Source organism: Streptomyces sp. NBC_00122, assembly GCF_045160845.1.
Classification (GTDB): Bacteria; Actinomycetota; Actinomycetes; order Streptomycetales; family Streptomycetaceae; genus Streptomyces.
Map to the genome: position 1 here is coordinate 3,677,705 of NZ_CP108191.1, position 56,365 is coordinate 3,734,069.

Consider the following 56,365-nt stretch of genomic DNA (forward strand, 5'->3'; position numbering starts at 1 on the left):
CTTCTCCATCGTGTGGGAGCGCAAGGTCGTCGCCTGGATGCAGCTGCGCATCGGCCCCAACCGGCACGGGCCCTGGGGCCTGCTCCAGTCGCTCGCCGACGGCGTCAAGCTGATGCTCAAGGAAGACATCATCGTCAAGCGGGCCGACAAGGTCATCTACGTCCTGGCCCCGATCATCGCGGCGATCCCGGCCTTCATGGCCATCGCGGTGATCCCCTTCGGCCCGCCCGGCGACGAGGTCTCCATCTTCGGCCAGCGCACCACGATGCAGCTGACCGACCTGCCCATCGCGATGCTCTACATCCTCGCGGTGGCCTCGGTCGGCATCTACGGCATCGTGCTGGCGGGCTGGTCCTCCGGCTCGACGTACCCGCTCCTCGGCGGCCTGCGCTCCTGCGCGCAGATGATCTCCTACGAGATCGCGATGGGCGTCGCCTTCGCCTCGGTCTTCCTCTACTCCGGGTCGATGTCGACCTCGGCGATCGTGGAAGCCCAGGCGGACCGCTGGTACATCGTCCTGCTGCCGGTGTCCTTCATCATCTACGTCGTCACGATGGTCGGCGAGACGAACCGCGCCCCCTTCGACATGCCGGAGTCCGAGGGCGACCTGGTCGGCGGCTTCAACACCGAGTACTCGTCCATCAAGTTCGCGCTGTTCATGCTCGCCGAGTACGTCAACATGGTCACCGTCTCGGCGGTCTCGGTCACCCTCTTCCTGGGCGGCTGGCGTGCCCCGTACCCGATCAGCCACTTCTGGGAGGGCGCGAACCACGGCTGGTGGCCGATGCTCTGGTTCGTCCTCAAGGTCCAGCTGCTGCTGTTCTTCTTCATCTGGCTGCGCGGCACGCTGCCCCGCGTGCGCTACGACCAGCTGATGAAGCTCGGCTGGAAGGTCCTGATCCCGGTCTCCGTGGTTTGGCTGATGATGGTCGCCACCGTCCGGGCGCTGCGCAACGAGGCGTACGACTTCAGCGAGATCGTCCTGTACGTCGGCGGCGCCGTCGTGGCGGTGCTGCTCCTCTCCTTCGTCGCGGACATCTTCCGCGACAAGCGCGAGAAGGCCTCCGCCGAGGAGGCCGGCAAGGCCGCTGCGGCCGAGCCCTTCGACCCGCTGGCGGGCGGATTCCCCGTCCCGCCCAAGCCGGGCCAGCACCTGGCACCCGTACCGCGCCGACAGCCCCGCGGAGAGCGAGAGCTGATTGTCAGTGGCGGAGCGAATACTGACAGTGACCGAGAGGAGGGTTGAGACATGTCTGACGAAAAGTGGCAGAACCCGGTGGCCGGCTTCGGCGTGACCTTCAAGGCCATGTTCAAGAAGCGCCTCACCGAGCAGTACCCGGAGGTGCACAAGACCACCGCCCCGCGCTTCCACGGACGGCACCAGCTCAACCGGCACCCGGACGGTCTGGAGAAGTGCATCGGGTGCGAACTGTGCGCCTGGGCCTGCCCCGCCGACGCCATCTACGTGGAGGGCGCGGACAACACCGAGGAGGAGCGCTACTCCCCGGGCGAGCGGTACGGAGCGGTCTACCAGATCAACTACGCCCGCTGCATCCTGTGCGGGCTGTGCGTCGAGGCGTGCCCGACCAGGGCGCTGACCATGACGAACGAGTTCGAACTGGCCGATGCCAGCCGCGAATCGCTCATCTACACCAAGGAGCAGCTGCTCGCCGGCCTCACCGAGGGCATGGTCGAGGCACCGCACCCGATGTTCCCCGGCACGGAGGACACGGACTACTACCGCGGACTGGTGACGGGGGCCGCTCCCGGCACGGTCCGGCAGGTGGCCGTCTCCAAGGGCGAGGTGGCCAAGGGCGAGGCCGCGGAAACCGCCGAGGAGGTGCAGGCATGAGCGCCGTCGCCGCCGCCACCCTGACCTCCACGGGCGAGGCGGTCCAGTTCTGGGTCCTCGGCGCGGTCGCCGTCATCGGCGCACTCGCGACGATCCTGATGAAGAAGGCCGTGCACAGCGCCCTCAGCCTGGCCGGGACGATGATCGTCCTGGCGGTCTTCTACCTCGCCAACGGGGCGTACTTCCTGGGCGTCGTCCAGGTCATCGTCTACACCGGCGCCATCATGATGCTCTTCCTCTTCGTGGTCATGCTCGTCGGCGTCACCGCCGCCGACTCCCTGAAGGAGACCATCAAGGGGCAGCGCTGGCTGGCGGTCCTGTGCGGTCTCGGCTTCGGCATCCTGCTGATCGCCGGCATCGGCCACGCCAACCTCACCCACTTCAACGGGCTCGGCCGGATCAACTCGGCCGGGCACGTCGAGGGCCTGGCCCAGCTGATCTTCACCAAGTACGTCTTCGCCTTCGAGATCACCGGCGCGCTGCTGATCACCGCGGCCGTCGGCGCGATGGTGCTCACCCACCGCGAGCGCACCGAGCGGGCCGCCACCCAGCGCGAACTGGCCGAGCGCCGCGTCCGCGAGGGCGTCCAGCTCCCGCCGCTGCCCGCGCCCGGCGTCTACGCCCGGCACAACGCGGTGGACGTGGCCGGTCTGCTGCCGGACGGCACCCCCTCCGAGCTGACGGTCAGCAAGACGCTGCGCGCCCGCGGCCAGATCCGGGACGTCTCCGGCGAGGCGCTGGACGACCTCAAGGCGCTGGAGCAGCGGTCGGCGGAGCGCCTCGGCCGAGAGGAGGCCTCGAAGTGAATCCGGTCAACTACCTGTACCTTGCGGCCCTGCTGTTCACCATCGGCGCGACCGGTGTGCTGATCCGCAAGAACGCGATCGTGCTGTTCATGTGCATCGAGCTGATGCTCAACGCCTGCAACCTCGCGTTCGTCACCTTCTCGCGGATGCACGGCAACCTCGACGGCCAGATCTTCGCGTTCTTCACGATGGTCGTCGCCGCCGCGGAGGTCGTGGTGGGCCTCGCGATCATCGTGTCGCTGTTCCGTACCCGCCACTCGGCCTCGGTCGACGACGCCAGCCTGATGAAGCTGTAAGGGGCGTTCACAGTGGAGAATCTGATTGCGCTGCTGATCGCGGCGCCCCTGCTCGGAGCGGTGGTGCTGCTGTGCGGCGGCCGGCGCCTCGACAAGGCCGGCCACTGGATCGGCACCCTGCTCGCGGCCGTCTCCTTCGGGATCGGCGCGGTGCTGTTCGCCGACATGCTCGGGCGCAGCCCCGACGACCGGACCCTGTACCAGCAGCTGTGGAGCTGGATCCCGGTCGAGGGCTTCCAGGCGGACATCGCCTTCCAGCTGGACCAGCTGTCGATGACCTTCGTCCTGCTGATCTCCGGGGTGGGCACGCTCATCCACGTGTACTCGATCGGGTACATGGAGCACGACGAGCGCCGCCGCCGCTTCTTCGGCTACCTCAACCTGTTCGTCGCGGCCATGCTGCTGCTGGTCCTCGCCGACAACTACCTGCTGCTGTACTTCGGCTGGGAGGGCGTGGGCCTCGCCTCGTACCTCCTGATCGGCTTCTGGCAGCACAAGCCCAGCGCGGCCACGGCCGCGAAGAAGGCCTTCCTGGTCAACCGCGTCGGCGACATGGGCCTGTCGATCGCGGTCATGCTGATGTTCACCACCTTCGGGACGTTCACCTTCGGGCCGGTGTTCGGCGCGGTCGGCGAGGCGTCCGAAGGCAAGCTGACGGCGATCGGCCTGATGCTGCTGCTGGCCGCCTGCGGCAAGTCGGCCCAGGTACCGCTGCAGTCCTGGCTCGGTGACGCGATGGAGGGCCCGACCCCGGTCTCGGCCCTGATCCACGCGGCGACGATGGTGACGGCGGGCGTGTACCTGATCGTCCGCTCGGGCGCCATCTTCAACGGGGCGCCGGACGCGCAGCTGGTGGTCACCGTCGTGGGCGCGGTCACGCTGCTCTTCGGTGCGATCGTCGGTTGCGCGAAGGACGACATCAAGAAGGCCCTCGCCGGGTCGACGATGTCGCAGATCGGCTACATGATCCTCGCCGCGGGCCTCGGTCCGATCGGCTACGTCTTCGCGATCATGCACCTGGTGACGCACGGCTTCTTCAAGGCGGGCCTCTTCCTCGGCGCCGGTTCCGTGATGCACGGGATGAACGACGAGGTCGACATGCGCAAGTACGGCGGGCTGCGGAAGTACATGCCGGTCACCTTCGTCACCTTCGGCCTCGGCTACCTCGCGATCATCGGATTCCCGGGCCTGTCGGGCTTCTTCTCCAAGGACATGATCATCGAGGCGGCCTTCGCGAAGGGCGGCACCGAGGGCTGGATCCTCGGCGGGGTCGCCCTGCTGGGCGCCGGCATCACCGCCTTCTACATGACCCGCGTCATGCTCCTCACCTTCTTCGGCGAGAAGCGCTGGCAGCCTGCCCCGGACCCGGCCACGACCCCTGGCATCGAGCCCGGCGTCGAGGTGCACCCCGGTGAGCTGCCGCACCCGCACGAGTCCCCGAAGTCCATGACCATCCCGATGGTCATCCTGGCCTTCGGATCGGTCTTCGCCGGCGCCTTCTTCGAGATCGGCGACCGCTTCCTGAACTGGCTGGAGCCCGTCACCGGGTACGCGCACGGCCACTCGCCGGTCAGCGCCATGACGGTGACGCTGGCCACCATGGCGGTCCTGGTCGTCGGCGTCGCCATCGCCTGGTCGATGTACGGCCGCAGGCCCGTCCCGGTCGTCGCCCCGCGCGGCTCGCTCCTCACCCGGGCGGCCCGGCGGGACCTGTACCAGGACGACTTCAACCACGTCGTGCTCGTGCGCGGCGGGGAGCACCTGACCCGCTCGCTCGTGTACGTCGACCACAGCCTGGTCGACGGGGTGGTCAACGGGACGGCCGCCTCGGTCGGCGGGCTCTCGGGCCGGCTGCGCAAGCTGCAGAACGGCTACGCCCGCAGCTACGCGGTCTCGATGTTCGGGGGCGCGGCGATCCTGATCGCCGCGACCCTGCTGATGAGGGCGGTGTGAGATGAGTTTCCCGCTTCTGACGGTGACGGCCGCGGTCCCCGCGGCCGGTGCGATCCTGACGGCGGCCGTCCCGGCCGCCCGCAGAACCGCAGCCAAGTGGCTCGCCCTGCTCTTCTCGCTGGCGACCCTGGCCCTGGCCGTGCTCGTCGCGATCCGCTTCGAGCCCGGTGGCGACCGCTACCAGCTCACCGAATCCCGGCCCTGGATCGCCGACTTCGGCGTCCGCTACGAGCTGGGGGTGGACGGGATCGGGGTGGTGCTCATCGGCCTCACCGCGCTCCTGATCCCCTTCGTGATCGCGGCCGGCTGGCACGACGCCGACCCGCTGGAGACGCAGTCCTCCCGATGGCGGCCGACGCAGGGCTTCTTCGCCCTGATCCTGCTGGTCGAGGCGATGGTGATCATCTCCTTCGAGGCCACCGACGTCTTCCTCTTCTACATCTTCTTCGAAGCCATGCTCATCCCGATGTACTTCCTCATCGGCGGCTTCGGGGACCGGGCGCACTCGGGCTCCGACGAGAACGCGGCCGCGCAGCGCTCGTACGCGGCGGTCAAGTTCCTCCTCTACAACCTGGTCGGCGGCCTGATCATGCTGGCCGCCGTCATCGGGCTGTATGTGGTCGCCGGGAACTTCTCGCTCCAGGAGATCACCGATGCCCGCGCCGCGGGCACGCTCGACATGGCGACCAACACCGAGCGGCTGCTGTTCCTCGGCTTCTTCTTCGCCTTCGCGGTGAAGGCCCCGCTGTGGCCGCTGCACACCTGGCTGCCGAACGCGATGGGCGAGTCCACCGCCCCGGTCGCCGTACTGATCACCGCGGTCGTCGACAAGGTCGGCACCTTCGCGATGCTCCGCTTCTGCCTCGGGCTCTTCCCGGACGCCAGCAAGTGGGCCACGCCGGTGATCCTCGTCCTGGCCCTGATCAGCATCGTCTACGGCGCGCTGGTCGCGGTCGGGCAGCGCGACATCAAGCGGCTGGTCGCCTACGCCTCCATCTCGCACTTCGGCTTCATCATCCTGGGCATCTTCGCGATGACCTCCCAGGGCCAGTCCGGTGCGACGCTCTACATGGTCAACCACGGGATCTCGACGGCGGCGCTGATGCTGGTGGCCGGCTTCCTGATCTCGCGGCGCGGCTCGCGGCTCATCGCCGATTACGGCGGCGTCCAGAAGGTGGCCCCGGTCCTCGCCGGCACCTTCCTGATCGGCGGCCTCGCCACCCTCTCGCTGCCGGGGCTCGCGCCCTTCGTCAGTGAATTCCTGGTCCTGGTCGGCACGTTCGCCCGGTACCCGGTCGTCGGCATCATCGCCACCATCGGCATCGTGCTGGCGGCGCTCTACACGCTGGTGCTCTACCAGCGCACGATGACCGGCCCCGTGAAGGAGCAGGTCCGCACGATGCCGGACCTGCGCCTGCGGGAAGTGCTGGTGGTCGCCCCGCTGATCGCGCTGCTGATCGGGCTGGGCGTCTACCCGAAGGTGCTCACCGACATCGTCAACCCGGCGGTGGAATACACCATGTCGGACGTCAACCAGACGGACCCCAAGCCCGAGGTCTCCGTCGAAGCCGAGCACGCCAAGAACGGGGAGGCGGCGAAGTGAGCACACTGACTTCCGCCCACAGCCTGTGGACACTGGCGGCCGACGGACCGGTCGACCGGATCCCGGCGCCGGTCATCGAGTACGCGCAGCTCGCGCCCACGCTGATCGTGGTGGGCGCGGCGGTCCTCGGGATCCTCGTCGAGGCCTTCGTACCGCGCAAAACCCGCTACTACGTGCAGGTGTTCCTCGCCGTCGCCGCGCTGGCCTCGGCCTTCGCGGCGGTCGTCGGCCTCGCGGCCGGCGGGTACGGGAGCACCAAGGCGCACATCGCGGCGATGGGCGCCATCGCGGTGGACGGCCCGGCGCTGTTCCTGCAGGGCACCATCCTGCTGGCCTCGATCGTCGCGATCTTCACCTTCGCCGAGCGCAGGCTCGACCCGGCCGCACACGGCAACCGGGTGGACTCCTTCGCCGCGCAGGCGGCGTCCGTCCCGGGCAGCGACAGCGAGAAGGCCGCCGTCAAGGCGGGCTTCACCACCACCGAGGTCTTCCCGCTGGCCCTGTTCGCGATCGCAGGGATGCTGATCTTCCCGGCGGCCAACGACCTGCTGACGCTGTTCATCGCGCTGGAGGTCTTCTCCCTCCCGCTGTACCTGCTCTGCGCCGTCGCCCGCCGCCAGCGGCTGATGTCGCAGGAGGCCGCGGTGAAGTACTTCCTGCTGGGAGCCTTCTCCTCCGCCTTCCTTCTCTTCGGCATCGCGCTGCTCTACGGGTACGCGGGCTCGGTCTCCTACGCGGTGATCTCCGACGTGGTCGACGGCACGCTCTCGAAGGTCGACCCGGCGCTGGCCTCCACCATGGGCAATGACGCGCTGCTGCTCATCGGCATGGCGTTGATCCTGATGGGCCTGCTCTTCAAGGTCGGCGCGGTCCCCTTCCACATGTGGACCCCGGACGTCTACCAGGGCGCCCCGACCCCGGTCACCGGCTTCATGGCGGCGGCGACGAAGGTGGCCGCGTTCGGCGCCCTCCTCCGTCTCCTGTACGTGGTCCTGCCCGGCATGCGGTGGGACTGGCGGCCGGTGATGTGGGCCGTCGCGATCGTCACGATGCTCGCGGGCGCGGTGATCGCCGTGACCCAGACGGACGTCAAGCGGCTGCTGGCGTACTCCTCGATCGCCCACGCGGGCTTCATCCTGGCCGGTGTGATCGCGACCTCGGCGGAGGGCGTCCAGTCGGTCCTCTTCTACCTGGCCGCGTACTCCTTCGTGACGATCGGCGCCTTCGCGGTGATCACCCTGGTGCGCGATGCGGGCGGCGAGGCGACGCACCTGTCCAAGTGGGCCGGGCTGGGACGGCGTTCGCCGCTGACCGCGGCCGTCTTCGCGGTGTTCCTGCTGGCCTTCGCCGGCATTCCGCTGACTTCGGGCTTCTCCGGCAAGTTCGCCGTGTTCACGGCGGCGGCGGAGGGCGGCGCGGGAGCGCTGGTCGTGATCGGTGTCATCTCGTCCGCGATCGCCGCGTTCTTCTACATCCGGGTGATCGTCCTGATGTTCTTCAGCGAGCCGAAGGCCGACGGCCCGACCGTGGCCGTCCCCTCGCCGCTGACCATGACGACCATCGCGGTGGGCGTCGCGGTCACCGTGGTCCTGGGCGTGGCGCCGCAGTACTTCCTGGACCTGGCGGGGCAGGCGAGCACGTTCGTCCGCTGACCGGTCCGTCGTACGGGACGGGGCCCGGCCCCCCTTCGGGGGAGCCGGGCCCCGTCGCGTGCGCGGTGCTACTCGGCGGTGCGCCGTTCGGGAGTGATGGCGGTCAGGTCGAGGTCGATGGCGAAGGGAGACGAGACTTTGAGACGGTCGTGGAAGATGCCCGCGGTCCCGTAGCTCCCGGTCGACGGGTCCAATTCGTAGACGTAGACCACGGCACGACCATCCTTGTTCTCCACGCGCCAGAAGTGAAGAATGCCCGCTTCTGCGTACTTGACCGGCTTGACGCCACGGTCACGGCCGACGGACTCGGGCGAGACCACTTCAATGGCCAGGCGAACGGAGTCCGCAGGGAGCCGGGTCTGGTCCAGATCGCCCACGGCGCTTTCCTCCACGACGATGACATCGGGTTCGGGGCGGTTGTGACGGTCGATGTCGATCGTGAACTCGCGGAAGACCTCAAGGCCCGGCGGCTGCTGATCCATGAGCTGCCAGGTGAGGAAGTTGACCGCGCGCATGTGGAATTGAGTCTGCGGACTCACGAAGACCAGGCTCCCGTCGATCAGCTCCGTGTGCGGAGGCAGATTCGGAAGCGTGTCCAGGTCGTCGGCAGTCCAGCCGCCCGGCGGGGGGATCGGCCAGCTGTGTTCCGGTTTCATCAGTGCTCCCATGAGCCGGAGTCTCGCGAGTGCGACCAGCGTATCGCCGGGGATCCGCGGAACACCGTCCTCATGAGTGAGCCATATGCGCATGGCACTTGACCCGGCAGGGCGGCGCGGCCTAGTGGCCGTGCGCGTGCCCGGGCTTCGCCGGGGCAGCGGCCTTGCCCGGGCAGGTCAGCGCGGGGTTCCAGTTGTGGAAACGGCCGGCCGGGTTCTTCTTGTACGCCCACAGGTGCAGGTCGTAGTGCTTGGGCATGCCCGCCCAGTGGCCCGGCATGGGTCCGTCGAAAGGCAGCCCGAACATGCTCGGCCTGTCGTCGGTGGTCTTCAGGTCCTGGTCCCCGTCGGTGGACATCCATTCCACGGTCTGGAGCATGCGACGGCCGTTGCGGTCCTTCGCCGTGCTGTAGAGGAGCGCCGTCGGCCTGCTGGGGTCCATCGAACCCCAGTTGGCCTGCTTGACGTAGTGGTAGCCCATGGCGCCCACCCCGAACGGGTTGGTCATGCACTCATGGCCGTGCGGGACGTACCCGTCCTTGAGGGCCTCCCGCTCGTCCGTGTACCTGGCCGTCACCGCGATCGCCGTCGCCATGTCCCTCATGGCCTTGCGGTCGTGCGGGTCGGGCGCGGGCCCCTCGACCCCGTGGGCCGGGGCCACGGCGCCCAGGCCGAGCGACACGGCGGCCGCGCAGGTCAGGACGGTCTTCAGGGTGCGCACGGTCATGGCTGCGGCTCCTCGTGATGGGGGTACGGGGTACGGGTTCCCGCTTCCATTCGTCCGTCCACCATCCCGGCCCCCACCCTCCGCCGCACGCGGCGCGCCTCCGAACGGGGGCCCGGCACGATCCGAAGCCCTAGGCGCGGGCCGCGTACGCCCGGACGTCCGCGTCGGGGTCGCCGACCGCCGTGGCGAGCGCGGCCCGGGCCTCCCCGGAGGCCCGGTGGGCCAGCAGGGACAACACCGCCGCCTTCCGGACGTCCGCGTTGGCGTCGACCAGGGCCTTGGCCAGAGCCGGCACGGCCGCCTCCGCGACGGCCGCCGACAGCCCGGCCGCCGCCCCCGCGCGGACCTGCCAGGCCGTGTCGTCCAGAGCCGCCACCGCGGTACGGGCGTACCCGTCCGGGCAGCCGACCGAGGCCAGCGCGCCCAGCGCCGCACCCCGCACCAGCGGGTCGGCATCCGAGAGCAGCGGGTCCAGCGGCGCCGGTGCCGGATCGCGGACCGCGGCCAGGCCCTTGGCGACGGCGACCCGGACTTCACGGGCCGGGTCCCCGGCGGCCCCGGCCAGCTCCGCCGCCGCGTCCACGGACACCAGCCCCCGCACCGCGTGGATCCGTACGTCCACCTCGGCGTCGGCCAGCGCGGCCGCGTACAGCTCCGCGTCGCCGAGGCGCAGCGCCCGCAGGACCTCCAGCGCGGCCGAGCGCACCGCCGGGTCGCCCACCGCCAGGGCCGCCCGCAACCCGGCCGCCAGACCGGGATCGCCCGGCAGGACCTCCACCAGCTCCCGCAGCGCGCCCGCCGCGGCCGCCCGTACGCCGCGGTCCGTGTCCGCGAGCCGGAGCGCCAGCGCGGGCCCGGCCCCCGCCGGGACCGTTTCCCCGAGCGCGGCCACGGCGGCGGCCCGGACCGCCGGGTCGGGGTCGCCGAGGTAGGGGAACAGGGCGGGCAGGTCGGGCGACTCCTCGGCGAGGGCGAGCAGTTCGAGGATCCGCGGGGAGGGTCCGGCGGCGCGGGCGGGACCGGCGGCCGCGGGCTCCTCCGGGGCGGGAGGCGCCGCCGTACGCGCCGCCGGAGGCGTCCGGCGCGGGCCGGCCGTCGCCACCGGGACCAGTTCGACCTCGCCGAGGTGCCGTTCGGGGCCGCCCGCCGGGGCGAACCCGTCCACCGGCACCAGGTACGGCTCCACCGGCCGGGCGGTGAACTCCATCGCCCCCGAGGCCGACTTGCGCAGGTCCAGATGGTGCAGCCAGCCCGCGTCGTCCCGCTCCGGATGGTCGAGCCGCTCGTGGTAGAGGCCCCAGCGGGACTCCGTCCGGGCCAGCGAGGACCGGGCCGCCATCTCCGCGCAGTCCCGGATGAAGGACACCTCCGCACACCGCATCAGCTCGTGCGCGGTGCTCGCGCCCATCTGCGCGATCTCGCCGGTCATGCGGTCGAAGGCCTCCACGGCGAGCGACAGCTTCGCGCCCGACTTCGGCGGCGCCACGTAGTCGTTCACGAACCGCCGCAGCTTGTACTCCACCTGCGGCTGCGGCGGCCCGTCCGGGTTGCGCAGCGGCCGGTAGACCAGCTCGTGCGCCTCCGCCAGCTGCCGCGCCGGCAGCTCCCCCTCGTACGCGGTGTACCGGGCGGCGTCCGCGCCCGCCAGGTCGCCGAATACGAACGCCCCGATCATGTAGTTGTGCGGTACGGAGGCCAGGTCACCGGCCGCGTACAGGCGCGGGACCGTGGTGCGTGCGTGGTCGTCGACGCGGACCCCGGAGGCGGAGTGGCCCCCGCACAGCCCGATCTCCGAGATGTGCATCTCGATGTCGTGCGTGCGGTAGTCGTGGCCGCGCCCCGCGTGGAAGGTGCCGCGCGTCGGCCGCTCCGTCGTGTGCAGGATCGATTCGAGGGAGGCCACCGACTCCTCCGGGAGGTGGCTCAGCTTCAGGTACACCGGCCCCCGGTCCGAGGCGAGTTCGGCCGCGAACTCCGACATCATCTGCCCCGACCAGTAGTCGGAGTCCACGAAGCGCTCGCCGTGCCGGTTGACCTGGTAGCCGCCGAAGGGGTTGGCGACGTACGCGCACGCCGGCCCGTTGTAGTCCTTGATCAGCGGATTGATCTGGAAGCACTCGATCCCGGTCAGCGCGGCGCCCGCGTGGTACGCCATGGCGTAGCCGTCGCCCGCGTTGGTCGGGTTCTCGTACGTGCCGTAGAGGTATCCGGAGGCCGGCAGTCCCAGGCGCCCGCACGGGCCCGTCGCCAGGATCACCGCCCCCGCGCGGACGGTGACGAAACCGCCGGTACGGGTGTTGAAGGCGGCCGCGCCGATCGCCCGGCCGTCCTCGGGCGAGGTGAGGACCCGTACCGGCATCACCCGGTTCTCGATCCGGATCCGCTCGCGCATCTCGCGGCGCCGCAGCTGCCGGTAGAGGACCTTCTTGACGTCCTTGCCCTCCGGCATCGGCAGGACGTAGGAGCCGGAGCGGTGGACCTGGCGGACGGCGTACTCGCCGTGCTCGTCCTTCTCGAACTTCACCCCGTACGACTCCAGGCGCCGCACCATCGCGAACCCGCGGGTGGCGGTCTGGCGGACCGTGGACTGGTCGACGATCCCGTCGTTGGCGCGGGTGATCTCGGCGACGTAGTCGTCGGGCTCGGCCCGGCCGGGGACGACGGCGTTGTTGACCCCGTCCATGCCCATGGCGAGGGCGCCGGAGTGGCGTACGTGGGCCTTCTCCAGGAGCAGGACCCGCGCGCCGCGCTCGGCGGCGGTGAGCGCCGCCATCGTGCCGGCGGTACCGCCGCCGATGACGAGGACGTCGCAGGAGAGTTCCTCGGCGTCGCGGATCGCGGGGATGTCCATGGTGCGGCCCTTCAGAGTGAGTTGATGATCTGCCGGCGCAGTGCGGCGTGGTCGGCGGCCCGGGTGCGCGGCCGGGGCACGTCCAGCACCTCGCCGGTGGCCGGGAGCGCGACGCGGTCGCCGAGGAAGAGCGCCTCGTCCACGTCGTGGGTGACGAAGACGACGGTCGCCCCGGTGCCCGCGAGGACGTCGACGAGGAGGTCCTGCATCTCGGCGCGGGTCTGCGCGTCGAGCGCGCCGAAGGGTTCGTCCATGAGGACGGCGCGCGGGCGCGCGACGAGGGCGCGGGCCAGCTGCACGCGCTGGCGCTGACCGCCGCTGAGCTGGTGCGGGAGCTTGTGCGCGTGCCCGGCCAGGCCCACGCGCTCCAGCCACTCCTCGGCGGTCCGCCGCCGCTCGGCGCGCGGCAGCCGCCCGGCGGACCTGCCGATGGCCAGGGGGAGTTCGACGTTGGCCCGGACGGTCCGCCAGGGCAGCAGGGCGTCGTCCTGGAAGACCAGGGCCCGGTCGGCGTCCGGGCCCGTGACCGGGGCGCCGTCCTGCTCGACCGTGCCGCCGAGCGGCGGCAGCAGCCCGGCCAGGGTCCGCAGCAGCGTGGACTTCCCGCATCCGGACGGTCCCACGACGGCCAGCACCTCGCCGGGTTCGACCGTCAGGTCGACCTCGTCGAGCACCACGTTCCCGCGGTGCCCCAGCCGCACCCCGCTCAGGACGAGCCGGGCCCCGGGCGGGCCGGCGTGCGCCACGCCGCCGGTACCGGTCCGTGCATCGGCCTGGGTCAGGCTCATCGGGCCACCTCTCGGGTCCGCTTCGGGAAGGAGTCCGGCCCGGAAACCGGGACGGCTGCGCCGGACGGCCTCAGGGACGGGCTCTTCGGGCCCCGCCCCGCCCGGCTCCGGGCGGTGGAGGACGGTGCGGGGCCGGAGGAGGCGCGCGAGGGGAGCCAGCGCGTCAGACGGCGGCCCGCCCGCTCCACCGCCGTGGACGTCAGCCAGCCCAGCACGCCGATGGTGACCATGCCGACGAAGACGCCGGGGTAGTCGACCACCGTGTAGTCCTGCCAGGTCCGGTAGCCGACCCCGTACTCGCCCGAGATCATCTCCGCCGAGATCACGCAGATCCACGAGACGCCGATGCCGACCGACAGTCCGCCGAAGATGCCCGGCAGGGCACCCGGCAGGACCACCGAGAACAGCACCCGCCCCCGGCCGCCGCCCATCGTCAGGACGGCCTCCTCCCACACCGGTGTCAGTGCCCGCACCGCGTGCCGCGTCGAGACCAGGACGGGGAAGAAGGCGGCGGCGAAGGTGATGAAGACGATCCCCTGCTCGTTCGAGGGGAACAGCAGGATCGCCACGGGCACCAGCGCGATGGCCGGGATCGGCCGCAGCACCTCCAGCAGCGGGCCCACCACGTCCTCCGCGATCCGTGACCGGGCGACCGCCGTGCCCACCGCCACCCCCAGGACCGCGGCGAGCGCGAAGCCCGCCACGATCCGGCGCAGGCTGAAGCCCAGGTCCTGCCAGTAGGCCGCGGCCCCGGCCCGCTCCGCGAACGTCGCCGCCACCTCGCCCACCGTCGGGAACTGCTCGAAGCGCAGCCACAGGTTCACGTCGAGGGCGGTCAGCCCCTGCCACAGCAGGAGCGCCGCGCCGAGCGAAGCCGCCCGCAGCAGCCTGCGCCCGCCCGTCATGACGCCAGGGCTCCGGCTTCGGCGAAGCTCACGATCCGCGCCCCGGATCCCCTGTGCCGGTCGACGTACGACGTCGCGCCCGCGCCCGTGACGAAGGCGCGCAGCTCCGGCCCCTCCGCGACCCACACCGCCTTGTCGGCGAACCAGAGGGTGCCCGTCACCGCGTCCGGTACGTACGCCGCCCGGACGTCCGCGCCGCGCGCGGCCTTCAGCAGCTCGCGCGGGGTGGCGAAGCTCTGCGTACGGGCCTGCCCCTTGAGCCACAGCTCGGGACGGGCGGCCGTCGCCTGCGGGTACTCGGGCGCGCCGGCCACCGCCCGCTTCAGCGGCTCCGGGTCCAGGAAGCCGTCCACGTCCACGTCGCCGACCAGCTTGGCGTCCTTCAGCACCGGCACGTCCGCCTTCAGCGCCTCGACCAGCTCCGGGCGCAGGGCCGGGTCGAAGGTCGCGATGCCGTTGGCACCGTTGTAGAGGTACACGACCTCCGCCGGCAGGCCGGTCTCCTTGGCCACCGACTCGGCGGCCGCGACCGGCTCCGCGCGCAGGTGGTCGGTCGCCTTGCGCTGCGCCCGCAGGAAGTCCTCCAGTACGCCGGCCCGCTCGCGCGCGAACTTCTCCCGGACGGTGACTCCGTGGAAGGTCGGCACGTTCAGCTCGGCGCCGTCGTACAAGGCCTTCGCCCGCCCCTCGTAGGCCAGCTGCCCCGGCCACGCCACGAACTGCGACAGCGCGTCGACGCTGCCCGCCTGGAGCGCCGAAGCGCCCACGCTGGGCTGTTGGTTGAGCTTCTCGATGCCGCTCGTAGGGTCGATCCCGGCGCGCTGCAGGGCCCGTACGAGGGTGCCGTCGGCCGCGGAGCCGACGCTGGTCGACACCTTCTTGCCGCGCAGGTCGGTGAGGGACTCCAGCTTCGAATCCGGCGCGGTGACCACGGTGTTGAGGCCGCCGCGCAGGTTGTAGCCGGTCACTGCCACGAGGCGGGTGGGCTGCTTCAGCTCCCGGCCGCGCACCGCGTTGATCAGCAGCGGGAAGTCGCCCATCGAGCCGATGTCGATCTTCCCGGCGGTCATCTGGGCGGTGATCGGGGCGCCGGTGGCGTAGTCCTGCCAGTCCACCTTGTACGTGACCCCGTCCTTCTTGCCGCGCGCCGCGAGCTCCTGCTCGAAGTAGCCGAGGGAGCGCAGCAGGGTGCCGGCGGTGACGGTGTTGATGGTCTTGGACTGGTAGCCGACGGTCACGGTGACCGTCTTCGGGCCGGACGCCCCGGACGCGTCGCCGCAGGCGGTGGCGAGCGGGGCGAGGAGCAGGACGAGCGCGGGCGCGAGCGCCTTCGAGGGGATGGCACGCATGGGAACGGAACCTTTCACCGGAGCAGGTAGGGCATGTTGACGGTGACCGCGCCGGTGGGACAGCGGGCGGCGCACGGGCCGCAGTACCAGCACTCGTCCACGTGCATGTACGCCGTGCCGTTGTCCTCGCGGATCGCGAGCGAGTCGAGCGGACACATGTCGACGCAGAGGGTGCAGCCGTCGATGCACAGGGACTCGTCGATGGTCACGGGCACGTCGCCGCGCTGGGGGACCAGAGGCATGGCTGTCTCCAGGAAGGTGGGTACGCAGAGGTTCAGAGGGAGCGGCGCAGCAGGCCGCTCATGGTGATGCGGTCGCCGCGGAAGCGGATGAACTCCAGGTCCACGGGGCGGCCGTCGCCCAGGTGGGTGAGGCGTTCCAGCATCAGGACGGCGGCCCCGCGCGGGGCCTGGAGGACGGCGGCGGAGTGCGCGTCGGCGTTGACGGCCTCAAGGGTGATCTCGGCGTGGCCGAGCGGCTGCCCGGTCAGCTGTTCCAGGAGCCGGAAGACGTCGGTGTTCTCCAGGTCGCAGCCCAGCAGTCCGGCGCCGATGTCCATCGGGACGTAGGTGAGGTCGAGGGAGAGCGGCAGCCCGTTCAGGCGGCGCAGCCGCTCGATGTAGAGCACGTCCTCGTGCTCGGGCAGGCCCAGGCGGCCGGCGACCGGGGCGGGAGCACGCACGGGGCCGACGGTGCGGACCTCGTTCGTCACCCGGCCGTGCTCGTGCAGGGTCTCGGCGAGCCCCTGGAGGCGGTCCAGGCCGTGCGGGTACTTCTCGCAGACGACGACCGTGCCGACGCCGGGCCGGCGTTCCACCAGCTGCTCGCCGCGCAGCAGGTCGAGGGCCTGGCGGACGGTGTTGCGGCCGGCGCCGTAGTCGGCGGCGAGGGTGTCCTCCAGGGGGAGGACCCCGCCGGGGTAGCCGCCCGCAAGGATCTGGTGGCGCAGCAGGTCGGCTAGCTGTCGCGCCTGGTCCGCGCGCAGTCGCCGACGGCGCGCGGCGGCGACCGGGACGGTGTGCGTGACGGTGCGTTCGGCTGGCATGGCAGGGAACGTACCGGGGGTGGGGCGGTGATGGTGTTGCCGCAGTGTTGCGCCACCGGGCGGCGTCTTCACACGGCTCTGACCTGCGGCTTCGGCGGGGCGGGGAGAAGATACGCCACCGCGCCGAAGCCGTTCGTCCCGGGATCCGGACTAGCGGGATCCCACAATGCGGCCGGTGACCTCGCCGAGGCCCACGCGCGTACCGTCCGTGCCCGGAGCCCAGGCGGTGAGGGTGACGGTGTCCCCGTCCTCCAGGAAGGTCCGCTTGCCGTCGGCGAGCTCGATCGCGTCGCGCCCGTTCCAGGTCAGCTCCAGCAGCGAGCCGCGCTGGCCCGTCTCGGGGCCGCTGACGGTGCCGGAGCCGTAGACGTCGCCGGTGCGCAGGGAGGCGCCGTTGACGGTCATGTGCGCGAGCTGCTGGGCGGCGGTCCAGTACATCGACGCGAACGGCGGCTGCGCCACCTCCTGCCCGTTGATGGACACGGTGATGCGCAGGTCGAAGCCGCCGGGGACCTCGACGGCGGAGTCGTCGAGGTAGGGCAGCAGCGGGAAGTCCCGGGCGGGCGGGGCGACGCGGGCCGCGTCCAGGGCCTCCAGCGGGGTCACCCAGGCGGAGACGGAGGTGGCGAAGGACTTGCCGAGGAAGGGGCCGAGCGGCACGTACTCCCAGGCCTGGATGTCGCGCGCCGACCAGTCGTTGAGGAGGAAGAGCCCGAAGACGTGGTCCTCGAACTCGCCCAGTGCCACCGGGCTGCCCAGCTCGGAGGGGGTGCCGACGACGAAGCCGACCTCGGCCTCGATGTCGAGCTTGACGGACGGGCCGAAGACGGGCGCCGGGTCGGTGGGCGCCTTGCGCTGCCCCCTGGGCCGTACGACGTCGGTCCCGGAGACCACGATCGTGCCGGAGCGGCCGTGGTAACCGATGGGCAGGTGCTTCCAGTTGGGGGTCAGCGCGTCCCCGTCCGGGCGGAACATCATGCCGACGTTGGTGGCGTGGTGCTCGCTCGCGTAGAAGTCGACGTAGTCGGCGACCTCGTACGGCAGGTGCAGCTCGACCTCGTCCAGCGGCAGCAGGTGCGGCTCCACCGTGGGCCGGTGCCCGGGGTCGGTGACCCAGGCGGTCAGCGCGCGGCGCACGTCGCGCCAGGCGGTGCGGCCGGCGGCGAGCAGCGGGTTGAGGGAGGACTGCCCGAGCAGCCCGGCGTACGGGGAACCGAGCGCGGCCGCGGCCGCCCCCGCGTCGAGCACGTGTCCGCCGATCCGCACACCGATCCGGCGCCGGCTCTCCCCGGCGGTCGAGAAGACGCCGTAGGGGAGGTTGTGCGGCCCGAACGGGTCGCCCTCGGGTACATCGAGGGGGCTCTGCTGGGGCATGGGGTGCTGCCTCGCTTTCGACGCGGTCCGGGGGTGTCCCGGGGGCTTGTTGACACGGTACGTGGCTGGTGGGGGCTTCGGGAGGCCGGATTCGGGGAGTATTTGTAGGACTTGTCCAACAGGGTCCGTATCCTTGACGCCGTGACTTCCGCCCTCCCCTATGCCTTGATCGCCACCGACCTGGACGGGACTCTGCTGCGCGCCGGGGACGCCGTCTCCGCCCGTTCGTCCGCGGCACTCGCGACGGCCCGCGCGGCCGGCGCCCAGCACATCATCGTCACCGGCCGCCCGGTCCCGCAGGTACGGCACGTCCTGGACGGCCTTGGATATACGGGGCTCGCGGTGTGCGGGCAGGGCGCGCAGGTGTACGACGCGGCGCGCGGGCGCCTGCTGCACTCCGTTTGCATGGACCGGGGGCTGGCCGAGGTGGCCCTCGGCAAGATCGAGGCGGAGATCGGCGAGGTCTACGCGGCGGTCAACCAGGAGGGGGTGGACGCGGAGATGCTGATAGGGCCGGGCTACCGGATGTGGCACCCCCATCTGCCGACGGTGCGGGTGCCGAGGCGGTCGGACCTGTGGCCGGCCCCGATCAACAAGGTGCTGCTCCAGCACCCCCGGCTGGACGACGACGAGCTGACGCGCGTGGCCCGGTCGGTGGTCGGCGACCTGGTGAACGTGACCATGGCGGGGGAGCACACGGTGGAACTCCAGCCGCCGGGCATCGACAAGGCCACCGGCCTCGCGCGGGCGGCGGAGGTCCTGGGGCTGCCCGCGTCGGCGACGATCGCGTTCGGGGACATGCCGAACGACGTCCCGATGTTCGCCTGGTCCGCCCACGGGGTGGCCATGGCCAACTCCCACCGGGAGCTGGTGGCCGTCGCCGACGAGGTCACCCTTTCGAACGAGGACGACGGCATCGCGGTGGTGCTCGAGCGGCTGTTCGGCTGACGGCCGGTCAGCCCGCTGCGCGCGGAAGGCGGCGTTCCCACGTCCGGTGGAAGACCACCTCGTCGCCCTCCCGGCACACCACCTCGTTCGACGTCAGGAAGCCGCCCTCGTCGCAACTGATCTCCGACCGGGTCTCGATCCGCGCGTCCCAGCCCAGTTCCGGCCGGTGGAGCCGGATCCGCCAGTCCGACCGTGTCCGGGCGGACAGCGGGTCGGCGTCCTGGATCTCGTACACCTCCAGCGCGTCCTCGCCGTACTCCAGGCCGTCCGGGTACACGCGGGTGCCCCCGTACCGCGGGTCCACCTCCAGCCGCCAGGTCCCGCGCGCGACGTCCCGTACGACCAGCCGTTCCGGCCGCGGCTCGTCCAGCGTGGCCGGGTACGCCACTCCCAGCGGCTCCGCCTGCTCCGGCGCCTCGAAGACGATCCCCTCCCCGCCGGGCGACGCGGCCCGCACCGGGAGGGTCAGCGCGCTGCCCGCAGGGTCCAGGGTCCAGCCCGCCTCGGAGCCGGCCCGCGGCCAGATCCACGGCCAGTACGCCGAGGACACCGCGAGGCGGATGCGGTGCCCCGGCGGGAAGGCGTGGCCGATGCCGTTCAGTTCGAAGGTGACGTCCTCGTACGAGCCCACCGGCCACGGCACGGCCTGCTCCCGGCCCCGGCGGGCGGAGAGGTTCAGCACGCCCCGCGTGACCAGCGTCGAGGAGCCGTCCGGGGCCACGTCACACAGCCGGGCCACGACCTGCCCGTACGGCACGTCCAGGTGCAGCCGCAGGGTCACCGAGGGCCGGCCGAGGATCTCCACCGGCTCCCCCGCCGCCACCGGGAACTCGAAGCAGGCCGACTTCGCGTCCTCCTCCCGCTGGTCCGGCGGCAGGTCGGCGTCGTTGCCGAACGGGAAGAACCGGCCCGCGTCCATCCCGGTGTGCTGCGGGGAGGCGACGGCCACCGGCGCGCCCTGGAGCCCGTACGGGACCGGGATGACCGAGGCCGAGGGCCAGGACTTCTCGCCGACCCAGCGGCCCGGGAGTTCGTCGTACACCGTCGCGGGCGGGTGCGTGTCGCCGATCCACGCGCGGAGCAGCGGCTCGTCCATCACGTCGTTGTCCTCGCCCTTCAGCCAGTGGTCCCACCAGCGCAGGGTCTCCTGGAGGAAGCCGATGGCCGGGCCCGGCGGCAGCCCGCGGTCCGGGTACTGGTGGGACCACGGGCCGATCAGGCCCCGTACCCGGGACGCGGGGAGGGCGGAGACCAGGCGCAGGACCGTGTCCCGGTAGGGGTCGTGCCAGCCGCCCACCGCGAGGACCGCCGCCCGGATGGCCGAGTAGTCCTCGCAGACGCTGCCGTGGCGCCAGTAGCCGTCGCGGGTCTGGTGCGAGAGCCAGGTGTGGATCAGCGGTTCGACGCCCTCCAGGCGTTCCAGCCACTGCTCCCGCCAGCCGTCGCCGACGAACTGGGGGTCCGGCGGGCGGGAGGCGAAGGCCAGCATGGTGGCCGCCCACGCGTGCATGTCGACCGCCAGTACCGAGCCGCCCGCGTAGTGCACGTCGTTGTCGTACCGGTCGTCGGTCGAGCAGACGGTGACGACCGCCTTGAGGGCCTCGGGCGCGAGCGCGGCGATCTGCAGGCCGTTGAAGCCGCCCCAGGAGATGCCGAACATCCCCACCGCCCCCGTGCACCACGGCTGCGCCGCCAGCCACTCCACCACCGCGACCCCGTCGGCCAGCTCGCGGGCGTCGTACTCGTCGCCGGGGCGGCCGCCGCTGCACCCGTGGCCGCGTACGTCCACGCGCACCGAGGCGTAGCCGTGCCCCGCGTACCAGGGGTGGCGCTGCCAGTCGCGCGGCGCGGTCCAGTCGGTGAGCCGGTACGGGAGGTACTCCAGCAGCGCCGGAACGGGCTCGTCGGTGACGGGGCGCCAGACGCGGGCGTAGAGCTCGACGCCGTCGGGCATCGGGATCCGGACGTCCTCGCGGGTGGTCCCGTACGGGAAGTCGGTACGGATGATCATGCGCGAACCGCCTTAGTGAACGGGGTGCATGGCGCGCCGCGGCCAGGGCGCCGCAGGAGGCCGCCCCGGAGCGCGGCCCGGTACGAACCGGGGATGCGGTCGGCGAGCCACCCGCCGGCGGGGGAGACGGGGTAGACCATGGTCCCGTACGCCGCCGAGACCGAGGCTGCGGGTTCCTCTATATCGGTGACAGTTCTGGGCAAAACGTATTCTCCGGTTGATTCGGCTCACCAAGAACATACCTGTGCAGTTCGGGCGGTGCGCGGGTGGCGTCCGGACAGGCGCTCTCGGTGATCGAAAACAGACCCGATACGCTGGCTTGAGTGATGGCAGCGACACATCGACAATCCAGGTGATCGTCAACGTGATCGTCAGCAGACAGGAGTACCCCTCGTGACCGTCGTCGGGCCGTTCGGACTGAGCGTGCGGGACCAGGCTCTTGAGACCGATGTCCAGGCCGGACTGGCCGCCGTCGAGGCGGGTCTGCTGGAGGCCACCAAGAGCGAAGTCCCCTTCATCACCGAGGCCGCACAGCATCTGGTGCGGGCCGGAGGCAAGCGCTTCCGGCCGCTGCTCGTGATGCTCGCCTCCCGTTTCGGCGATCCGTACGCGCCCGGGATCGTGCCCTCCGCCGTCGTGGTGGAGCTCACGCACCTGGCGACGCTCTACCACGACGACGTCATGGACGAGGCGGACGTACGCCGCGGGGTGGACAGCGCGAACACCCGCTGGGGCAACTCGGTGGCCGTCCTGACGGGTGACTTCCTGTTCGCCCGCGCCTCGCACATCCTGGCCGACCTCGGGCCGGAGGCCGTCCGCATCCAGGCCGAGGCCTTCGAGCGGCTGGTGACGGGTCAGATCCTGGAGACGGCCGGCCCGCGCGACGGCCGCGACCCGATCGCCCACTACCTCGACGTCATGGCCGGGAAGACCAGCTCGCTCGTCGCCGTCTCCTGCCGCTTCGGCGCGATGATGTCCGGCGCCGACGACATGGCCGTCGACATCCTCACGCAGTACGGCGAGCGGCTGGGCCTGGCCTTCCAGCTGGCCGACGACGTCCTCGACATCGCCTCCGACGCGCACGAGTCCGGCAAGACCCCGGGCACCGACCTGCGCGAGGGCATCCCGACCCTGCCCGTGCTGCGGCTGCGCGAGATGGCGGCCCGCGACGGCAACCCGGACGACCTGGAACTCGTGAGCCTCCTGGACGGCGACCTGACGGACGACGCCCGACACGCCGAGGTGCTGACCCGGCTCCGCGCGCACCCCGCGCTGGAGCAGGCCCGCCGCGACACCGTCCGCTACGCCGAGGACGCGCGGGCCATGCTGGCGCCGCTGAAGGAGTGCTCCGCGAAGTCGGCGCTGGAGGAACTGTGCGACGCGGTGGTGCACCGGGCGGGATAGCACCGCGCGGGATAGCACCGCGCGGGATAGCACCGCGCGGGACGGCGCCGGGCGGGACAGCACCCGAACGGCCGCCCGGCGGCACCCCTGGCGCGCGCAGTAGCGGAACGGGCCCTTCCGTCCTGTCGACCCCTACGGGTCGTAGGAGGAGGGGCCTTCGTGTGTCATCCCACGGGCGTACACACACTTGCGTCCGGGGGCTGACGCCGCGGCGCCCCCCTTTTGGTCAGATGGAGTCATCAACCCCACCAGATCGGGTGAGCGCGGTGACACGGGGGTCGCCGCCGTCGACACAGAGGGCAGGGCACTGAAATGGCAGCGAACACGAAGACTTCTCGCAAGGTCGCCCGGTACGCCGTACCGGTCGCGGTGGCGGGTGTGGCCGCGGCGACCGTAGCGATGGTCCCGGCCTTCGCCACCGCCGGCGGACCCGACCTTCCGAAGGTGACGGCGCAGCAGCTCATCGAGAAGATCGCGGCTTCCGACGTACAGGAGCTGTCCGGCACCGCCCGGATCACCACCGACCTGGGCCTGCCGAAGATCGCGAGCGGTCTGCTCGGCGGCGCGGGTGTCACGGGGGGCTCCGCCGCTCCCGAGGACAAGGTCGCGCAGCTGGCGAACGGGACGCACACCTTCCGCGTCGCGGCCGACGGCCCGGACCGCCAGAAGCTGACCTTCCTGGACGGCAAGGACGAGTACAGCCTCATCCACAACGGCAACGACGTGTGGGGCTACGACTCCAAGTCGAACGAGGTCTTCCACGAGAAGGCGGCCCCCGAGGCCGGCAAGGACGGCGGCGCCGCCGACCACAAGAAGGCGGCCGACCGGCTCGCCACCTCGCCCCAGCAGCTGGCCGAGGAGGTCCTGAAGGCCGCGGGCCCCACCACGGACGTCGGCGTCGGCGACACGGCGCAGGTGGCCGGGCGCGACGCCTACCAGCTGGTGCTCAAGCCCAAGCAGGCCGGATCCACGATCGGCGCGATCCAGATCGCGGTCGACGCCAAGAACGGCGTGCCGCTGCGCGTGCAGCTGCTCTCCTCGCAGGGCGGCAAGCCGATCGTGGACGCAGGCTTCACCAAGGTGGACTTCGCCAAGCCGTCGGCCGACACCTTCAACTTCACCGCGCCCAAGGGCGCCAAGGTGACCGAGGGTTCGGACGGGCACGGCCGCGGTGAGGGCAAGGCCGAGGGAGACAAGCACTGGAAGGCCCTGGAGTCCTTCCCGGGTCTGGACGCCCTGACCGGCGGTGCGAACGGCAAGGGCGAGACGAAGGTCCTCGGCGAGGGCTGGGCCACCGTCGCGCAGATCGACACCGGGGCGGGCCGGAGCCTGAAGGATCTGGAGAACAACAAGGACGCGCCCAAGGAGGCCAAGCAGTTCATGAGCTCCCTCGGGGACAAGGCCAGCGGGAAGTTCGGAGAGGGCCGGATATTCTCCACCCGCGTGGTCAACGCCCTGATCACGGACGACGGCAAGGTCTACGTCGGCGCGGTCACCAAGGACCAGCTGGTGAAGACGGCGAACGCCGCGAAGTAGCCGTGGGGCAGTCGTGAGGCAGCCGTGAAGTAGCGGCCGACGACGGAAGGGTGGCCCGGGACCTGTGTCCCGGGCCACCCTTCCGTCGTTCCCCTCCTGCGTACAGCGGGCCCGCTGTACGGTGGTGTGCATGTCGAGACACGTCACCATCCGCCTGGACGAAGAGTTCCACGAGCGCCTCAAGGCGCGCGCGGCGGCGCTGGGAACGACGGTCACCGCGCTGATCACCGAGGTCACGGAACGCGAACTCGACGACGACCGGAAGAACTTCCTGTCGGGCATAGAGGAGTTCGCGGACCACTGGGGCTACTTCCAGGAGCGGTTCGGCAATTGAAGATCACCATGGAGTGGGCCTGGACCGCTCTGGCCCACCATCTCCCGTCCGATCCCGCCGTGTGGGACCCCTCCGGGGTGGCCGCCGCGGTCGCCCGGCACCAGAACGACCTCGTCCTGGTGCCCGAGCAGCCCGCCCCGGACACCGCGTGGCGGGCCGCCGCGTTCCTGCACACGCTTGCCGTGTGCCCGGCGCTGGAATCCCCGATGAACGAGTTCTACGCCGCCGCCGCGACCCGCTCGTACCTGCGCGTGGCCGGGGCCAAGCAGCTGCCCTCGCCGGAGGAGCTCGGCGATCTGGTCGAGGCGGCGAAGCTCGGCCGCGCGGACATCGGGGCGGTCGCCGAGGAGCTGCGGGCCCGTATCCAGGACCCGCAGCTGCCCGACGCGACGGTCAGAAAGTGATCTTCCAGCTGTTGATGTAGCCGACGTCCTGCCCGGCCACGTCCTTGACCTGGAGCTTCCAGATCCCGTTGGCGACCTCGCTCGACGCGTTGACCGTGTACGAGGCGATGACGTTGTCGGCCGAGTCCGAGCTGGAGGAGTTCTTCAGCCGGTAGGCCGTCCCGTCGGGCGCGAGCAGGTCGATCACCAGGTCACCGCGGTAGGTGTGGACGATGTTCACGTCGACCTTGGTGGTAGCGGGCGCGTTGCCGGTGACGCCGGACACCGTGATCGGCGAGGTCACCGCGGCGGCGGGGGAGTCCGGGACGGACACGTCCGCCGTGTTCTCGAAGGACGGGCCCGGCGGGACCGGCGTGGCCGCCCCGAGGGTCCAGACCGCGTAGGCGATCGCGTCGGCGTTGCGGTCCAGTGCGGTGTCGTTGATGTTCGTCAGCGAGTCGCAGGAGGAGTGGTAGCAGCGGTCGAAGGCCTGACCGGAGGTGCCGCCCCACTTCTGTGCCTGGGCCGCCGTCTTGGTGTAGTCGGCGCCGGAGAACAGGCCGCCGACCGGGATGCCCGCGCTCTTGAAGGGGGCGTGGTCGGAGCGGCCGTCGCCCTCGGTCTCGATCTCGGTCGGGATGCCGAGGCCGGCGTAGTAGTTCTTGAAGGTCTGCTCGATGGTCGGGTCGTCGTCGTAGACGAAGTAGCCCGGGTTCGGCGAGCCGATCATGTCGAAGTTCAGGTAGCCGGAGATCTTCGCCTTCTCGGCGGCCGGCAGGTTGTTGACGTAGTACTTCGAGCCGATCAGGCCCAGCTCCTCCGCGCCCCACCAGCCGAAACGCAGGTGCTTCGTCGGCTGCAGGCCCGCACGGGAGACGGCGAGCGCGGTCTCCAGGACGGCCGCGGAACCGGAGCCGTTGTCGTTGATGCCGGCGCCGGCGGTCACCGAGTCCAGGTGCGAGCCGGACATCAGGACCGAGTTGGGGTCGCCGCCCGGCCAGTCGGCTATCAGGTTGTAGCCCGTGGCGCCGCTGGAGGTGAAGGTCTGCAGGGTGGTGGTGAAGCCGGCCGCGTCGAGCTTGGCCTTCACGTAGTCGATCGAGGCCTTGTAGCCGGTCCGGCCGTGGGCGCGGTTGCCGCCGTTGTTGGCGGCGATGGTGGAGAGCTGCGTGAGGTGGGCCTTGACGTTGGCCAGCGGGATGTCGGGCGGTGTCGGTGCCGCGGCGGCCGCCGTGGGGGCGGCGAGCGCGGCAGGAGTGGTGGCGGCGAACAGGCCGGCGACCGCGAACGCGGTCACGGCAGCAAGGCGCCGGGAGACGGACAGGCTCATGTGGGGGCTCCGGGGATTCCGCGGGGATTTGACGGAACTGGCGGTATAGAGCAGGTGAGCGATAGTGCGTCTGTGCGAGCCTGATGTTCAGCGAGAGTATGACTGTCCGTCAAGACCAGATTTCGGTCAGGGGAGTTCGGAAAACGGACGATCCCCGGTACGGGGTTTCCGTACCGGGGATCGTGGGAGCTGAGTGGGCGCTGCCGGGAGTCCTACGCGGGCTCGTGCGCCGGTGTCACGGCGGGGGCCGGCGCCATGGCGAGCGCTGCCCGGGAGCGCCGGGACGTACGCAGCGCGTCCCAGGTCAGGACGGCGAGGGCGGCCCACACCAGGGAGAATCCGGCCCAGCGCTCGGGCGGCATCGCCTCGTGGAAGTAGAGGACGCCGAGCCCGAACTGGAAGACCGGGGCCATGTACTGGAGGAGCCCGAGGGTGGACAGCGGGACCCGGATCGCCGCGGCCCCGAAGAACACCAGCGGGATCGCGGTGACCAGCCCGGTCGCGGCCAGCAGGAGCGAGTGCCCGACGCCGTGCGAGGCGAAGCTGGACTGGCCCTGCGCGCCCAGCCACAGCAGGTAGCCGAGGGCGGGCAGGAACAGTACGGCCGTCTCGGCGGTCAGCGATTCCAGCCCGCCCATGTTGAGCTTCTTCTTGATCAGCCCGTACGTCGCGAAGGAGAAGGCCAGGATCAGCGAGATCCACGGCGGCCGCCCGTAGCCGATGGCGAGCACCAGTACGGCGATGAAGCTGATGCCGACCGCCGCCCACTGTGCGCGGCGCAGCCGCTCACCCAGGACCAGGACGCCGATCGCGATGCTGACCAGGGGATTGATGAAGTAGCCGAGGCTCGCCTCGACGACCTGGCCGTTGTTGACGGCCCAGATGTACAGGCCCCAGTTCACGCTGATCACCGAGGCGGCCAGCGTGGTCAGGCCGAGCTTGCGCGGCTGGCGGAGCAGCTCCCGCACCCAGCCCCAGCGGCGCAGGGCGAGCAGGGCCACCCCGACCACGGCCAGGGACCACACCATGCGGTGGGCGAGGATCTCGACGGCCCCGGAAGGCTTGAGCAGCGGCCAGAAGAGGGGGACGAGTCCCCACATCCCGTATGCGCCGAATCCGTAGAGCAAACCCGTGCGCTGCTCGTTCTCCGCCTTCACGGGGGCCTCCTGTACGACTTCAAGCCAACTTGACGACGGTATCGCCGCAGGGGCCGGATGTCATGCCCGTTTCGGGGAGATACTCATGACATCGGCAGGGGCTTGCGTGGCGGCCTCAGGTCAGCGCGGCGGCGATCGCCTCGGCCACCGGGGTCGTCGGGCGCCCGATCAGTCGCGCCAGGTCGCCGCTGGTCCCCGCCAGCCGGCCGCGCGCGATCGCCGCGTCCACGTCGACGATGATCGCCGCGAAGCCCTCGGGGACCCCGGCGCCGGTGAGGACCGACAGGTGCTCGGCCGCCGGTACCTGCGCGTACGCGATCTCCTTGCCGGTCTGCGCCGACAGCTCGGCCGTGTACTCCGCCAGGCTCCACGCGGTGTCGCCGGAGAGCTCGTAGACCCGGTTCAGGTGCCCCTCGCCGGTGAGCACCACGGCCGCGGCGGCCGCGTAGTCGGCCCGCGCCGCGGAGGCGACCCGGCCCTCGCCCGCGCTGCCGACGACCGCGCCGTGCTCCAGGACGGTGGACAGGTTCCCGGTGTAGTTCTCGTGGTACCAGCCGTTGCGCAGGAAGGTGTACGGGATCCCGGAGTCGAGGATGGCCTGCTCGGTGGCCCGGTGCTCGGCGGCCAGGTCGAAGTCGGCCTCGGGGCCGCCGAGGATGCCGGTGTAGGCGAGCTGTGCCACGCCCGCGGCCTGCGCGGCCTCCAGTACGGCGGTGTGCTGCGCGACGCGGCGGCCGATCTCGTTGCCGGAGATCAGCAGGACCCGGTCGCCGGCCCGGAAGGCGGCGGACAGCGCGGCCCGGTCGTCGTAGTCGGCCACGCGCACCTCGACCCCGCGCTCGGCCAGGTCGGCGGCCTTCTCCTTGTCGCGGACGACGACGGCGACGCGGTCGGCGTCGACGCGGGCCAGCAGTTCCTCGACGACGAGACGGCCGAGGGCTCCGGTGGCTCCGGTGATGACGATGCTCATGAGTGCTCTCCTCGCTGGACGGTACCGCCACCCTACGGGAAGCGCTAACTTTTTGAAAGCGCTAGCTGTCGGGGGGTACGCCGAAGCCCGGATCTCCTGGGAGATCCGGGCTTCGCTTCGTGCGGGAGGGCGGTGGCGCCGGCCTGGGTCAGCCGACGACCGTCCAGGTGTCGTTGCCGGTCAGCAGGGTCGCGAGGTCACCCTTGCCGTTGCGGTCGATGGCCGTGTCGAGCTGCTCGGACATGAGCGTGTCGTAGACGGGCCGTTCGACGTCGCGGAAGACACCGATGGGCGTGTGGTGCAGGGTGTCGGGGTCGGCGAGGCGGGACAGTGCGAAAGCGGTCGTCGGGCTGGTGCCGTGCGCGTCGTGGACCAGGATCCGCGCCTCGTTCTCGGGAGTGACCGCGACGACCTGCAGGTCGCCGGTGGCGGGGTCCCGGACGACGCCCTTGTCCCCGTCCGTCCCGAAGCGGATCGGCTGCCCGTGCCTCAGCGGGATCACGGCCTCTTGCGCCTGGTCCTTGTCCTTCAGGGCGTCGAAGGCCCCGTCGTTGAAGATGTTGCAGTTCTGGTAGATCTCCACCAGCGCCGTGCCCTGGTGGTCGGCGGCCGCGCGCAGCACCTCGGTGAGGTGCTTGCGGTCGCTGTCCACCGTCCGCGCCACGAAGGAGGCCTCCGCGCCGATGGCCAGGGACACCGGGTTGAAGGGCGCGTCCAGGGAGCCCATCGGCGTCGACTTGGTGATCTTGCCGACCTCGGAGGTGGGGGAGTACTGCCCCTTGGTCAGACCGTAGATCCGGTTGTTGAAGAGCAGGATCTTGAGGTTGACGTTCCGCCGCAGGGCGTGGATCAGGTGGTTTCCGCCGATGGAGAGGGCGTCGCCGTCACCCGTCACGACCCAGACGGAGAGGTCGCGCCGCGAGGTGGCCAGGCCGGTGGCGATGGCCGGGGCGCGGCCGTGGATGGAGTGCATCCCGTAGGTGTTCATGTAGTACGGGAAGCGGGAGGAGCAGCCGATGCCCGAGACGAAGACGATGTTCTCCTTCGCGAGGCCGAGCTCGGGCATGAAGCCCTGCACGGCCGCGAGGACGGCGTAGTCGCCGCAGCCGGGACACCAGCGGACCTCCTGGTCCGACTTGAAGTCCTTCGCCGACTGCACGGCCTCCGCCTTCGGCACCAGCGACAGCAGGGTGGGGGCGTCGGTCACCTCAGTCATTGATGGCCTCCTCGAGAACCTTCGCGAGCTGCTCCGCCTTGAACGGCATTCCGTTGACCTGGTTGTACGACTGGGCGTCGACCAGGTATTTCGCCCGGATCAGGGTGGCGAGCTGCCCGAGGTTCATCTCCGGCACCACTACCTTCTCGTAACGCTTCAGGACCTCTCCGAGATTCCCCGGGAAGGGGTTGAGGTGGCGCAGGTGCGCCTGCGCGATGGGGTGTCCGGCCGCGCGCAGACGGCGCACCGCGGCGGTGATCGGGCCGTACGTGGAGCCCCAGCCGATGACGAGGGTGCGCCCGCCGTCCGGGTCGTCGACGTCGAGGTCGGGGACCTCGATGCCGTCGATCTTGGCCTGGCGGGTGCGGACCATGAGGTCGTGGTTGGCCGGGTCGTACGAGATGTTGCCGGTGCCGTCCTGCTTCTCGATCCCGCCGATGCGGTGTTCGAGGCCCGGAGTGCCGGGGACCGCCCACGGGCGGGCCAGGGTTTCCGGGTCGCGCTTGTAGGGCCAGAACGCCTCGGTGCCGTCGGCGAGGGCGTGGTTGGGCCCGGTCGCGAACTTGACCTTGAGGTCGGGCAGGTCGGCGATGTCGGGGATCTTCCAGGGCTCGGATCCGTTGGCGAGGTAGCCGTCGGAGAGCAGGAAGACCGGGGTCCGGTAGGTGAGCGCGATCCGGGCCGCGTCCAGCGCCGCGTCGAAGCAGTCCGCGGGGGTGCGCGGCGCGACGATGGGGACGGGGGCCTCGCCGTTGCGCCCGTACATCGCCTGCAGCAGGTCGGCCTGCTCGGTCTTGGTGGGCAGTCCCGTGGACGGCCCGCCGCGCTGGATGTCCACGATCAGCAGCGGCAGCTCCAGGGAGACGGCCAGGCCGATCGTCTCGGACTTCAGCGCCACACCCGGGCCGGAGGTGGTGGTCACGCCCAGGGACCCGCCGAAGGCGGCTCCGAGGGCGGCGCCGATGCCGGCGATCTCGTCCTCGGCCTGGAAGGTCCGTACGCCGAAGTTCTTGTGCTTCGACAGTTCGTGCAGGATGTCCGAGGCCGGGGTGATCGGGTACGAGCCCAGGTAGAGCGGCAGGTCGGCCTGCTGGGCGGCGGTGATCAGCCCGTAGGAGAGGGCCAGGTTCCCCGAGATGTTGCGGTAGGTGCCGGTCGGGAAGGCCTGGCTGGCGGGGGCGACCTCGTAGGAGACCGCGAAGTCCTCCGTCGTCTCCCCGAAGTTCCAGCCCGCCCGGAACGCGGCCACGTTCGCCTCCGCGATCTGCGGCTTCTTCGCGAACTTCTGCCGCAGGAACTTCTCCGTACCCTCCGTCGGCCGGTGGTACATCCAGCTCAGCAGGCCCAGCGCGAACATGTTCTTGCTGCGCTCGGCCTCCTTGCGGGACAGCCCGAAGTCCTTCAGCGCCTCGACGGTGAGGGTGGTCAGCGGGACCGGGTGGAGGTTGTACGCGGCGAGGGAGCCGTCCTCCAGCGGAGAGGTGTGGTAGCCGACCTTGGCCATGGGGCGCTTGGTGAACTCATCGGTATTGATGATGATCTCCGCGCCGCGCGGAACGTCGTCGATGTTCGCCTTCAGGGCGGCCGGGTTCATCGCGACCAGCACGTTCGGCGCGTCACCGGGCGTGAGGATGTCGTGGTCCGCGAAATGCAGCTGGAAGGACGACACGCCCGGCAGGGTTCCGGCAGGGGCGCGGATCTCGGCGGGGAAGTTCGGGAGCGTGGACAGATCGTTGCCGAACGACGCCGTCTCCGAGGTGAAGCGGTCACCGGTGAGCTGCATACCGTCACCGGAGTCGCCCGCGAATCTGATGATCACACGATCGAGCCGACGGATTTCCTTGCCACCCGGACTCGCCGGGGTGCGCTGTCCACCGACAACCGCACCCCCAGCCCCGTCGGCCTGCTCGGCCGGGCTACTGACCTGGCTGGTCACTGAACTGGACCTCCTTCGAGGCGTGGGCACCCCCAGAACCAACCCTACGTCGGTCGGCGCTCCGGGGGCGGCCACATTCTGGACCGTTGGACCGCCCATCGAGACGGCCCGACCGGTATGCCATATCTGACAGAGTGTCAGTCGATCAAGACTTCAGGTAGGTGAGAACGGCCAGTACGCGCCGGTGATCCCCGTCACTCGGCGACAGGCCGAGCTTCATGAAGATGTTGCTGACGTGCTTCTCCACCGCTCCGTCACTCACGACCAACTGCTTCGCGACGGCGGAATTGGTGCGGCCTTCGGCCATCAGGCCGAGCACCTCGCGCTCGCGCGGGGTCAGACCCGCCAGCACGTCCTGCTTGCGGCTGCGGCCGAGCAGCTGGGCGACGACCTCGGGGTCCAGGGCGGTACCGCCCCGGGCCACCCGTACGACCGCGTCCAGGAACTCCCGGACCTCGGCCACCCGGTCCTTGAGCAGATACCCGACACCCGTGCTGGAACCGGCCAGCAGTTCGGTGGCGTACTGCTCCTCCACGTACTGGGACAGCACGAGCACGCCTATCCCGGGGTGGTCGCGCCGCAGCTGTACGGCGGCCCGTACTCCTTCGTCGGTGTGCGTCGGCGGCATCCGCACGTCGGCCACCACCACGTCCGGCAGCGCGTCTTCTGCCGCCAGCTCCGCCACCGTCTTGATCAGGGCTTCCGCGTCCCCGACGCCGGCCACGACGTCATGCCCCCGGTCGGTCAGCAGCCGGGTCAGGCCCTCACGAAGCAGCACCGAGTCCTCGGCGATGACCACCCGCACCCTGTCGTTCACGATTCAGCAGCTCCCGCGTCCACTCGATACCGCACTCCCTGGCACAGCCAAGCATCCCAGCCTCAAGGCCGGATCAAGGCAGGGCCGGACCAACGAGTGGGCGTACGGGGGGAGTTTTCGAACGCCGGCGGTGTCGGGAGACACCGAGGCGTCGGCCGGCACGTGCCGGGACCCTGCCGGGAACGTGCCGAGGCGCCTGCCGGGACGTTCCGAGACGTCTTCCGGCAGGCGCCCGGAGGCTCGCTACGGCCGCCAGGGGAGCTCGGCGGTCACCGTGGTCCCCACGCCGACGGGGGAGTCGACGACCAGCACCCCGTCCACGGCGTCCAGCCGCTCGGCCAGCCCCGCCAGCCCCGTCCCGGCCCCGGCGCCCGCCCCGCCCCGGCCGTCGTCGGCGACCTGGACCAGCAGCCGCTCCCCGGACTTCCACACCTCCACGCTCGCGACCCGGGCCCGCGCGTGCTTGCTGATGTTCTGCAGCAGCTCGGAGACCGTGAAGTACGCGATCCCCTCGACCGACGCCGCCGGCCGGGCCGGGAGATCCACGGTCACCCGTACCGGAACCGCGCACCGCGAGGCCACCGAGGACAGCGCCGCGTCCAGCCCCCGGTCGGTCAGTACCGCCGGGTGGATGCCCCGGGCCAGGTCGCGCAGCTCCTGGAGGGCGATCTTCACCTCTCCGTGGGCCTCGTCCACCATGCGCGCGGCGGCCCGCGGATCCTCCGTGGCCTTCTCCTTGGCCAGCCCCAGATCCATCGCGAGGGCCACCAGCCGGGCCTGCGCCCCGTCGTGCAGATCGCGCTCGATGCGCCGCAGGTCGGCGGCGGCGGTGTCCACGACCACGCCCCGGTCGGACTCCAGCTCGCTCACCCGGCTGTCCAGCCGGGACGGCCCCAGCAGCCCGCCGACCATGACCCGGTCGACGGTGGTCAGGGCCCGGATCACCCAGGGGGTGGCGAGCGTGAAGGCCAGTCCGACGAGAGAGGTGAGGGCGATCTCCGCGGGCGAGTCGAGGTAGAAGGAGTAGCCGTCGTTCTGGAAGAGCTGGAGGCCGGGCTGGTCGGTGAAGGCGGGGAAGACCCAGAACCAGACCGGGTACAGGAGGTAGGCCCACCCTGCCGCCCAGAACGTCAGTGCCACGCAGAAGCTGAACACCGCCCACGGGAAGTGGATCACCGAGTACAGCGCGTGCCGCCAGGCGCTCCCGCTCTTGAGCAGCGCCCCCATCGCGGAGAGGGGGCCGCTCTTCCTGGCCCGGATCCGCGCCGGATCGGCGATGGCGGTCCCGAGCAGGCCGCGCACCCGGGCCCGCTCCAGGTGGCCGAACCCGCGGCACATGGCGAGCATGCCGGCGAGGACCGGGACCCCGAGGAAGGTGACGAGCAGCCCGGCGCCGAGGCTCAGGCCCGCGACGGCGAGCGCGAAGTACAGGATGCTCAGCGGCAGCCCGATCAGCAGGTACCCGAACTCGCGCCAGGTCCGCCGCTCGACAGGAGCCCGCAGCACCGCGCCGATCCCACCGCCCGTGCCCATGCCGTTGCCCATGATCCCGACCCGCCCTTTCCGTCTCCTCGTTACCCCACCACCCTGTCGCCCGCTCCCGGCGCGAACCATGCGGCGGGTCGGTCTCCCGGAAGGGGGGTTAACCCCACCCCCGGGGCATCGCCGCACCCGGACGCGCGACGGGACCCCCGCCCACCCGGACGGGGGTCCCGATCGAAAACGAGGGCGCGGCTACGCGCGGTCGCGCCACGGCAGCTCCGCCGTGACCACGGTCCCCTCCCCCTCGGGAGAGTCCACGACGAAGATCCCGTCCACGGCGCCCAGCCGCTCGGCCAGCCCCGCCAGCCCGCTCCCGCCGGAGGTACTGGCCCCGCCCCGCCCGTCGTCCGACACCCGGATCAGCAGCCGCGGCCCCGCCCGCCACACCTCCACGCTCGCGCCCTGCGCCCGCGCGTGCTTGCTCACGTTCTGCAGCAGCTCCGACACCACGAAGTACGCGATGCCCTCGATCGCTTCCGCCGGCCGCGCCGGCAGGTCCACCGCCACCTTCACCGGCACCACGCACCGCGCCGCCACCGACGACAGCGCCGCGTCCAGCCCCCGGTCGGTCAGCACCGCCGGATGGATCCCGCGCGCCAGGTCCCGTAGCTCCTGGAGCGCCAGTTTCACCTCCCCGTGGGCCTCGTCGACCATCGCCGCCGCGCCCTCCGGGTCCTCCAGCAGCTTCTCCTTCGCCAGGCCCAGCCCCATCGCGAGGGCCACCAGGCGCGCCTGCGCCCCGTCGTGCAGATCGCGCTCGATGCGCCGCAGGTCCGCGGCGGCGGTGTCGACGACCACGCCCCGGTCGGACTCCAGCTCCGCGATCCGCCGCTCCAGCTCGTCGGACGGCGACAGCAGCCCCCGCACCATCGCGCGGTCCGCGTTCGCCAGCATCCGCACCACGTACGGCAGCACCGGCCACAGCACGAACAGCCCGCTCAGCGCTACCGTGAAAGTGAGCAACCCCCACGGGAGCCGGACCAGCTGGTACAGCACCGTCCGCCAGCCGACCGGGTCCTTGATGCTCGTCCACAGCCAGGGGAAGAACCCGGCCCGCCGCGGGCCGGGTATCGGCGTCGGCTCGTCCACCCGCACGCCCAACAGCGCCCGGGCCCGCGCCCGGTCCAGCCGTCCCAACTGCCGAGACAGATAGAGACCACATGCGAGCAGCGGAAGTCCGACCGCGGTCACGGACAGTGCGCCCGTGCCCGCAACCATGACAACTGCGTAAACGAATCCGAGGATCGCCAGCGGCAAATTGCTGACCAGATAGGCGATCTCCTTACACGTCACGGCGCTGAAGACAGCGCGGACGGGCGGAGGCCGGTCGTTGTCGGGGATGCCCTGGCTGGTGGTCATGCGGGACAGCCTGCCAAGTACGGTCCGCTCATGCCATGGGGTGGCCGGGGTGCTGTGAACGGGGGATAACCCCACCCCGTGTGAGGCAGGCCCTAGACTCCCGCGTGTAACAGATCGTCGACAGTGACCGAGGAGCGAGGAACGGACGTGCCCGAACCAACGGTATCGACCGTAACCGTGCTCGCGGCGGACTACTTCCGGAGTTATTCGGTCGTCGGCCTGCTGGCGCTCATCGGTGTGCTCTTCGTGGCCGTGGCCTTCGGCGCCGGCCGCCTGCTGCGGCCCACGGTCCCGACCCCCGAGAAGCTGCTGACCTACGAGTGCGGCGTGGACCCGGTCGGCGAGGGCTGGGCGCACACCCAGGTCCGCTACTACGTCTACGCCTTCCTCTACGTCATCTTCGCCGTCGACTCGATCTTCCTGTTCCCGTGGGCGACGGTGTTCGGCGCCGCCGGTTACGGCGCCACGACGCTGGTGGAGATGTTCATCTTCCTGGGCTTCCTGGCCGTCGGCCTGCTCTATGCGTACAAGAAGGGCGTCCTCGAATGGACGTGACACCAGAGCCTGTGATGCTCCCGGAGCCCAAGCGCCTGGGAGTGCTCTCCCGCCTCGCCCCGGAACCGATGAAGGTGGTCCTGAACTGGGGCCGCCGGTACAGCCTGTGGGTCTTCAACTTCGGCCTCGCCTGCTGCGCGATCGAGTTCATCGCCGCGTCGATGGCCCGCCACGACTTCATCCGCCTCGGCGTCATCCCCTTCGCGCCCGGGCCCCGGCAGGCTGACCTGATGATCGTCTCGGGCACGGTCACGGACAAGATGGCACCGGCCGTGAAGCGGCTCTACGAGCAGATGCCGGAGCCGAAGTACGTCATCTCCTTCGGCGCCTGCTCCAACTGCGGAGGCCCGTACTGGGACTCGTACTCCGTGACGAAGGGCGTCGACCAGATCATCCCGGTCGACGTGTACGTACCCGGCTGCCCGCCCCGCCCCGAGGCCCTCCTCCAGGGCATCCTCAAGCTCCAGGAGAAGATCGCCCGCGAGTCGCTGGCGGACCGCTATGCGTCGGGTCCGTCCGTGGCCCAGCTGACGAGCGGCCTGGTCACACCCCCTGGGGCCGACGCGTGAACCTCTACGACTCCCTTCCCGACGCGGCGCCGGCGGTCTTCGGCGAAGAGGCCGTGGGCTCGTCCTCGTACGACGTCCTGACGGTGGACGTCCCGGTCGGCTCCTGGATCTCCTCCCTGGAGATCGCCAGGGACAAGCTGGGCTGCACGTACTTCGACTGGCTGAGCGCGGTGGACGAGCCGGGCACCGGCTTCCGGATCTGCGCGCACGTCGTCTCGCTGGAGAACCACCGGGTACGCCGGCTCCTGCTGCGCACGACCGTGCCGCACGCCGCCCCCTCCCTCCCCTCGGCGGTCGCCGTGTACGCGGGTGCGGAATGGCACGAGCGCGAGACCTTCGAGATGTTCGGGGTCGTCTTCACCGACCACCCGCACCTGGTCCACCTCCTGCTCCCGGAGAACTTCGAGGGCAACCCGCTGCGCAAGGACTTCGTCCTGGCCGCGCGGGTCACCAAGGCCTGGCCCGGCGCCAAGGAGCCGGGCGAAGCCCACGATCCGGATGCGCCCAAGCGCCGCCAGATGCTCCCGCCGGGCGTCCCGGACCCCAACGACTGGGGCCCGATGAAGGGCCAGCTCCCGCCGGCCCCCGCCCGCCCGGCCCGCACCCCGCGCGCCGCGGGCGCGACGGGCGCGGCCGCACGCACCCCGCGCGAGGGCGCCCCGGCCCGCCGCACCCGATCGGTCGCGGACGGCTCGGCGACCCAGCCGGCGGACGCCTCGGCGACGGAGGCCCAGCCCCGCCCGCCCCGCCGGACCCGCTCGGTCGCGGACGGCTCGGCGAGCCAGGCCGCGCCCGCGCCGGAAACCCCGGCCACGCCGACGACCCCGGCCGTGCCCGAGGCCCCGGCGGGTTCGGAAGCCCCGGCCGCGCCGGAAAGCGGAGCCGCGCGCCCGGCCCGCCGGGCCCGCTCGGCGGCCGACGGCTCGGCGAGCCAGACCACCGAGGCCGAGGCCGAAGCCGACGCCGGCACCGGGACGCCCGCGCCGGAGGCGGCCCGGCGGCCGGCTCCGCGCAGCGCCGACGCGCCCTGGCACAACCCGAAGCCCGCCTTCGAGGAGCCCCCGGCGAAGCCGGATCCGGCCGGGCCGCAGGCCGACGCCCCGGCGCCCCCGCCGGAGACGAGCCGGCCCGACACTGACACCACCCCCGACACCACCGGAGGCGACGCGTGAACGACGTCCTCGACGTCGCCCTGCGGCTGATCGTCGTCTTCGCCGTCTTCCTCGTGCTCCCGCTCGTCATCGGGCAGACCGAGCACAAGGTGATGGCCCACATGCAGGGCCGCCTCGGCCCCATGTACGCCGGCGGCTTCCACGGCTGGGCCCAGCTCGTCGCCGACGGCGTGAAGTTCGCGCAGAAGGAAGACATCGTCCCGGCCAACGCCGACCGGCGGATCTTCCAGCTCGCCCCCGCCGTCGCCCTGCTCCCGTACCTCCTCGTCCTCCTCGCCATCCCGATCGGTCCGGGCGAGGGCGCGGTCGGCCAGGTCATCGACGCCGGCCTGTTCTTCGTGCTCGCCGTCATGGGCGTCGGAGTCCTCGGCTCCCTCATGGCCGGCTGGGCCTCCGCGAACAAGTTCTCCCTGCTCGGTGGCCTGCGCACCGCCGCCCAGCTGCTCGCCTACGAGCTCCCCATGCTGCTCGCCGCCGCCTCGGTGGCCATGGCGGCCGGGACGGTCTCCCTCCTCGGAATCGTCGAGAGCTTCCAGTGGTGGTGGCTGCCCTGGCAGATCGTCGGCGCGCTCGTCTTCTTCACCGCCGGCCTCGCCGAACTGCAGCGGCCCCCCTTCGACATGCCCGTCGCCGACTCCGAGATCATCTTCGGCGCGTACACCGAGTACACCGGCCTGCGCTTCGCGCTGTTCCTGCTCGCCGAGTACGCCGGCATCGTCGTCCTCTGCGCCCTCACCACCGTCCTCTTCCTCGGCGGCTGGCACGGACCCTTCGGCGCCGACGGTCTCGGCTGGGTCTGGACCCTGCTCAAGGTCGCGATCCTCGCCTTCGTCGTGATCTGGCTCCGCGTGAGCTACCCGCGCCTGCGCGAGGACCAGCTCCAGAAGCTCGCCTGGACCACACTCATCCCGCTCGCGCTCGCCCAGATCGCGCTCACCGGCATCGTGAAGGTGGCGATGAACTGATGCCCATCCCCGGATCCGGCCTCGCCAAGGGCCTCGCGGTGACGCTGCGCACGATGACGAAGCGCTCGCACACCGCCCAGTACCCCGAGGTCCAGCCCCAGCTCCCGCCCCGCAGCCGCGGTGTCATCGGCCTGTTCGAGGAGAACTGCACGGTCTGCATGCTGTGCGCCCGTGAGTGCCCCGACTGGTGCATCTACATCGACTCCCACAAGGAGACGGTCCCGGCCACCACTCCCGGTGGCCGCGAGCGCAGCCGCAACGTCCTCGACCGCTTCGCCATCGACTTCTCCCTCTGCATGTACTGCGGCATCTGCATCGAGGTGTGCCCCTTCGACGCCCTCTTCTGGTCGCCGGAGTTCGAGTACGCGGAGACCGACATCCACGACCTGACCCACGAGCGCGACAAGCTCCGCGAGTGGATGTGGACCGTCCCGGCCCCGCCCGCACTGGACCCGGCCGCCGAGGAGCCCAAGGAGATCGCCGCCGCCCGCAAGGCCGTGGAGAAGGCCGAAGCCGCCGCGGCGGCCGCCGCCGCTGCCGAAGCCGCCACCGCCGAAGCCGCCGAGGCGACGAGCACCGAACCGCCGAACAGCCCCGATTCGCCGACCAGCCCGGAGGGAGACGCGTGAGCCCCGCAGCCACCCTGGCAGCAGCCGCCACCGCCACCGGGCCCGGTTTCCTCTCCCCGGCCGGCGTCGAGATCGCGTTCCTCCTCGTGGGCCTCGCCACCCTCGGCGCGGCCCTCGTCACGGTCACCACCAAGCAACTGGTGCACGCCGCCCTCTGGCTGGTCGTCGCGCTCGGCGGCATCGCCGTCGAGTACCTGCTGCTGACCGCGGAGTTCCTCGCCTGGGTCCAGGTCCTGATCTACCTCGGCTCCGTGGTCGTCCTCCTCCTCTTCGGGCTGATGCTCACCAAGGCGCCCATCGGCCGCTCCCCGGACGCCGACTCCGGCAACCGCTGGGTCGCGACCGGCGTCGCCGGCGTCGCGGCCGTCGCACTCGTCTGGGTCGTCGTCGACGCCTTCCGCACGACCTGGATCGACCTCGACGGCCCCGTCCAGGGCTCCACGAAGGTCTCCGGCGAGATCCTCTTCCAGCACTGGGTGCTGCCCTTCGAAGCGCTCTCCGTCCTCCTCCTCGCGGCCCTGATCGGCGCCATCGTGCTGTCCCGCAGGAACGACCCCGCCGACGCCGGTGCCGGCTCCGGCGCCAAGAAGGGGCAGCGCTGATGCACCTCGCCTACCCCGCCGTGCTCGCGGCGCTCCTCTTCTGCACGGGCGTGTACGGAGTGCTCGCCCGCCGCAACGCCATCCTGGTCCTGATGTCCGTCGAGCTGATGCTCAACGCCGTCAACCTCAACCTGGTGGCCTTCGACGTCTGGCTGCGCGACACCCTGCACGCCGGCCAGGCCCTCACCCTCTTCACCATCGCCATCGCCGCCGCAGAGATCGGCATCGGCCTCGCGATCGTGCTGATGGTGTACCGCAACCGGGGCACCTCGGACGTCGACCGGCTCCGCGACACCGCCGAGGGCCACGAGCCCGCCCCGAACAACCAGAGCGAGGTCACCGCGTGAGCACCACGACCCTCGCCGTCCTCGTCCCCCTCCTCCCCTTCCTGGGCGCGGTCGCGGGACTGTTCTTCGGCCGCACCGCCCCCGGATTCGTCAGGCCCCTCGCGATCCTGCCGACGCTCGGCGCCGCCGTACTGGCCGTGCTCGTCGCCGTCCGCCAGGGCGGCGGTCGGCCGATCGAAACCGCGACCGAGCTGACTCCGACCGGCTCGGTACCGATCGACCTCTCGCTCTACATCGACGGCTTCGCCGCGCTGGTCGCAGTCCTGGTCGGGGTCGTCGCCACCTGCGTACAGATCTACTCGACGGCGTACCTCCGCGAGGACCCGCGCTACCCGTCGTACGCCGCTCTGGTCTCACTGTTCACCTCCGCGATGCTGCTCGTCGTCTACTCCGGCGACCTGATGGTGCTGCTGGTCGGCTGGGAGGTCATGGGCATCTGCTCGTACTTCCTGGTCGGCCACTACTGGGAGACCGAGGCGGCCCGCTCCGCCTCCCTGAAGGCCTTCCTCGTCACCAAGCTCGGTGACATCCCCTTCCTGATCGGCCTGTTCGCGCTCGCCGCCGACGCCGGCTCCTTCCAGATCACGAAGATCCTGGGCACCGTCGCCGCGGGCGGGCTCGACCACCCGACGCTGATCGCACTGCTCCTGCTCGCCGGAGTCGCGGGTAAGTCCGCGCAGTTCCCGCTGCACACCTGGCTCCCCGACGCCATGGCGGGCCCCACCCCGGTCTCCGCGCTGATCCACGCCGCGACGATGGTCGCCGCCGGTGTCTACTTCGTCGCCCGCCTCCTCCCCGTCTTCGCGGCCTCCGGCGCCGCGCTGGTGGTCATGGCCGTCATGGCGGCCGTCACGATGGTCGGCTCCGGCCTCGCCGCCCTCGCCCAGGACGACATCAAGCGGGTGCTCGCCTACTCCACGATCGGCCAGCTCGGCTACATGACCGGCGCCCTGGCCGTCGGCGACCGCAGCGCCGCCGTCTTCCACCTCCTGTCCCACGGTGCCTTCAAGGCGCTCCTGTTCCTCGGCGCGGGCGTGATCATCCACGCCGCCGGTACGAACTCCCTGGCCGCCATGTCCCGGATGGACGGCCTGGCCAAGCGCATCCCCGACGCCTTCTGGACGATGACGATCGCGCTGCTCGCGCTCGCCGCGATCCCGCCGTTCGCCGGCTTCTTCTCCAAGGAAGCCGTCCTCGTCGCCGCCGAGCAGACCGCGACCGGCCACTCGGAGTTCGCTCCCAGCAGCGCCGGCTGGCTGGTGCTGGTCGCCGGTGTGCTGACCGCCCTGCTCACCGCCGCCTACGCCACCCGGCTGTGGCTGATGGCCTTCCGCGGCCGGGGCGCGGCCGCACCCCACCACGGCAAGGAGCCCGTCGCCATGACCGGCGTGCTGTGGCTGCTCGCGATCCCGACGATCGGCCTCGGCCTCGCGGCCGATTCCCTCGCCGACTGGTTCGGCGGCAGGGAACTCACCCCGACCCTGGTCACCTCGGTCCTCGGCACCGGTGCGGCCGTCATCGGCGTGATGCTCACCTACGCCCTCTGGCAGCGCGCCACGGTCAAGGCCGCCACGGTCGGATACGGAGCGGGCCTGTCCGCGTCCGCCGCCGCCGCGGAGTCCGCCGCCGAGACCCCCGAGGTCGCCGAGGTCACCCACGACCACCCCGCCGTCCCGGCGGGCGCCGCCCCCGACCCCGGCAAGGCGCTCCTCGGCCCGCTGCACCGCCACGCGGCCGACGGCTTCCACCTCGACGCCGTCTACGACCGGCTCTTCGTCCGCCCCGTCCGCGCGGCGGCAAGCCTGGTCCGCTTCCTCGACCGCGAGGTCGTGGACACGTACGTCCGCGGCGCGGGCACCGGAACCCGGCTGTTCGGCAGCCTCGTACGCCGTGCCCAGACCGGCAACGTGCAGAGCTACCTGAGCGCCCTGCTCGCCGGCGCCGTAGTCCTGGCGATCGCCACCGCCGTCCTCGCCAACGTCAACGCCGGATCGTGAGCCGTGAGTCAGCCGTGATTGATATCAGCCCGTCCGTGATGCAGTTCCTTCTGGCGTTCGTCGTGGCCGCACCGCTCCTCGGCGCCGTCGCGGCCCTCCTGCCGGCCCCGCCCGGCCTCAAGGGCAAGAGCCCCGAACAGGCCGTGCTCCGCCACGGAGTGACCGTGACCGGCGTCATCCTCGCCGCGGCGATCGCCCTCGCCCTGGGCTTCGACCACGACGCCCCGTCCCGCTTCCAGGCGACGACGGACATCAGCTGGATCCCGGCGCTGAACGTCCGGATCCACCTCGGCATCGACGGCATCTCGCTCCCCCTCCTCCTGATGACCGCGCTGCTGTTCTTCCTCTGCGCGCTCTACAGCTACTTCAAGTTCCCCGAGGGCCCCTCCCCGAAGGCCTTCGTCGCGCTGCTCCTCGTCCTCGAATCCGGCACCCTCGCGACCTTCGCCGTCCTCGACCTGCTGCTCTTCTTCCTCGCCTTCGAGATGGTCCTCATCCCGATGTACTTCCTCATCGCCCGCTGGGGCGGTGCTCAGCGGAAGGCCTCCGCCTGGAAGTTCATCCTCTACACCCTCCTCGGCTCCGTCGTCATGCTGCTCGGTCTGCTGCTGATCGGACTGAAGAGCGGCACTTTCGACATGGTGGCACTCGCGTCTGACAACGGCCGCGAACTGTCCCACACCACCCAGCTCCTGGCCGTCCTCACCATCGGCCTCGGCCTCGCCGTCAAGACCCCGATGTGGCCGCTGCACAGCTGGCTGCCGGACGCGCACACCGCCGCGCCCACCGTCGGCTCCGTCCTGCTGGCCGGCGTCCTGCTCAAGATGGGCACGTACGGGTTCGTCCGCATCCTGCTCCCCATCACCCCCGACGGCATGGCCACCTTCGCCCCCTACCTGGGCGCCTTCGCCGCCGTCGGCATCGTCTACGGATCCCTCGCCTGCCTCGCGCTGGCCCGCAAGGGGAACAAGGGCGACCTCAAGCGCCTCATCGCGTACTCCTCCGTCGGCCACATGGGCTTCGTGCTCCTCGGCATCGCGTCCATGACCCCCACCGGCGTCAACGGCGCGCTCTTCGCCAACATCGCCCACGGCCTGATCACCGGCCTCCTCTTCTTCCTGGTCGGCGCCCTCAAGGACCGCTACGGCACCGCCGACCTCGACACCCTCGCCGGAGCCACCGGCGCCGCCCTCTACGGCCGCGCCCCCCGCCTCGGCGCCCTCCTCGCCTTCGCCGCCGTCGCCTCCCTCGGCCTGCCCGGCCTGGCCGGCTTCTGGGGCGAGATGCTGTCGCTCTTCGGCGCCTTCGACCCCGCCGAGGGCCTGTCCCGCCCGGCCTTCCTCACCTACACGGCCATCGGAGCGTTCGGCACCCTGCTCACCGCCGCCTACCTCCTGATCGTCGTACGGCGCGTCTGCATGGGCGACCCGAAGACCGGCTCCGAGCTCGCCGTCGCCGACATCCAGCGCTACGAGTTCGCCGCCTGGACCCCGCTCGCCGCCCTCACCGTCCTCGCCGGCCTGTGGCCCGCGGTCCTCCTCGGCCTCACCGACCCGGCCGTCCAGAAGCTCCTCGCAGGAGGCAACGCATGACGGCGCTCACGGCCCTCTCCGCCGAGACCCCCAGCCTGGTCCAGTCCGTCGACTGGCTCGCCCTCGCGCCCGTCGTGGTCACCGCCGCCGTCGGCCTGGCCGTCCTGATCGCGGACCTCTTCGTGCCCGAGCGCGCCAAGCCCGTCCTCGGCTGGGTCTCCGTCGCCGGCCTCGCCGCCGCGACCGCCACCCTGCTGCCGCTGCGCGCCGGCGAACGCACCACCTTCTGCCTCACCACCGACCCGGCCGCCTGCAGCTACGTCGCCGACCACTTCACGCTCGTCATCCAGTTCCTGGTGCTGGCCGGCGCCCTGGTCACCGCCGTGCTGTCGGTCACCGCCGTCCGCGACGCGCGCATGCCCGCCGGCGAGTACTGGTTCCTGCTGCTCTCGTCCGCAGCCGGCGCCGCCCTGCTACCCGCCTCCCGCGACCTCGCCACCCTGATCGTCGCCCTCGAAGTCGCATCGCTGCCCGCCTTCGCCCTGGTCGGCATGCGCCGCGGCGACCGGCTCTCCTCCGAGGCCGCCCTCAAGTTCTTCCTCTCCTCCGTCACCGCCACCGCCGTGTCGCTGATGGGCGTCAGCTTCGTCTATGCCGCCACCGGCTCCCTGCACCTCACCCAGATCGCGGACCGTCTCGAAGACGTCCCCGGGCAGCTCGACACCCTCGCCATGGCCGGCGTCGCGCTCACCCTCGTCGGCTTCGCCTTCAAGACGGCGGCCGTCCCCTTCCACTTCTGGGTCCCCGACACCTACGTCGGCGCCCCCCTGCCGATCGCCGGGTACCTCTCGGTGATCGGCAAGGCCGTCGGCTTCACCGGCCTCATCCTCGTCACGGTGATCGCCTTCCCGGCGTACTCCGAGATCTGGGGCCCGGCCCTGGCCGTCCTCGCCGCGCTCACCATGACCGTGGGCAACGCCGCCGCGCTGCGGCAGTCCGCGGACCGCCCGAACAGCGCCGTACGGCTGCTCGCCTGGTCCTCGGTCGGCCAGGCCGGCTACCTGCTGGTGCCGATCGCCGCGGCCGCCTACTCCGGCCGCGACCAGATCGGCGCCACCGTCGCCTACGCGCTGATGTACGCCGTCGTGAACCTGGGCGCCTTCGCCGTGGCCGCGCTGGTCGCCCGCACGAAGCGGCTCAACCGGATCAGCGACTACCGCGGCCTGTACGCCGAGCGCCCGCTCGTCGCCCTCTCGCTGGCGTTCTTCCTGCTCTGCCTGGCCGGCCTGCCGCCGGGCATCATCGGGCTCTTCGCCAAGGTGACCGTTTTCCAGTCCGCGGTCGACGCGGGCCTGGGCTGGCTGGCCGTGGTCATGGCGATCAACGTCGTCATCGCCCTCTACTACTACCTGCGGTGGACCGCGCTGCTGTTCCGCACGCCCGACGGCGCGGCCGAGACCCGTACCAAGGCCCCCTGGCCGGTCACGGCGGCCATCGTGGTCACGGCCGTGACCGCCGTGGTCCTCTCGGGCGCCCCGCAGCTGGTCCTGCGCGTCGCGTCGGGCAGCCTCTTCCCGCAGTAGCCCGTACGGAGTAATGCCCACCCGGGCCCCGCCGCCCCCGCCATGCGGGCGGCGGGGCGGCCGCGCCCTGGGAACCTGACGCCCTCACCTCGCGTTGACCAGGAAGGGAGGGTCCACTGGACCGTAGGCCCTCGCTCCGGGTCCCCCGCCGCACCACTTGGAGGGCGTACCGTGCACCGCCGGCACAACGGGCTCAAGACCGCCGTACTCCTCGGCGGGCTGTCCGCGATCATCATCGTCATCGGAAGCTTCTTCGGACGGACCGGCCTGATCGTCGCCGTCCTCATCGCCCTCGGGACGAACGCGTACGCGTACTGGAACAGCGACAAGCTGGCTCTACGCGCGATGCGGGCCCGCCCCGTCAGCGAGTTCGAGGCCCCCGTGCTCTACCGCATGGTGCGCGAGCTCTCCACGTCCGCGCGTCAGCCCATGCCACGTCTCTACATCTCGCCCACGGAGGCGCCCAACGCCTTCGCCACCGGCCGCAACCCGCGCAACGCCGCGGTCTGCTGCACCGAGGGCATCCTGCGCATGCTCGACGAGCGTGAACTGCGCGGCGTCATCGGCCACGAGCTCAGCCACGTCTACAACCGCGACATCCTGATCTCGTCGGTCGCCGGAGCCCTCGCCTCGGTGATCATGTTCCTGGTGAACTTCGCCTGGCTGATCCCGGTGGGCCGTTCGAACGACGACGAGGGACCGGGCCTCTTCGGCATGCTGTTGATCATGATCCTGGGCCCACTGGCCGCCTCGGTGATCCAGCTGGCCATCAGCCGCTCCCGCGAGTACGAGGCCGACGCGTCCGGCGCCCAGCTCACCGGGGACCCGCTCGCCCTCGCGAGCGCCCTGCGCAAGCTCGACGCGGGCACCAAGCAGCTCCCGCTGCCCCCGGAGCCCCGCCTGGAGACGGCGAGCCACATGATGATCGCCAACCCGTTCCGCCCGGGCGAAGGTCTTTCTAAAATGTTCTCGACACACCCTCCGATGGCCGAGCGCATCGCCCGGCTCGAACAGATGGCAGGACGCCGACAGTGAAGACCATTCTGAACGTCATCTGGCTCATCCTCAGCGGCATCTGGCTGTTCCTGGGCTACGTCCTCGCGGGTGTGCTGCTCTGCATCACCATCATCGGCATCCCGTTCGGCATCGCCGCCTTCCGCATCGCCGTCTACGCCCTGTGGCCCTTCGGGTACACCACGGTCGAGCGCCGCGACGCGGGCGCCGCCTCCTGCATCGGCAACGTCCTGTGGCTCGTCCTGGCGGGCTGGTGGCTGGCCATCGGCCACATCGTCACCGGACTCGCGCTGTGCGTCACGATCATCGGCATCCCGTTCGGCATCGCCAACTTCAAGATGGTCCCGCTCTCCCTGCTCCCGCTGGGCCGCGAAATCGTCCCGACGGACGCTCCGTTCGCCTCTCGCTGACCACGTCCGGCCTGTGGAGCCAGGCCGAGGGCCGCTACGGCGAGCAGCCGCACGAGGCCGTCCTCGACCGGGTTATCCACAGGCCGAGCGGGCTGTCGGTGGGGTGCGTCACCATGAACGCATGAACGAGACCGAGCAGTTGCTGGAGCAAGTCGCGGACCGCGTGCGCAACTCCGCGCACGCGCAGGGAAGGCCCCTGCCCGCACCGTCGGCCACCGGGGAGATCGCCCACGCCGAAGGCATACTCGGCTTCACGCTGCCGCCGCTGCTCGCCGCGCTCTACACCCGTGTGGGCGACGGCGGATTCGGCCCGGAGTACGGAGTGCTGTCGCTGGGTCAGGCCGTCCGGACGTATGGGGCGCAGCGCGCGTCCGGGTGGCGCTGGCCGGCGGGCGTACTGCCGATAGCCGACTTCGGCTGCGCCATGTACGCGTGCGTGGACTGCCACTCCCAGACCGCCCAGGTCCTGCTGTTCGACCCGAATCCAGGGGAGCCCGACCTCGCCTGGTCCATCGACACCCCGAGCCTGGCCGGCTGGCTCCGCGGCTGGCTGGACGGCACCGCCTGGTTCTGCGAGGAGTCAGGCCTGGGGGAGGAGACCGACCTGGAACTGGCTCCCTGGGCCGAGTTCAGATCCCGGATCTGAACCGTCGGCGCACACCGTAGGCCAGTACGCCGACCGCCAGCACCGCCGCCCCCGCGACCGCCGACGCGAGGGGCAGCGCGCAGGCCAGCACCACACAGCCGGACAGCCCGACCACTGCCACGGCCCGGCCCTTGACACCTGAATCGAGTGTCCACGCGGAGGCGTTCGCGATCGCGTAGTAAACCAGCACTCCGAAGGAGGAGAAACCGATCGCCCCCCGCAGGTCGGCGGTGGCCGCGAGCACCGCCACGACCGAACCCACCGCGAGCTCGGCATGGTGCGGCACCTGATGCCGGGGATGTACGGCGGCCAGGGTGCGGGGCAGATGGCCGTCCCGGGCCATCGCCAAGGCCGTCCGGGAGACGCCGAGGACGAGGGCCAGCAGCGAGCCCAGCGCGGCCAGGGCCGCGCCCACCCGGACGACCGGGGTCAGTTCGGGCCGGCCTGCCGCCCGGACCGCGTCGGCCAGCGGGGCCGACGACCCCGCCAGCCCGTCGGCACCGAGCACCGACAGCGCCGCCACCGTCACGGCGGCGTACACCAGCAGCGCGATCCCCAGCGCGAGCGGGACCGCCTGTGGGATCGTCCGCTCCGGGTCACGCACCTCCTCGCCCAGGGTGGTGATCCGGGCGTAGCCCGCGAAGGCGAAGAACAGCAGCCCGGCCCCCTGCAACAGTCCGACCGCACCCCAGTCCCCGCCGCCGAGCCGCCCGGCGTCGGCCGCCTCGGAGGTCAGGCACACCACGACCACACCGGCCAGCACCGCGAGGACGGCCGCCACGATCAGCCGGGCCAGCCGGGCGGACTTCTGCACGCCGCCGTAGCCGGCGGCCGTCAGCGCCACCACCGCGGCGACGGCCACGGCATGCTGCTGCCCGGGCCAGACGTACGCGCCGACGGTCAGGGCCATCGCCGCGCAGGAGGCCGTCTTGCCGACCACGAACCCCCAGCCCGCCAGATATCCCCAGAAGGGCCCGAGCCGCTCGCGCCCGTAGACGTACGTGCCGCCGGAGGCCGGGTACCGGGCGGCCAGCCGCGCCGAGGAGTGCGCGTTGCAGTAGGCCACCAGAGCCGCCAGCGCGAGGGCCGCGAGGAGCGCGCCGCCCGCCGCGCGTGCCGCCGGGGCGAGGGCGGCGAAGATCCCGGCGCCGACCATCGCACCGAGCCCGACCACGACCGCGTCGGAGACTCCCAGGCTGCGCTTCAACTCGTTGGTCACGGGGCGGAGGGTAACCGCCCTAGATGACGCCTTCCCGGCCGGGGAGCGGCATCCGCCCCAGCTCCCACCCCTCCAGGGCGGTCAGGCAGGCGTGGTCGAGATGGCGCAGCCCGCTCAGATCGAGCCGCACCGGCTTCCCGTGCGGAAGTGCGTCCAGGGCGTCGAGCAGCTTGGGCAGCCTCAGGAAGCTGGCGTTCCCCACGACCCGCACGCACAGCTCGCCGTCCTCCCACACCTCCTCGATGTGCACGTGGGAGGTCTCCCAGGCCGCCTTGGCGACGGCGAGCCCCAGGCCGACCAGCACGCCCTCGAAGAGATTGGTGGCCACGATCGCGGAGGCCGTGACCACCAGCACCACCGCCTCACCCCGGTGCGTCCGCCACAGCGCGGCCACCGCCCGGGCCGGCAGCAGCTTCCAGCCCGCGTGCAGCAGCACCCCGGCCAGCGCGGCGAGCGGTACGGCCTCCAGGACCTGGGGGAAGGCCACGGCGAAGAGCAACAGCCAGCCGCCGTGCAGCACCCGGGCCGCCCGGGTGCGCGCCCCGGCCTCCACATTGGCGGCGCTGCGCACGATGACGGCGGTCATCGGCAGCGCCCCGAGCAGCCCGCACACGCTGTTGCCCACGCCCTGGGCGATGAGCTCCCGGTCGTACTCCGTCCTCGGCCCGTCGTGCATGCGGTCCACGGCGGCGGCACTGAACAGCGTCTCGGCGGAGGCGATCAGCGCCAGCGCGATCACGGTCCCGACCGCCCCGAAGGAGGCCAGCGCGCCGAAGTCGCCCCAGGAGGGCGGGGACACCGCTTCCAGGACCCCCGTCACCCGAACCTTCTCCACGGGCAGCCGCAGCAGGGCCGCCACCGCGGTGGCGGCCGCCACCCCCACCAGCGCGCCGGGTACGAGTCGCATCCGCGCCGGCATCCGGCGCCACAGCGACAGGACGGCCATGGTCCCGGCCCCGAGTGCCACGGCGGCCCAGTCGGCCTGTGCCCCGAGCTCGTGCACCCCGCCCAGCTTGGCCAGGGTCTGCCCCGGAGCCTCCACGCCGCCCAGCGCGTAGAGCTGCCCGGAGATCAGCACCAGCCCGATCCCGGCCAGCATCCCGTGCACGACGGCGACGGAGATCGCCCGGAACCACCGCCCGAGCCGCAGCACCCCCATGCCCAGCTGCACCGCCCCGGCGGCCAGCACCAGCACCCCGAGCGCGGGCAGACCGTGCGCCCGCACCGCCTCGTAGACCAGCACGGTGAGCCCGGCCGCGGGCCCGCTCACCTGCAGCGAGCTCCCCCGGAACCACCCGGTGACGAGCCCTCCGACCACGCCGGTGACGATCCCTAGCTCGGCCGGCACCCCGGAGGCGACGGCCACCCCCACGCAGAGAGGTAGCGCGACCAGCGCGACGACGACGGACGCCCCGAAGTCTTCGCGAAACGTGCCGGCCCCAGGCATGCGAGAACCCCCTGCCACGCGGTGGATGGATGCCCCACCCACCTTGCCGGGCGCACTCGTGCCGCCCCAAGTGCCCACAGAGGCCCGCGATGGCGCACGCGCCGCTCACGCCCCGCACACACCCCCGCAACCCCCGCAACCGCCGCGGCCCGGCGGTCCGTGAGGACCGCCGGGCCGGCGTGCGGGCAGGTCTGCGACCTGGGTCAGCGGTAGTTCACGAACTGGATCGCGAAGTCCAGGTCCTTGCCCTTGAGCAGCGCCTGGACCTCCTGGAGGTCGTCACGGCTCTTGGAGCTGACGCGCAGCTCCTCGCCCTGGACCTGGGCCTTGACGCCCTTGGGACCCTCGTCCCGGATGATCTTCGCGACCTTCTTGGCGTTCTCCTGGGAGATGCCTTCCTCGATCGTGGCGAAGATCTTGTACTCCTTGCCGGACAGCTGCGGCTCGCCGGCGTCCAGCGCCTTGAGCGAGATCCCGCGCTTGACCAGCTTGGTCTCGAAGACGTCGAGGACGGCCTTGACGCGCTCCTCGGAGTTCGCCTCCATCAGGATCTTCTCGCCGGACCAGGCGATCGTGGCGCCGGTGCCCTTGAAGTCGTAGCGCTGCGAGAGCTCCTTGGCGGCCTGGTTGAGGGCGTTGTCGACCTCCTGCCGCTCGACCTTCGAGACGATGTCGAAACTGGAGTCGGCCATGTGGTGTGGCTCCTTGAAGTCGATTGTGATCGCCCCGGAGGGCGCGGCCGGACGTCCCCGGCCCGCTCCGCAAAGCCTAGCCACCGCACCCACCCGCAGCGCTGATCAATCCGGTGGCGAAGCACCCCCGGTCATCAGGTATCGTTTACGTCGTTGCCACAGAGCACCGCCCCAAAGCGGCCTCACCGGCAACATCCCATGGCGATGTGCCCGAGTGGCCAATGGGAGCGGACTGTAAATCCGTCGGCTTAGCCTACCCAGGTTCGAATCCTGGCGTCGCCACGCGATGTGAGACCCCCGTTACTTGTAGCGGGGGTCTTCTCGCATCCCCTCGCACCGGTCGGAAAACCGGTGGGCACGAGCGCCGCGCGCGGGCATGCTGACGGCATGATCAGCATCCGAAAGGCCGATGCCGCGTAAGCCCGTCTCGCAGGTCCGTGCGGACCTGCCCCGAAAGGCACGCCGTGGGGACGACCGGGCCGTCATCTCCGGGCTCTCCGCCAAGGCCCTAGCCGAGATCGCCCGCATCGAGCGCCGGGCCTACGAGCCGGGCGCGGCCCACAAGGCACTGCGCGACTGGCGCGAGACGGTCCACGCGCCAGGGCCCCTGCTGATGTACCCGCGCTGGTTCCACGAGTGCCCCTGCTGTGCGCCCGCCTGGGGCGGAGACCACCGGGAGACCCTGGAGGCCATCTGCCACGGCCTCTCGCGGAGGTCGGCGCGCGAGCTGCGCGCCGTGCTCGCGCCGCTCGACGAGCGGTTCCTCGCGCGCACCCTCAACGATCCGTACGCCTCGCCGCGCGACCGGTGGTGGCGTCGGCGGCTGGAGACTTCGTGAGCGCCGCCGTCCAGGGCCAGGACGTGCGGCGCGGGAGGGCGGGCAGTGCGACGCGACCCCCCCGACCAGAGCAGGACCTCGGCGGGCGGGCCCTGTCATACGTGCGGAGCAGTTCCGCCACGCCCATCGCCGCGAAGCCCCCCGGATCGCACGGATACCGCCTCGGCTGCCGCCCGTTCGACGTCATGGCCGTCTTCGACCGCATCGTCGGGGTCGCCTGTTCGTTTCACCAGGGGTGAAATGGACATTTGACACGCGTGGGAAAGCAGGCGGCGGAGTGCTGGTCGCCCTGCTCGGCGCCGGTATCCCGGCCCTGGTGGGAGCGGCGCTCCACACGGACACGGGGAAGCCGTACCAGGAGACCCGGCTCTATTTCGGCACCGAGCGCAGCGACGGCCGGGAACCCGTCGGAGAGCAGGAGTTCATGCGCTTCCTGGACCGCGAGATCACCCCCGCCTTTCCCGAGGGGCTGACCGTCCACGACGGGTACGGCCGGTGGCGGGGCGAGGACGGCAAGAGCATCCGCGAGACCTCGTACGAGGTGGTGCTGCTGTACCCCGTGAGGGAGGCCGACGAGCGCAACGCGCGCATCGAGGGGATCCGCAAGGCGTACGAGGACCAGTACCGGCAGGACTCGGTCGGGCGGTCCGACGACAAGGTGACCGCCGAGTTCTGACCGGGCCGATGGCCTGTCAGTTGCCCGCAACGTCCTTGACGGCCACGGTCACCGGCGTCGAACCGGAGGTCAGCTCCAAGGTCAGGCCCGCCGTCGCCGGCGTCTCGACCAGCTCGGCGAGCACCGCCGCCACGTCGTCGCGGGGCACGGACCCGCGGCCCGTGTGGGCCTCCAGGCGGACCAGACCCGTACCGGCGTCGTCGATGAGCGATCCGGGGCGCAGGATCGTCCACTCCAGCCCCAGCCGGGTCCGGAGGTGGTCGTCGGCCTCGCCCTTGGCCCGCAGGTAGACGTCGAAGACGTCATCGCCCTCGTGGTACGTGTCCGCGCCCATCGAAGAGACCATCAGGAAGCGCCGTACGCGTGCCCGTTCGGCCGCGTCGGCGAACAGCACTGCCGCGCCCCGGTCCACGGTGTCCTTGCGCCCGACACCGCTGCCGGGGCCCGCGCCGGCGGCGAAGACCGCCGCGTCCGCGCCGTGCAGGATGCCCGCAACGTGTTCGACCGTGGCCGATTCCAGATCGCACAGCACCGGTTCGGCGCCGGCCTCCCTGAGGTCGTCGCCCTGTGCCGGGTCGCGGATGATGCCCGCGACCTCGTACCCGCGCACGGCGAGCAGGCGCTCCAGCCGCAGCGCGATCTGACCGTGTCCACCCGCGATGACGATGCGCATGACCCGACCGTACGACGAGCCGGGCCCCCACGCCCGCGAACGTCCGGCGCACCTTCAGGGTCCGGGCTCCGTACGGCCCTGTCGGGGCAGGTCCAGAGCCACCGCGACGGCGGAGTCGCAGTACTCCCGGACGGCACTCGTACGGGCTACCACCCGTCCGCGGTGGATCACGATCCTGCTGTACGCCAGGGAGAGCACGGCCGCGATCCGGTCCCCGCGCACGGCGAGCAGCTCCGCCGGGAAACCGGCCTCCACCCGCACCTCCGGCAGGCCCATGGCCTCGCGGGCGGCGGAGCTGACCGACTCGTAGGCCTCGCCCGGCCGGAGCCCGCCCTGGGAGGCCAGCAGGTACGCGGCCTCCAGCGGGTCGCCGCGGCCGACCGGGTTCCCGGCGTCGCGCAGCGCACCGCTGCCGGCCGTGACCCGTACGCCCGCGGTCCGCAGCAGGCGGACGGGGGCGGTGCGCAGGCCTCGGCGCTCCAGGGCCGCGCAGTCGCCCTGGGGCAGGCAGGTCACCCGTACGCCGGCCGCCGCCAGCTGGTCGGCGGCGCGGGCGGCCACGTCCAGCGGGAGCCGGGAGAGACCGCCGCAGGGCCCGATGGTCACCCCGGGGCGCAGCCCGCCGGCCATCGCGGCGAGCCGGGACAGGCGGCCGGGGTCGTCACCGTCCGTGTGCAGGTCCACGGGACAGCCGTGCTCGGCGGCGAGTTCCAGGACGGCTTCGAGGAAGCCCGTCGGGTCGGGGTCCAGGTCGGGGCAGCCGCCGATCACGGAGGCGCCCATCTTGACCGCGTCCCGCAGCATCGCGAGCCCGCCGGCGCCGGCCACCCCGGTCAGCAGCCGGGGCACGGCCACGGTGGTCAGGTCGGTGAGCCCGCGCAGCGATCGGCGGGCCTGGAGCACGGCCTCCATGGGGCCGAGGCCGTGCACGTCGCCGATCCGGACGTGCGAGCGCACGGCGGTGGCGCCGTGCCCGAGCTGGAGCAGGGCCGCTTCGGTGGCCCGGCGCTGGACCTCGTCGGGGGTGTAGGAGACGGGCCCTTCGCCGTCGGCGGTCAGGGCGGTGTCCCCGTGGGCGTGGGGCTCGGCGGGGGCGGGCAGCAGCAGGTAGCCGCTGAGGTCCACGCGGGAGAGGGCGGGGGCCGGGAGGCTGCCCGCGGTGCCCACGGCCTGGATCCGGCCGCTGCTGAGGCGGACGTCGACGGTCCGGCCGTCGGTGAGGCGGGCCCCGGCGAGCAGCAGGGTGGCGGCCTCGGCGGCGGCCGCGTTCCCGGCCCCGCGCGAGGGTGCGCGGTTCTGGGAGGGGCCGTGTGCGGGTCCGTGGCCGCCGCCCTCGCCGCGGCCGCTGCGGGGGGAGTGGGACGGCTGCTGCGGCTGGCTTTCGGACATCGCGCTCCTGCGGTGGCTCGGGCGGTTCCTGGGCCCTGGCCGCTACCTACGGCCCAAGATCACGCAGCGTGCTCAGAGCCTAGGGTGCGCGGCAGCCCGCTTCATGGAAGAGCGCAATAGTCGTACCGGTGTGGTGCGCGTGCGCCTCGGCGCCCGCGCGTGCGCCCTGGTGGCATCAGCCGCGCCGACCCGGCGCCGACCGGTCGGCGCGCGGTCGGAGCGACGTGAGCCCGCGGAGTGAGCCCGCACACAATCTGGGGCGGAAGTGGCCGGAGAGGGCTCTGCGCTCTGATCGACAAAGGCTTCCGAACCCCCTCGGAGCCCGGTCCCCGCAAAGGATTTGGGCGATCGGCAGGCAACCGTGTAATGTCTTCATCGCTCGCCCCAATAGCTCAGTCGGTAGAGCGTCTCCATGGTAAGGAGAAGGTCTGCGGTTCGATTCCGCATTGGGGCTCTGGTGAGAGAGGTTCCCCACCCTCGGGTGGGGAGCGGATCACATCAAAGCGGCGTAGCTCAGTCGGTAGAGCAAGCGGCTCATAATCGCTGTGTCACCGGTTCAAGTCCGGTCGCCGCTACACACAGTAGCCGATTGCGGGGTCGGTCTCCCGGTCGGCTACTCTTGTATGCGTTCATCCGTCCCAATTTCCGTCAAGGAGCACTCACGTGGCTGCCACCGACGTCCGCCCGAAGATCACGCTGGCCTGCGTGGAGTGCAAGGAGCGGAACTACATCACCAAGAAGAACCGGCGTAACAACCCGGACCGTCTTGAGATGAAGAAGCACTGCCCGCGCTGCAACTCGCACACCGCGCACCGCGAGACCCGCTGACCCTAGCGAAGTCTCGTACACAGGCACCGTCATGAGGTCGTCCCCTTCATTGGGGGCGGCCTTGTGTCGTTTTCGCACTCTGTACCTGTGGCGTATGCCGCACCTGTTTTTGTGTCTTTCGTGTCCCTTCATCAGGAGGTAGTGAGTCATGGCTCTCGACCAGTCCTTCGTGGGGCGGAGCTACCCGCCCACCGATCCGTACGAGGTCGGCCGGGAGAAGATCCGCGAATTCGCGGTAGCGGTGGGTGACGCCAATCCCGTCTACACCGACCCCGAAGCCGCCAAGTCGTACGGCTACTCCGATGTGATCGCTCCGCCGACTTTTGTATTCGCGATCACTTTCGCGGCGGCGGGCCAGGTTGTCGAGGACCCGCAGCTGGGGCTGGACTACAGCCGCGTCGTGCACGGCGACCAGAAGTTCGCGTACTCCCGCCCCGTGCGCGCCGGTGACCGGCTTTCGGTGACCTCCACGATCGAGGCCGTGAAGTCCCTCGCGGGCAACGACATCATCGACATCCGCGGCGAGGTCCACGACGAGACCGGCGAGCACGTGGTGACGGCGTGGACGAAGCTCGTCTCCCGCGCCCCCGAGGAGGCCTGACATGGCAGCGCAGATCCAGTACGCCGACGTCGAGGTCGGCACCGAGCTGCCGGCGGCGTCCTTCCCCGTGACGCGCGCCACGCTCGTCCGCTACGCCGGTGCCTCGGGTGACTTCAACCCGATCCACTGGAACGAGAAGTTCGCCAAGGAGGTCGGACTGCCGGACGTGATCGCGCACGGCATGTTCACCATGGCCGAGGCGATCCGTGTGGTCACCGACTGGGTCGGCGACCCGGGCGCGGTGGTCGAGTACGGCGTCCGCTTCACGAAGCCGGTCGTGGTCCCGAACGACGACCAGGGCGGCCTGATCGAGGTCACGGCCAAGGTCGCGGCCAAGCTGGACGACAACCGCGTCCGGGTCGACCTGACGGCCATGAGCGCCGGCCAGAAGGTACTGGGCATGTCCCGCGCCGTGGTCGAACTGGCGTAAGGCCGCGAGGGGGCTGGGCTGGGCGCCGGGCTTTCGGGTTGGGGGTCGGGCGTCGGGGCAGGCGCCCGGCCTCGTCGTTTGGTGGGGCGGGGGCTTCGGGGGCGGGCCTCAACCGGGCCTCAACCGGGCGGCATCAGGGATGCGGTCGGTGGCTTCGGGCGGGCTGCTGTCCTTGGGCGGGATCGGGGACGGACGGGAAACCCCCAGCCCATCCCCGATCCCGCCCAGGGGCGACGAACCCGCCGTGATCCCGCCCCACGTCCCTGAGGCCGACCAGCAGACGTCCCGCCCCCCGAAGCCCCCCGCCCCGCGCCCGCCCCGCCCCCTTGCTTAGTTAGTGATTGAGCACTAACTTAGAACGCATGGCAAGGATGAGCGCAGAAGAGCGGCGCGAGAGCGTCATTCGGGCGGCGATGCATGAGTTCGCGCGCGGGGGCTACTACGGGACCTCCACCGAGGCGATCGCCAAGCGGGTGGGTGTCTCGCAGCCGTATCTCTTCCGGCTCTTCCCGAACAAGCTCGCCATCTTCCTCGCCGCCGCCGAGCGGTGCATGCGGGATACCCGGGAGGTCTTCGCCGAGGCCGGCGAAGGGCTGTGCGGCGAGGAGGCCACGCGGGCCATGGCGAACGCCTACACCCGGCTCATCGCCGAGGATCCCGACAAGCTCCAGATGCAGCTCCAGATGTACGTCACCGTCGCCGCCGCCGAAGCGGCCGGGGATCACGAGCTCGGCGAGCTCGTCCGGAAGGG

The 56,365-nt window shown here is 71.4% G+C and carries 54 protein-coding genes, 3 tRNA genes and 1 pseudogene (2 of these 58 cut by a window edge); 34 read left to right on the top strand and 24 right to left on the bottom strand.

What is annotated here, in order from left to right:
* The 7 genes in view from nuoH to nuoN are tightly spaced (at most 12 nt apart) and all read left to right on the top strand, a layout consistent with a single transcriptional unit that may run on beyond the window.
* Positions 1-1,246, top strand: the 3' portion of a protein-coding gene (gene nuoH / locus OG737_RS17490) for an NADH-quinone oxidoreductase subunit NuoH (protein WP_328927086.1). Its footprint begins 128 nt before the window's first position; the window shows 1,246 of its 1,374 coding nt (coding positions 129-1,374); its start codon lies off the left edge, out of view; its stop codon occupies positions 1,244-1,246.
* A gap of 3 nt (positions 1,247-1,249) precedes the next feature.
* Entirely contained in the window at positions 1,250-1,852 is a 603-nt protein-coding gene (gene nuoI, locus OG737_RS17495; RefSeq protein ID WP_328927087.1) for an NADH-quinone oxidoreductase subunit NuoI, read from the top strand.
* Entirely contained in the window at positions 1,849-2,658 is an 810-nt protein-coding gene (locus tag OG737_RS17500; protein ID WP_328927088.1) for an NADH-quinone oxidoreductase subunit J, read from the top strand. The genes nuoI and OG737_RS17500 overlap by 4 nt, the downstream gene beginning before the upstream one ends.
* Positions 2,655-2,954 (top strand): NADH-quinone oxidoreductase subunit NuoK, encoded by a 300-nt coding sequence (gene nuoK / locus OG737_RS17505; protein WP_328927089.1) that lies wholly within the window; start codon positions 2,655-2,657, stop codon positions 2,952-2,954. The genes OG737_RS17500 and nuoK (OG737_RS17505) overlap by 4 nt, the downstream gene beginning before the upstream one ends.
* Before the next feature lie 12 nt (positions 2,955-2,966).
* The gene (gene nuoL / locus OG737_RS17510; RefSeq protein WP_405679008.1) at positions 2,967-4,907 is read left to right on the top strand and encodes an NADH-quinone oxidoreductase subunit L; all 1,941 of its coding nucleotides are present in this window, start codon (positions 2,967-2,969) and stop codon (positions 4,905-4,907) included.
* A 1-nt stretch (position 4,908) separates the two neighbouring features.
* Positions 4,909-6,510 carry an NADH-quinone oxidoreductase subunit M gene (locus OG737_RS17515; protein ID WP_328927091.1) on the top strand — a complete coding sequence of 534 codons (1,602 nt, stop codon included), beginning with the start codon at positions 4,909-4,911 and terminating at the stop codon, positions 6,508-6,510.
* Between the two features lie 5 nt (positions 6,511-6,515).
* A complete protein-coding gene (nuoN, locus tag OG737_RS17520) occupies positions 6,516-8,162 on the top strand; it encodes an NADH-quinone oxidoreductase subunit NuoN (RefSeq protein WP_405922428.1) in 1,647 nt (548 codons plus the stop codon).
* 68 nt (positions 8,163-8,230) lie between these two features.
* Here the strand turns inward: nuoN and OG737_RS17525 are convergent, their stop codons facing one another.
* The 9 genes from OG737_RS17525 to fahA form a co-directional block, all read right to left on the bottom strand.
* Complete coding sequence (locus OG737_RS17525; protein WP_328927093.1) at positions 8,231-8,830, bottom strand: Uma2 family endonuclease; 600 nt, start codon at positions 8,828-8,830, stop codon at positions 8,231-8,233.
* Between the two features lie 109 nt (positions 8,831-8,939).
* Positions 8,940-9,545 (bottom strand): hypothetical protein, encoded by a 606-nt coding sequence (locus OG737_RS17530; protein WP_328927094.1) that lies wholly within the window; start codon positions 9,543-9,545, stop codon positions 8,940-8,942.
* Positions 9,546-9,675: 130 nt separating this feature from the next.
* The gene (locus tag OG737_RS17535; protein WP_405921744.1) at positions 9,676-12,396 is read right to left on the bottom strand and encodes a fumarate reductase/succinate dehydrogenase flavoprotein subunit; all 2,721 of its coding nucleotides are present in this window, start codon (positions 12,394-12,396) and stop codon (positions 9,676-9,678) included.
* An 11-nt stretch (positions 12,397-12,407) separates the two neighbouring features.
* A complete protein-coding gene (locus OG737_RS17540) occupies positions 12,408-13,184 on the bottom strand; it encodes an ABC transporter ATP-binding protein (protein ID WP_328927096.1) in 777 nt (258 codons plus the stop codon).
* On the bottom strand, positions 13,181-14,089 hold the full coding sequence (locus OG737_RS17545; RefSeq protein ID WP_328927097.1) for an ABC transporter permease: 909 nt from the start codon (positions 14,087-14,089) through the stop codon (positions 13,181-13,183). The genes OG737_RS17540 and OG737_RS17545 overlap by 4 nt, the downstream gene beginning before the upstream one ends.
* Positions 14,086-15,438, bottom strand: coding sequence for an ABC transporter substrate-binding protein (locus tag OG737_RS17550; RefSeq protein ID WP_328927098.1), 1,353 nt, complete (start codon positions 15,436-15,438; stop codon positions 14,086-14,088). Before OG737_RS17550 ends, OG737_RS17545 begins: the two co-directional genes overlap by 4 nt.
* Positions 15,439-15,452: 14 nt before the next feature.
* The gene (locus tag OG737_RS17555; protein ID WP_328927099.1) at positions 15,453-15,680 is read right to left on the bottom strand and encodes a ferredoxin family protein; all 228 of its coding nucleotides are present in this window, start codon (positions 15,678-15,680) and stop codon (positions 15,453-15,455) included.
* Positions 15,681-15,712: 32 nt separating this feature from the next.
* Complete coding sequence (locus OG737_RS17560; protein WP_328927100.1) at positions 15,713-16,483, bottom strand: GntR family transcriptional regulator; 771 nt, start codon at positions 16,481-16,483, stop codon at positions 15,713-15,715.
* A gap of 150 nt (positions 16,484-16,633) precedes the next feature.
* The gene (gene fahA / locus OG737_RS17565) at positions 16,634-17,857 is read right to left on the bottom strand and encodes a fumarylacetoacetase (RefSeq protein WP_405921745.1); all 1,224 of its coding nucleotides are present in this window, start codon (positions 17,855-17,857) and stop codon (positions 16,634-16,636) included.
* A gap of 141 nt (positions 17,858-17,998) precedes the next feature.
* On the opposite strand from fahA, the gene OG737_RS17570 reads away from it, so the two are divergent.
* Entirely contained in the window at positions 17,999-18,805 is an 807-nt protein-coding gene (locus tag OG737_RS17570; protein WP_328927102.1) for an HAD family hydrolase, read from the top strand.
* Positions 18,806-18,812: 7 nt separating this feature from the next.
* On the opposite strand, the gene OG737_RS17575 is transcribed toward OG737_RS17570, so the two are convergent.
* Together OG737_RS17575 and OG737_RS17580 are read right to left on the bottom strand one after the other, a co-directional pair.
* The gene (locus tag OG737_RS17575) at positions 18,813-20,816 is read right to left on the bottom strand and encodes a CocE/NonD family hydrolase (RefSeq protein ID WP_328927103.1); all 2,004 of its coding nucleotides are present in this window, start codon (positions 20,814-20,816) and stop codon (positions 18,813-18,815) included.
* Positions 20,817-20,836: 20 nt separating this feature from the next.
* A pseudogene (locus tag OG737_RS17580) lies at positions 20,837-20,986 on the bottom strand (MFS transporter); the annotation flags it as partial.
* A 223-nt stretch (positions 20,987-21,209) separates the two neighbouring features.
* Between OG737_RS17580 and OG737_RS17585 the strand changes: the two are divergent.
* From OG737_RS17585 to OG737_RS17600, 4 genes are all read left to right on the top strand, one after another.
* A complete protein-coding gene (locus tag OG737_RS17585; protein ID WP_328927104.1) occupies positions 21,210-22,220 on the top strand; it encodes a polyprenyl synthetase family protein in 1,011 nt (336 codons plus the stop codon).
* A gap of 312 nt (positions 22,221-22,532) precedes the next feature.
* Positions 22,533-23,756 carry a DUF2092 domain-containing protein gene (locus OG737_RS17590; RefSeq protein ID WP_328927105.1) on the top strand — a complete coding sequence of 408 codons (1,224 nt, stop codon included), beginning with the start codon at positions 22,533-22,535 and terminating at the stop codon, positions 23,754-23,756.
* A 130-nt stretch (positions 23,757-23,886) separates the two neighbouring features.
* Positions 23,887-24,090, top strand: coding sequence for a ribbon-helix-helix domain-containing protein (locus OG737_RS17595; RefSeq protein WP_251055898.1), 204 nt, complete (start codon positions 23,887-23,889; stop codon positions 24,088-24,090).
* Entirely contained in the window at positions 24,087-24,494 is a 408-nt protein-coding gene (locus OG737_RS17600; RefSeq protein WP_328927106.1) for a hypothetical protein, read from the top strand. The genes OG737_RS17595 and OG737_RS17600 overlap by 4 nt, the downstream gene beginning before the upstream one ends.
* On the opposite strand, the gene OG737_RS17605 is transcribed toward OG737_RS17600, so the two are convergent.
* The 8 genes from OG737_RS17605 to OG737_RS17640 all read right to left on the bottom strand — a co-directional run bounded on the left by OG737_RS17605 (position 24,484) and on the right by OG737_RS17640 (position 34,800).
* Positions 24,484-25,803 (bottom strand): M28 family peptidase, encoded by a 1,320-nt coding sequence (locus OG737_RS17605; RefSeq protein WP_328927107.1) that lies wholly within the window; start codon positions 25,801-25,803, stop codon positions 24,484-24,486. The genes OG737_RS17600 and OG737_RS17605 overlap by 11 nt on opposite strands.
* A 212-nt stretch (positions 25,804-26,015) precedes the next feature.
* Positions 26,016-26,960, bottom strand: a complete 945-nt coding sequence (rarD, locus tag OG737_RS17610) for an EamA family transporter RarD (RefSeq protein ID WP_328927108.1) — start codon at positions 26,958-26,960, stop codon at positions 26,016-26,018.
* A 115-nt stretch (positions 26,961-27,075) separates the two neighbouring features.
* Entirely contained in the window at positions 27,076-27,930 is an 855-nt protein-coding gene (locus OG737_RS17615) for an SDR family oxidoreductase (protein WP_405678995.1), read from the bottom strand.
* Positions 27,931-28,078: 148 nt separating this feature from the next.
* On the bottom strand, positions 28,079-29,146 hold the full coding sequence (locus OG737_RS17620) for a 2-oxoacid:ferredoxin oxidoreductase subunit beta (protein ID WP_405678993.1): 1,068 nt from the start codon (positions 29,144-29,146) through the stop codon (positions 28,079-28,081).
* Positions 29,139-31,082, bottom strand: a complete 1,944-nt coding sequence (locus OG737_RS17625) for a 2-oxoacid:acceptor oxidoreductase subunit alpha (protein WP_405678991.1) — start codon at positions 31,080-31,082, stop codon at positions 29,139-29,141. Before OG737_RS17625 ends, OG737_RS17620 begins: the two co-directional genes overlap by 8 nt.
* 145 nt (positions 31,083-31,227) lie before the next feature.
* Positions 31,228-31,887: a response regulator transcription factor gene (locus tag OG737_RS17630; RefSeq protein ID WP_328930375.1), complete on the bottom strand. Its 660-nt coding sequence runs from the start codon at positions 31,885-31,887 to the stop codon at positions 31,228-31,230.
* Between the two features lie 255 nt (positions 31,888-32,142).
* Entirely contained in the window at positions 32,143-33,432 is a 1,290-nt protein-coding gene (locus OG737_RS17635) for a sensor histidine kinase (protein WP_405921746.1), read from the bottom strand.
* 201 nt (positions 33,433-33,633) lie between these two features.
* Complete coding sequence (locus tag OG737_RS17640) at positions 33,634-34,800, bottom strand: sensor domain-containing protein (RefSeq protein WP_328927113.1); 1,167 nt, start codon at positions 34,798-34,800, stop codon at positions 33,634-33,636.
* A 147-nt stretch (positions 34,801-34,947) separates the two neighbouring features.
* Between OG737_RS17640 and OG737_RS17645 the strand changes: the two genes are divergently transcribed.
* The 13 genes from OG737_RS17645 to OG737_RS17705 all read left to right on the top strand — a co-directional run bounded on the left by OG737_RS17645 (position 34,948) and on the right by OG737_RS17705 (position 46,821).
* A complete protein-coding gene (locus OG737_RS17645; RefSeq protein ID WP_405921747.1) occupies positions 34,948-35,355 on the top strand; it encodes an NADH-quinone oxidoreductase subunit A in 408 nt (135 codons plus the stop codon).
* Entirely contained in the window at positions 35,346-35,924 is a 579-nt protein-coding gene (locus OG737_RS17650) for an NADH-quinone oxidoreductase subunit B family protein (protein ID WP_328927115.1), read from the top strand. The genes OG737_RS17645 and OG737_RS17650 overlap by 10 nt, the downstream gene beginning before the upstream one ends.
* Positions 35,921-37,096 (top strand): NADH-quinone oxidoreductase subunit C, encoded by a 1,176-nt coding sequence (locus OG737_RS17655; protein WP_328927116.1) that lies wholly within the window; start codon positions 35,921-35,923, stop codon positions 37,094-37,096. The genes OG737_RS17650 and OG737_RS17655 overlap by 4 nt, the downstream gene beginning before the upstream one ends.
* On the top strand, positions 37,093-38,061 hold the full coding sequence (locus OG737_RS17660) for a complex I subunit 1 family protein (RefSeq protein ID WP_328927117.1): 969 nt from the start codon (positions 37,093-37,095) through the stop codon (positions 38,059-38,061). Before OG737_RS17655 ends, OG737_RS17660 begins: the two co-directional genes overlap by 4 nt.
* The gene (locus OG737_RS17665; protein ID WP_405922429.1) at positions 38,058-38,690 is read left to right on the top strand and encodes a NuoI/complex I 23 kDa subunit family protein; all 633 of its coding nucleotides are present in this window, start codon (positions 38,058-38,060) and stop codon (positions 38,688-38,690) included. Before OG737_RS17660 ends, OG737_RS17665 begins: the two co-directional genes overlap by 4 nt.
* Positions 38,687-39,292: an NADH-quinone oxidoreductase subunit J gene (locus OG737_RS17670; protein WP_405678987.1), complete on the top strand. Its 606-nt coding sequence runs from the start codon at positions 38,687-38,689 to the stop codon at positions 39,290-39,292. The genes OG737_RS17665 and OG737_RS17670 overlap by 4 nt, the downstream gene beginning before the upstream one ends.
* Complete coding sequence (gene nuoK, locus OG737_RS17675; RefSeq protein WP_328927119.1) at positions 39,292-39,639, top strand: NADH-quinone oxidoreductase subunit NuoK; 348 nt, start codon at positions 39,292-39,294, stop codon at positions 39,637-39,639. The genes OG737_RS17670 and nuoK (OG737_RS17675) overlap by 1 nt, the downstream gene beginning before the upstream one ends.
* Entirely contained in the window at positions 39,636-41,636 is a 2,001-nt protein-coding gene (locus OG737_RS17680) for an NADH-quinone oxidoreductase subunit L (protein WP_405921748.1), read from the top strand. Before nuoK (OG737_RS17675) ends, OG737_RS17680 begins: the two co-directional genes overlap by 4 nt.
* Before the next feature lie 38 nt (positions 41,637-41,674).
* The gene (locus tag OG737_RS17685) at positions 41,675-43,228 is read left to right on the top strand and encodes an NADH-quinone oxidoreductase subunit M (protein ID WP_328927121.1); all 1,554 of its coding nucleotides are present in this window, start codon (positions 41,675-41,677) and stop codon (positions 43,226-43,228) included.
* Entirely contained in the window at positions 43,225-44,751 is a 1,527-nt protein-coding gene (locus OG737_RS17690) for an NADH-quinone oxidoreductase subunit N (protein ID WP_328927122.1), read from the top strand. The genes OG737_RS17685 and OG737_RS17690 overlap by 4 nt, the downstream gene beginning before the upstream one ends.
* Before the next feature lie 171 nt (positions 44,752-44,922).
* Positions 44,923-45,786, top strand: a complete 864-nt coding sequence (gene htpX, locus OG737_RS17695; RefSeq protein ID WP_405678981.1) for a zinc metalloprotease HtpX — start codon at positions 44,923-44,925, stop codon at positions 45,784-45,786.
* Positions 45,783-46,175 (top strand): YccF domain-containing protein, encoded by a 393-nt coding sequence (locus OG737_RS17700; protein WP_328927124.1) that lies wholly within the window; start codon positions 45,783-45,785, stop codon positions 46,173-46,175. The genes htpX and OG737_RS17700 overlap by 4 nt, the downstream gene beginning before the upstream one ends.
* Before the next feature lie 121 nt (positions 46,176-46,296).
* Positions 46,297-46,821 (top strand): SMI1/KNR4 family protein, encoded by a 525-nt coding sequence (locus OG737_RS17705; RefSeq protein WP_405921749.1) that lies wholly within the window; start codon positions 46,297-46,299, stop codon positions 46,819-46,821.
* Here the strand turns inward: OG737_RS17705 and OG737_RS17710 are convergent.
* The 3 genes from OG737_RS17710 to OG737_RS17720 all read right to left on the bottom strand — a co-directional run bounded on the left by OG737_RS17710 (position 46,805) and on the right by OG737_RS17720 (position 50,179).
* On the bottom strand, positions 46,805-48,040 hold the full coding sequence (locus OG737_RS17710) for an APC family permease (protein WP_405921750.1): 1,236 nt from the start codon (positions 48,038-48,040) through the stop codon (positions 46,805-46,807). The two genes, OG737_RS17705 and OG737_RS17710, sit on opposite strands and share 17 nt — an antisense overlap.
* Before the next feature lie 19 nt (positions 48,041-48,059).
* Positions 48,060-49,487: a SulP family inorganic anion transporter gene (locus OG737_RS17715; RefSeq protein WP_328927127.1), complete on the bottom strand. Its 1,428-nt coding sequence runs from the start codon at positions 49,485-49,487 to the stop codon at positions 48,060-48,062.
* Positions 49,488-49,690: 203 nt separating this feature from the next.
* Positions 49,691-50,179: a YajQ family cyclic di-GMP-binding protein gene (locus tag OG737_RS17720; protein ID WP_030009008.1), complete on the bottom strand. Its 489-nt coding sequence runs from the start codon at positions 50,177-50,179 to the stop codon at positions 49,691-49,693.
* 200 nt (positions 50,180-50,379) lie between these two features.
* Between OG737_RS17720 and OG737_RS17725 the strand changes: the two genes are divergently transcribed.
* The 3 genes from OG737_RS17725 (at position 50,380) to OG737_RS17735 (ending at position 51,693) form a co-directional block, all read left to right on the top strand.
* Positions 50,380-50,461, top strand: a tRNA-Tyr gene (locus OG737_RS17725).
* A gap of 127 nt (positions 50,462-50,588) precedes the next feature.
* A complete protein-coding gene (locus tag OG737_RS17730; RefSeq protein WP_328927128.1) occupies positions 50,589-51,017 on the top strand; it encodes a hypothetical protein in 429 nt (142 codons plus the stop codon).
* A 277-nt stretch (positions 51,018-51,294) separates the two neighbouring features.
* Positions 51,295-51,693, top strand: a complete 399-nt coding sequence (locus OG737_RS17735) for a DUF3574 domain-containing protein (RefSeq protein WP_405921751.1) — start codon at positions 51,295-51,297, stop codon at positions 51,691-51,693.
* Between the two features lie 16 nt (positions 51,694-51,709).
* On the opposite strand, the gene OG737_RS17740 is transcribed toward OG737_RS17735, so the two are convergent.
* Both OG737_RS17740 and OG737_RS17745 read right to left on the bottom strand, forming a co-directional pair.
* Positions 51,710-52,366, bottom strand: a complete 657-nt coding sequence (locus tag OG737_RS17740) for an SDR family oxidoreductase (RefSeq protein WP_328927130.1) — start codon at positions 52,364-52,366, stop codon at positions 51,710-51,712.
* Positions 52,367-52,420: 54 nt separating this feature from the next.
* The gene (locus OG737_RS17745; protein ID WP_405678974.1) at positions 52,421-53,755 is read right to left on the bottom strand and encodes an amidohydrolase family protein; all 1,335 of its coding nucleotides are present in this window, start codon (positions 53,753-53,755) and stop codon (positions 52,421-52,423) included.
* A gap of 381 nt (positions 53,756-54,136) precedes the next feature.
* On the opposite strand from OG737_RS17745, the gene OG737_RS17750 reads away from it, so the two are divergent.
* From OG737_RS17750 to OG737_RS17775, 6 genes are all read left to right on the top strand, one after another.
* Positions 54,137-54,209 (top strand) — tRNA-Thr (locus OG737_RS17750).
* A 48-nt stretch (positions 54,210-54,257) separates the two neighbouring features.
* Positions 54,258-54,330, top strand: a tRNA-Met gene (locus OG737_RS17755).
* Positions 54,331-54,418: 88 nt separating this feature from the next.
* A complete protein-coding gene (rpmG, locus tag OG737_RS17760) occupies positions 54,419-54,583 on the top strand; it encodes a 50S ribosomal protein L33 (protein ID WP_003956487.1) in 165 nt (54 codons plus the stop codon).
* A gap of 148 nt (positions 54,584-54,731) precedes the next feature.
* Complete coding sequence (locus OG737_RS17765; RefSeq protein WP_326588535.1) at positions 54,732-55,184, top strand: MaoC family dehydratase N-terminal domain-containing protein; 453 nt, start codon at positions 54,732-54,734, stop codon at positions 55,182-55,184.
* Between the two features lies 1 nt (position 55,185).
* Positions 55,186-55,614 (top strand): MaoC family dehydratase, encoded by a 429-nt coding sequence (locus OG737_RS17770; protein ID WP_326588534.1) that lies wholly within the window; start codon positions 55,186-55,188, stop codon positions 55,612-55,614.
* 362 nt (positions 55,615-55,976) lie between these two features.
* Positions 55,977-56,365, top strand: partial view of a helix-turn-helix domain-containing protein gene (locus OG737_RS17775; RefSeq protein WP_328927132.1) — the 5' portion only. The gene runs 181 nt beyond the window's last position; only the first 389 of its 570 coding nucleotides appear in the window; it begins with the start codon at positions 55,977-55,979; its stop codon lies beyond the right edge, outside the window.

What these genes read in the sequence shown, in the direction of transcription:
- OG737_RS17560 (WP_328927100.1), bottom strand. Translation starts at nt 16,483, where the DNA reads ATGCCAGCCGAACGCACCGTCACGCACACCGTCCCGGTCGCCGCCGCG.
- OG737_RS17605 (WP_328927107.1), bottom strand. Translation starts at nt 25,803, where the DNA reads ATGAGCCTGTCCGTCTCCCGGCGCCTTGCTGCCGTGACCGCGTTCGCG.
- OG737_RS17740 (WP_328927130.1), bottom strand. Translation starts at nt 52,366, where the DNA reads ATGCGCATCGTCATCGCGGGTGGACACGGTCAGATCGCGCTGCGGCTG.
- nuoK (WP_328927119.1), top strand. Translation starts at nt 39,292, where the DNA reads ATGCACCTCGCCTACCCCGCCGTGCTCGCGGCGCTCCTCTTCTGCACG.
- OG737_RS17555 (WP_328927099.1), bottom strand. Translation starts at nt 15,680, where the DNA reads ATGCCTCTGGTCCCCCAGCGCGGCGACGTGCCCGTGACCATCGACGAG.
- OG737_RS17690 (WP_328927122.1), top strand. Translation starts at nt 43,225, where the DNA reads ATGACGGCGCTCACGGCCCTCTCCGCCGAGACCCCCAGCCTGGTCCAG.
- OG737_RS17730 (WP_328927128.1), top strand. Translation starts at nt 50,589, where the DNA reads ATGCCGCGTAAGCCCGTCTCGCAGGTCCGTGCGGACCTGCCCCGAAAG.
- OG737_RS17685 (WP_328927121.1), top strand. Translation starts at nt 41,675, where the DNA reads ATGCAGTTCCTTCTGGCGTTCGTCGTGGCCGCACCGCTCCTCGGCGCC.
- OG737_RS17500 (WP_328927088.1), top strand. Translation starts at nt 1,849, where the DNA reads ATGAGCGCCGTCGCCGCCGCCACCCTGACCTCCACGGGCGAGGCGGTC.
- OG737_RS17590 (WP_328927105.1), top strand. Translation starts at nt 22,533, where the DNA reads ATGGCAGCGAACACGAAGACTTCTCGCAAGGTCGCCCGGTACGCCGTA.
- fahA (WP_405921745.1), bottom strand. Translation starts at nt 17,857, where the DNA reads ATGCCCCAGCAGAGCCCCCTCGATGTACCCGAGGGCGACCCGTTCGGG.
- OG737_RS17640 (WP_328927113.1), bottom strand. Translation starts at nt 34,800, where the DNA reads ATGACCACCAGCCAGGGCATCCCCGACAACGACCGGCCTCCGCCCGTC.
- OG737_RS17745 (WP_405678974.1), bottom strand. Translation starts at nt 53,755, where the DNA reads ATGTCCGAAAGCCAGCCGCAGCAGCCGTCCCACTCCCCCCGCAGCGGC.
- OG737_RS17715 (WP_328927127.1), bottom strand. Translation starts at nt 49,487, where the DNA reads ATGCCTGGGGCCGGCACGTTTCGCGAAGACTTCGGGGCGTCCGTCGTC.
- OG737_RS17545 (WP_328927097.1), bottom strand. Translation starts at nt 14,089, where the DNA reads ATGACGGGCGGGCGCAGGCTGCTGCGGGCGGCTTCGCTCGGCGCGGCG.
- OG737_RS17535 (WP_405921744.1), bottom strand. Translation starts at nt 12,396, where the DNA reads ATGGACATCCCCGCGATCCGCGACGCCGAGGAACTCTCCTGCGACGTC.
- OG737_RS17550 (WP_328927098.1), bottom strand. Translation starts at nt 15,438, where the DNA reads ATGCGTGCCATCCCCTCGAAGGCGCTCGCGCCCGCGCTCGTCCTGCTC.
- OG737_RS17515 (WP_328927091.1), top strand. Translation starts at nt 4,909, where the DNA reads ATGAGTTTCCCGCTTCTGACGGTGACGGCCGCGGTCCCCGCGGCCGGT.
- OG737_RS17530 (WP_328927094.1), bottom strand. Translation starts at nt 9,545, where the DNA reads ATGACCGTGCGCACCCTGAAGACCGTCCTGACCTGCGCGGCCGCCGTG.
- OG737_RS17635 (WP_405921746.1), bottom strand. Translation starts at nt 33,432, where the DNA reads ATGGGCACGGGCGGTGGGATCGGCGCGGTGCTGCGGGCTCCTGTCGAG.
- OG737_RS17620 (WP_405678993.1), bottom strand. Translation starts at nt 29,146, where the DNA reads ATGACTGAGGTGACCGACGCCCCCACCCTGCTGTCGCTGGTGCCGAAG.
- nuoI (WP_328927087.1), top strand. Translation starts at nt 1,250, where the DNA reads ATGTCTGACGAAAAGTGGCAGAACCCGGTGGCCGGCTTCGGCGTGACC.
- OG737_RS17575 (WP_328927103.1), bottom strand. Translation starts at nt 20,816, where the DNA reads ATGATCATCCGTACCGACTTCCCGTACGGGACCACCCGCGAGGACGTC.
- OG737_RS17770 (WP_326588534.1), top strand. Translation starts at nt 55,186, where the DNA reads ATGGCAGCGCAGATCCAGTACGCCGACGTCGAGGTCGGCACCGAGCTG.
- OG737_RS17765 (WP_326588535.1), top strand. Translation starts at nt 54,732, where the DNA reads ATGGCTCTCGACCAGTCCTTCGTGGGGCGGAGCTACCCGCCCACCGAT.
- OG737_RS17705 (WP_405921749.1), top strand. Translation starts at nt 46,297, where the DNA reads ATGAACGAGACCGAGCAGTTGCTGGAGCAAGTCGCGGACCGCGTGCGC.
- OG737_RS17595 (WP_251055898.1), top strand. Translation starts at nt 23,887, where the DNA reads ATGTCGAGACACGTCACCATCCGCCTGGACGAAGAGTTCCACGAGCGC.
- OG737_RS17650 (WP_328927115.1), top strand. Translation starts at nt 35,346, where the DNA reads ATGGACGTGACACCAGAGCCTGTGATGCTCCCGGAGCCCAAGCGCCTG.
- OG737_RS17540 (WP_328927096.1), bottom strand. Translation starts at nt 13,184, where the DNA reads ATGAGCCTGACCCAGGCCGATGCACGGACCGGTACCGGCGGCGTGGCG.
- OG737_RS17720 (WP_030009008.1), bottom strand. Translation starts at nt 50,179, where the DNA reads ATGGCCGACTCCAGTTTCGACATCGTCTCGAAGGTCGAGCGGCAGGAG.
- OG737_RS17525 (WP_328927093.1), bottom strand. Translation starts at nt 8,830, where the DNA reads ATGGGAGCACTGATGAAACCGGAACACAGCTGGCCGATCCCCCCGCCG.
- OG737_RS17615 (WP_405678995.1), bottom strand. Translation starts at nt 27,930, where the DNA reads ATGAGCATCGTCATCACCGGAGCCACCGGAGCCCTCGGCCGTCTCGTC.